53 protein-coding genes and 1 tRNA gene (1 of these 54 running past the window's edge) are annotated in these 57671 nt (G+C 60.5%); 21 read left to right on the plus strand and 33 right to left on the minus strand.

Features of this window, described 5'->3' with window-relative positions:
- Positions 1-90: 90 nt before the first annotated feature.
- The gene (locus AC1DXW_RS19030) at positions 91-312 is read left to right on the plus strand and encodes a DUF2970 domain-containing protein (RefSeq protein ID WP_477755521.1); all 222 of its coding nucleotides are present in this window, start codon (positions 91-93) and stop codon (positions 310-312) included.
- A 6-nt stretch (positions 313-318) separates the two neighbouring features.
- On the opposite strand, the gene AC1DXW_RS19035 is transcribed toward AC1DXW_RS19030, so the two are convergent.
- Positions 319-1404 (minus strand): ABC transporter substrate-binding protein, encoded by a 1086-nt coding sequence (locus AC1DXW_RS19035; RefSeq protein ID WP_477755520.1) that lies wholly within the window; start codon positions 1402-1404, stop codon positions 319-321.
- A 523-nt stretch (positions 1405-1927) separates the two neighbouring features.
- Here AC1DXW_RS19035 and AC1DXW_RS19040 point away from each other — a divergent pair.
- Together AC1DXW_RS19040 and AC1DXW_RS19045 are read left to right on the plus strand one after the other, a co-directional pair.
- Positions 1928-3586, plus strand: coding sequence for a nitrite/sulfite reductase (locus tag AC1DXW_RS19040; protein ID WP_477755519.1), 1659 nt, complete (start codon positions 1928-1930; stop codon positions 3584-3586).
- Positions 3570-4064, plus strand: coding sequence for a DUF934 domain-containing protein (locus AC1DXW_RS19045; RefSeq protein WP_223464402.1), 495 nt, complete (start codon positions 3570-3572; stop codon positions 4062-4064). Before AC1DXW_RS19040 ends, AC1DXW_RS19045 begins: the two co-directional genes overlap by 17 nt.
- 41 nt (positions 4065-4105) lie before the next feature.
- Here AC1DXW_RS19045 and AC1DXW_RS19050 read toward each other — a convergent pair whose 3' ends face one another.
- Together AC1DXW_RS19050 and sohB are read right to left on the minus strand one after the other, a co-directional pair.
- The gene (locus tag AC1DXW_RS19050) at positions 4106-8077 is read right to left on the minus strand and encodes a dermonecrotic toxin domain-containing protein (RefSeq protein WP_477760321.1); all 3972 of its coding nucleotides are present in this window, start codon (positions 8075-8077) and stop codon (positions 4106-4108) included.
- Between the two features lie 190 nt (positions 8078-8267).
- Positions 8268-9290 (minus strand): protease SohB, encoded by a 1023-nt coding sequence (gene sohB, locus AC1DXW_RS19055; RefSeq protein WP_477755525.1) that lies wholly within the window; start codon positions 9288-9290, stop codon positions 8268-8270.
- Positions 9291-9491: 201 nt separating this feature from the next.
- On the opposite strand from sohB, the gene AC1DXW_RS19060 reads away from it, so the two are divergent.
- The 5 genes from AC1DXW_RS19060 (at position 9492) to AC1DXW_RS19080 (ending at position 13913) form a co-directional block, all read left to right on the plus strand.
- Positions 9492-10202, plus strand: a complete 711-nt coding sequence (locus AC1DXW_RS19060; RefSeq protein WP_477755526.1) for a histidine phosphatase family protein — start codon at positions 9492-9494, stop codon at positions 10200-10202.
- A gap of 64 nt (positions 10203-10266) precedes the next feature.
- Positions 10267-10581: an SCP2 sterol-binding domain-containing protein gene (locus tag AC1DXW_RS19065; RefSeq protein WP_477755527.1), complete on the plus strand. Its 315-nt coding sequence runs from the start codon at positions 10267-10269 to the stop codon at positions 10579-10581.
- Between the two features lie 140 nt (positions 10582-10721).
- Positions 10722-11585: a LysR family transcriptional regulator gene (locus tag AC1DXW_RS19070; protein WP_477755528.1), complete on the plus strand. Its 864-nt coding sequence runs from the start codon at positions 10722-10724 to the stop codon at positions 11583-11585.
- Between the two features lie 106 nt (positions 11586-11691).
- Positions 11692-12837: a sterol desaturase/SRPBCC family protein gene (locus tag AC1DXW_RS19075; RefSeq protein ID WP_477755529.1), complete on the plus strand. Its 1146-nt coding sequence runs from the start codon at positions 11692-11694 to the stop codon at positions 12835-12837.
- Positions 12834-13913: an SMP-30/gluconolactonase/LRE family protein gene (locus tag AC1DXW_RS19080; RefSeq protein WP_477755530.1), complete on the plus strand. Its 1080-nt coding sequence runs from the start codon at positions 12834-12836 to the stop codon at positions 13911-13913. The genes AC1DXW_RS19075 and AC1DXW_RS19080 overlap by 4 nt, the downstream gene beginning before the upstream one ends.
- Before the next feature lie 135 nt (positions 13914-14048).
- Here the strand turns inward: AC1DXW_RS19080 and AC1DXW_RS19085 are convergent, their stop codons facing one another.
- From AC1DXW_RS19085 to AC1DXW_RS19100, 4 genes are all read right to left on the minus strand, one after another.
- Entirely contained in the window at positions 14049-14210 is a 162-nt protein-coding gene (locus AC1DXW_RS19085; protein ID WP_477755531.1) for a hypothetical protein, read from the minus strand.
- Positions 14211-14318: 108 nt separating this feature from the next.
- Complete coding sequence (locus AC1DXW_RS19090; RefSeq protein WP_046038510.1) at positions 14319-14552, minus strand: DUF465 domain-containing protein; 234 nt, start codon at positions 14550-14552, stop codon at positions 14319-14321.
- A 173-nt stretch (positions 14553-14725) separates the two neighbouring features.
- A complete protein-coding gene (locus AC1DXW_RS19095; protein WP_477760322.1) occupies positions 14726-16837 on the minus strand; it encodes a hybrid sensor histidine kinase/response regulator in 2112 nt (703 codons plus the stop codon).
- Between the two features lie 242 nt (positions 16838-17079).
- Complete coding sequence (locus tag AC1DXW_RS19100; RefSeq protein WP_007987445.1) at positions 17080-17769, minus strand: GntR family transcriptional regulator; 690 nt, start codon at positions 17767-17769, stop codon at positions 17080-17082.
- Between the two features lie 140 nt (positions 17770-17909).
- Here AC1DXW_RS19100 and AC1DXW_RS19105 point away from each other — a divergent pair, with 140 nt between their 5' ends.
- From AC1DXW_RS19105 to AC1DXW_RS19135, 7 genes are all read left to right on the plus strand, one after another.
- Complete coding sequence (locus tag AC1DXW_RS19105) at positions 17910-18995, plus strand: ABC transporter ATP-binding protein (RefSeq protein ID WP_477755208.1); 1086 nt, start codon at positions 17910-17912, stop codon at positions 18993-18995.
- Position 18996: 1 nt separating this feature from the next.
- A complete protein-coding gene (locus AC1DXW_RS19110; protein ID WP_477755207.1) occupies positions 18997-19914 on the plus strand; it encodes an ABC transporter permease in 918 nt (305 codons plus the stop codon).
- Entirely contained in the window at positions 19911-20699 is a 789-nt protein-coding gene (locus AC1DXW_RS19115; protein WP_007995935.1) for an ABC transporter permease, read from the plus strand. Before AC1DXW_RS19110 ends, AC1DXW_RS19115 begins: the two co-directional genes overlap by 4 nt.
- A 16-nt stretch (positions 20700-20715) precedes the next feature.
- Entirely contained in the window at positions 20716-21768 is a 1053-nt protein-coding gene (locus tag AC1DXW_RS19120; RefSeq protein WP_477755206.1) for an extracellular solute-binding protein, read from the plus strand.
- 156 nt (positions 21769-21924) lie between these two features.
- On the plus strand, positions 21925-23121 hold the full coding sequence (locus AC1DXW_RS19125; protein WP_477755205.1) for an amidohydrolase family protein: 1197 nt from the start codon (positions 21925-21927) through the stop codon (positions 23119-23121).
- Positions 23118-24605, plus strand: a complete 1488-nt coding sequence (locus AC1DXW_RS19130; RefSeq protein WP_477760323.1) for an amidohydrolase family protein — start codon at positions 23118-23120, stop codon at positions 24603-24605. The genes AC1DXW_RS19125 and AC1DXW_RS19130 overlap by 4 nt, the downstream gene beginning before the upstream one ends.
- Before the next feature lie 12 nt (positions 24606-24617).
- Complete coding sequence (locus tag AC1DXW_RS19135) at positions 24618-25280, plus strand: flavin reductase family protein (RefSeq protein ID WP_477755203.1); 663 nt, start codon at positions 24618-24620, stop codon at positions 25278-25280.
- 133 nt (positions 25281-25413) lie between these two features.
- Here AC1DXW_RS19135 and AC1DXW_RS19140 read toward each other — a convergent pair whose 3' ends face one another.
- Genes AC1DXW_RS19140 through lexA form a run of 4 tightly spaced genes read right to left on the minus strand, consistent with a single transcriptional unit; the run spans position 25414 to position 31145 of the window.
- Positions 25414-28512 carry an error-prone DNA polymerase gene (locus tag AC1DXW_RS19140; RefSeq protein WP_477755202.1) on the minus strand — a complete coding sequence of 1033 codons (3099 nt, stop codon included), beginning with the start codon at positions 28510-28512 and terminating at the stop codon, positions 25414-25416.
- A complete protein-coding gene (locus AC1DXW_RS19145; RefSeq protein WP_477760324.1) occupies positions 28488-29903 on the minus strand; it encodes a Y-family DNA polymerase in 1416 nt (471 codons plus the stop codon). The genes AC1DXW_RS19140 and AC1DXW_RS19145 overlap by 25 nt, the downstream gene beginning before the upstream one ends.
- A 7-nt stretch (positions 29904-29910) precedes the next feature.
- Complete coding sequence (gene imuA, locus AC1DXW_RS19150) at positions 29911-30528, minus strand: translesion DNA synthesis-associated protein ImuA (RefSeq protein ID WP_223462842.1); 618 nt, start codon at positions 30526-30528, stop codon at positions 29911-29913.
- The gene (gene lexA, locus AC1DXW_RS19155) at positions 30528-31145 is read right to left on the minus strand and encodes a transcriptional repressor LexA (protein ID WP_347906995.1); all 618 of its coding nucleotides are present in this window, start codon (positions 31143-31145) and stop codon (positions 30528-30530) included. The genes imuA and lexA overlap by 1 nt, the downstream gene beginning before the upstream one ends.
- A gap of 1315 nt (positions 31146-32460) precedes the next feature.
- On the opposite strand from lexA, the gene AC1DXW_RS19160 reads away from it, so the two are divergent.
- The gene (locus AC1DXW_RS19160) at positions 32461-33180 is read left to right on the plus strand and encodes an AAA family ATPase (protein ID WP_477755704.1); all 720 of its coding nucleotides are present in this window, start codon (positions 32461-32463) and stop codon (positions 33178-33180) included.
- Positions 33181-33249: 69 nt separating this feature from the next.
- On the opposite strand, the gene AC1DXW_RS19165 is transcribed toward AC1DXW_RS19160, so the two are convergent.
- The 10 genes from AC1DXW_RS19165 to AC1DXW_RS19210 all read right to left on the minus strand — a co-directional run bounded on the left by AC1DXW_RS19165 (position 33250) and on the right by AC1DXW_RS19210 (position 42660).
- Positions 33250-33528 (minus strand): DUF971 domain-containing protein, encoded by a 279-nt coding sequence (locus AC1DXW_RS19165; protein ID WP_477755703.1) that lies wholly within the window; start codon positions 33526-33528, stop codon positions 33250-33252.
- A complete protein-coding gene (locus AC1DXW_RS19170; RefSeq protein WP_477755702.1) occupies positions 33525-34487 on the minus strand; it encodes a HEAT repeat domain-containing protein in 963 nt (320 codons plus the stop codon). The genes AC1DXW_RS19165 and AC1DXW_RS19170 overlap by 4 nt, the downstream gene beginning before the upstream one ends.
- Entirely contained in the window at positions 34484-35332 is an 849-nt protein-coding gene (locus AC1DXW_RS19175) for an ABC transporter ATP-binding protein (RefSeq protein ID WP_477755701.1), read from the minus strand. Before AC1DXW_RS19175 ends, AC1DXW_RS19170 begins: the two co-directional genes overlap by 4 nt.
- The gene (locus AC1DXW_RS19180; RefSeq protein ID WP_477755700.1) at positions 35332-36114 is read right to left on the minus strand and encodes an ABC transporter permease; all 783 of its coding nucleotides are present in this window, start codon (positions 36112-36114) and stop codon (positions 35332-35334) included. Before AC1DXW_RS19180 ends, AC1DXW_RS19175 begins: the two co-directional genes overlap by 1 nt.
- Positions 36115-36250: 136 nt before the next feature.
- Positions 36251-37657, minus strand: a complete 1407-nt coding sequence (locus AC1DXW_RS19185; RefSeq protein ID WP_477760325.1) for an ABC transporter substrate-binding protein — start codon at positions 37655-37657, stop codon at positions 36251-36253.
- Between the two features lie 164 nt (positions 37658-37821).
- On the minus strand, positions 37822-38067 hold the full coding sequence (locus tag AC1DXW_RS19190; RefSeq protein ID WP_003180418.1) for a 4Fe-4S dicluster domain-containing protein: 246 nt from the start codon (positions 38065-38067) through the stop codon (positions 37822-37824).
- A gap of 26 nt (positions 38068-38093) precedes the next feature.
- The gene (locus AC1DXW_RS19195) at positions 38094-39824 is read right to left on the minus strand and encodes a fumarate reductase/succinate dehydrogenase flavoprotein subunit (RefSeq protein WP_477755584.1); all 1731 of its coding nucleotides are present in this window, start codon (positions 39822-39824) and stop codon (positions 38094-38096) included.
- Entirely contained in the window at positions 39821-40573 is a 753-nt protein-coding gene (locus AC1DXW_RS19200) for a GntR family transcriptional regulator (protein WP_477755583.1), read from the minus strand. The genes AC1DXW_RS19195 and AC1DXW_RS19200 overlap by 4 nt, the downstream gene beginning before the upstream one ends.
- 214 nt (positions 40574-40787) lie before the next feature.
- The gene (locus AC1DXW_RS19205) at positions 40788-41756 is read right to left on the minus strand and encodes a Gfo/Idh/MocA family protein (RefSeq protein ID WP_477755582.1); all 969 of its coding nucleotides are present in this window, start codon (positions 41754-41756) and stop codon (positions 40788-40790) included.
- A gap of 16 nt (positions 41757-41772) precedes the next feature.
- Positions 41773-42660 (minus strand): Dyp-type peroxidase, encoded by an 888-nt coding sequence (locus AC1DXW_RS19210; RefSeq protein WP_477760326.1) that lies wholly within the window; start codon positions 42658-42660, stop codon positions 41773-41775.
- A gap of 448 nt (positions 42661-43108) precedes the next feature.
- Between AC1DXW_RS19210 and AC1DXW_RS19215 the strand changes: the two genes are divergently transcribed.
- Both AC1DXW_RS19215 and AC1DXW_RS19220 read left to right on the plus strand, forming a co-directional pair.
- Complete coding sequence (locus tag AC1DXW_RS19215) at positions 43109-44734, plus strand: NADP-dependent glyceraldehyde-3-phosphate dehydrogenase (RefSeq protein ID WP_477760327.1); 1626 nt, start codon at positions 43109-43111, stop codon at positions 44732-44734.
- Between the two features lie 44 nt (positions 44735-44778).
- Positions 44779-45819: an FUSC family protein gene (locus tag AC1DXW_RS19220; protein WP_477755585.1), complete on the plus strand. Its 1041-nt coding sequence runs from the start codon at positions 44779-44781 to the stop codon at positions 45817-45819.
- A gap of 15 nt (positions 45820-45834) precedes the next feature.
- On the opposite strand, the gene AC1DXW_RS19225 is transcribed toward AC1DXW_RS19220, so the two are convergent.
- A complete protein-coding gene (locus tag AC1DXW_RS19225) occupies positions 45835-46728 on the minus strand; it encodes a DMT family transporter (protein ID WP_477760328.1) in 894 nt (297 codons plus the stop codon).
- 136 nt (positions 46729-46864) lie between these two features.
- Here AC1DXW_RS19225 and AC1DXW_RS19230 point away from each other — a divergent pair, with 136 nt between their 5' ends.
- A complete protein-coding gene (locus AC1DXW_RS19230; protein ID WP_477756987.1) occupies positions 46865-47302 on the plus strand; it encodes an Lrp/AsnC family transcriptional regulator in 438 nt (145 codons plus the stop codon).
- 56 nt (positions 47303-47358) lie between these two features.
- On the plus strand, positions 47359-47688 hold the full coding sequence (locus tag AC1DXW_RS19235; protein ID WP_477756988.1) for a YceK/YidQ family lipoprotein: 330 nt from the start codon (positions 47359-47361) through the stop codon (positions 47686-47688).
- 60 nt (positions 47689-47748) lie between these two features.
- Here the strand turns inward: AC1DXW_RS19235 and AC1DXW_RS19240 are convergent, their stop codons facing one another.
- Entirely contained in the window at positions 47749-48420 is a 672-nt protein-coding gene (locus AC1DXW_RS19240) for a Bax inhibitor-1/YccA family protein (protein ID WP_085717671.1), read from the minus strand.
- A 123-nt stretch (positions 48421-48543) separates the two neighbouring features.
- On the opposite strand from AC1DXW_RS19240, the gene AC1DXW_RS19245 reads away from it, so the two are divergent.
- Positions 48544-48631, plus strand: a tRNA-Ser gene (locus AC1DXW_RS19245).
- A gap of 356 nt (positions 48632-48987) precedes the next feature.
- Here AC1DXW_RS19245 and AC1DXW_RS19250 read toward each other — a convergent pair.
- The 10 genes from AC1DXW_RS19250 to AC1DXW_RS19295 all read right to left on the minus strand — a co-directional run.
- Positions 48988-49419: a hypothetical protein gene (locus AC1DXW_RS19250; RefSeq protein ID WP_477755711.1), complete on the minus strand. Its 432-nt coding sequence runs from the start codon at positions 49417-49419 to the stop codon at positions 48988-48990.
- 83 nt (positions 49420-49502) lie between these two features.
- A complete protein-coding gene (locus AC1DXW_RS19255) occupies positions 49503-51140 on the minus strand; it encodes a phytoene desaturase family protein (protein ID WP_477755712.1) in 1638 nt (545 codons plus the stop codon).
- Positions 51141-51161: 21 nt separating this feature from the next.
- Positions 51162-51533, minus strand: coding sequence for a ferredoxin FdxA (fdxA, locus tag AC1DXW_RS19260; protein ID WP_457266270.1), 372 nt, complete (start codon positions 51531-51533; stop codon positions 51162-51164).
- A 42-nt stretch (positions 51534-51575) separates the two neighbouring features.
- On the minus strand, positions 51576-53081 hold the full coding sequence (locus AC1DXW_RS19265) for a phytoene desaturase family protein (RefSeq protein WP_108217409.1): 1506 nt from the start codon (positions 53079-53081) through the stop codon (positions 51576-51578).
- Positions 53082-53120: 39 nt separating this feature from the next.
- Complete coding sequence (locus AC1DXW_RS19270; RefSeq protein WP_223462825.1) at positions 53121-53876, minus strand: SDR family NAD(P)-dependent oxidoreductase; 756 nt, start codon at positions 53874-53876, stop codon at positions 53121-53123.
- 36 nt (positions 53877-53912) lie between these two features.
- Complete coding sequence (locus AC1DXW_RS19275) at positions 53913-54752, minus strand: alpha/beta hydrolase (protein WP_477755714.1); 840 nt, start codon at positions 54750-54752, stop codon at positions 53913-53915.
- On the minus strand, positions 54749-56272 hold the full coding sequence (locus AC1DXW_RS19280) for a phytoene desaturase family protein (protein WP_223462823.1): 1524 nt from the start codon (positions 56270-56272) through the stop codon (positions 54749-54751). The genes AC1DXW_RS19275 and AC1DXW_RS19280 overlap by 4 nt, the downstream gene beginning before the upstream one ends.
- Positions 56269-57168, minus strand: a complete 900-nt coding sequence (locus tag AC1DXW_RS19285; RefSeq protein ID WP_223462822.1) for a diiron oxygenase — start codon at positions 57166-57168, stop codon at positions 56269-56271. The genes AC1DXW_RS19280 and AC1DXW_RS19285 overlap by 4 nt, the downstream gene beginning before the upstream one ends.
- Positions 57169-57203: 35 nt before the next feature.
- Positions 57204-57470 (minus strand): acyl carrier protein, encoded by a 267-nt coding sequence (locus tag AC1DXW_RS19290; RefSeq protein ID WP_108217404.1) that lies wholly within the window; start codon positions 57468-57470, stop codon positions 57204-57206.
- A protein-coding gene (locus AC1DXW_RS19295; protein WP_477756578.1) for a MaoC/PaaZ C-terminal domain-containing protein crosses the window boundary here: on the minus strand, positions 57467-57671 show its end. It continues 602 nt past the right edge of the window; 205 of the gene's 807 nt are visible here — the last part of the coding sequence; its start codon lies beyond the right edge, outside the window; its stop codon occupies positions 57467-57469. Before AC1DXW_RS19295 ends, AC1DXW_RS19290 begins: the two co-directional genes overlap by 4 nt.

The raw sequence follows: 57671 nt of genomic DNA on the forward strand, positions 1-57671 counted from the left end.
CTGTAGGAGCTGCCGAAGGCTCGGGCCGCGTTCGGACGATCTTTTTTGTATTGTCTATGCTTACCTCTGACACAGGGTGACGAGGAATTTATGGACGATCCAGCCGACAACAACAAACCGCCCACTTTCTGGCAGATGCTGCAGAGCGTCATGGCGGCGGCGTTCGGAGTACAGAGCGGGAAGAACCGGGCGCGCGACTTCACTCACGGCAAGCCGAGTCATTTCGTGATTCTGGGCATTCTGTTCACGGCAGTGTTCGCGTTGACACTGTTTGGCATCGTCAAACTGGTGTTGCACCTGGCGGGTATCTGAACCGACTCAGTGCATCAGGGCTTGCAGGCCGAACGGGTAGCGCCAGGACGTCGGTCGCCCCTTGGCCGAGAGTTTCTGGAAATCCACACCGTAATCCTGAGTTGAGCTCAAAGCCAGCAATCGCTTGGCTTGTGCGTGATCGATCAGCTGCAACAACGGAATCTGCCGGTCGCGCCCACCGTACTGGCTGACATCCACCCCCTGGTCGTAGTCATGCAGTTGCACCAGCGCCCAACCACCCAGAGTGAAGTGGCCGCCCAACAGCACACTCAACCGCCCATCCAACAGCGCCTGTAACGCGGCCGGTGAATTGTTGATGGCGCTGAACAGCACGTCCTTGCCGGGCTGGCCTCCGGTTTCGGCATAAGCCTGCATGGCGCCAAAGGCCATTTCATCGTTGGCCGACCAGACCAGCGACGTTTGCGGATAACGCTTGAACAATAACCTGGCCTGTTCATAGGCGCGCTCGCGGGTCCAGCTGCCATAGACCAACTGGCGCAACCGCACTTCAGGGTGTTCGGCCAATGCCCGCATCATGCCCTTCTCACGCTGTTGCGCGGCTGGCGTGTTCTTCAGGCCGGAAAAGGCCACCAGATCAATGGCCTGACCGGGCGCGACCGGGCGATGCAGGCGAATCAGCTGCTTGAGCATCAAGTAGCCGCCCTCCTCATTGTTGGGCACCAGGCTGCCCAACCAGTCGGAATACTTGTCCGGCTGAGCGCCGAGCAAGCGCACCTGGTCTGCGGTCAGGCCGTTGTTGACCAGAAACAGCTTCACACCGCTGCCTTGAGCCAGACGCAGGATTTCGGGCGCAACGTACAGTTCGTTGACGAACACCAGATAGTCCGGTCGATTCGGCCCTTGCAGGGCTTCGCGGGCCTGTTTGAGTGTGGTTTCAGCGTTTCGCTCGGAATACTGGATGTGCAAATCCATGCCAAGGTCCTTGGCCGCGGCCTGCATGAATTGCGAGTAACTGACCCAGAACGTCTCTTGGGTGGTCCCTGGATTGAGGAACAATACGGACGCCGCCTGGACACACGGTGCCCAGACCGTAGCCAGCGCCAGCACGGCACCACAGAAAAGTTTTAACATCGATCGTCCGAGCCCCCGCAAATTCGCCGCGGATTATATCCAGCGAACCTCCGTAAAACGGCGATTTTTCCGGTTTTTGTCAGACAATCGTCGGAACCGGGCCCGGACGGGGTCGTTTACTGATGGCTGACCCAGAAAACCGCCGTCCCCACGACCAGAATGATCAGGAACAAAATTGCCCAGGCATCAACGGTGCTATCGCTTTTCCGTGCTTTGGTTGGGTTGCTCATTGCATCGCCTCTTGTCGGTTTTATCGGTGATTGCATAAAGACTCGAGCAGAGTAAAGACGACGATTGCCCGCACCACAAACAGGGGCTTTGCAACAAAGATTCTCATTAGGCGATTTGGTTCTTTACATATGCTCAAACATCACTTTTACGCATAACTGCAAACTGGTATCTTGCCCCGGCTCCGTTGGGAGTGCGCGGCCGTGCGCGCAGAATTGCCGAGGTTTCATCGGACGCCAGCAAGCCAAAAAACGCCGCTGTTTCCGACCGGCCCAAGCCTGAGAACAGGACTTATATGTACGTATACGACGAATACGATCAGCGGATCATCGAGGACCGCGTCAAGCAGTTCCGTGATCAGACCCGACGCTATCTGGCAGGCGAGCTGAGCGAAGAAGAATTCCGCCCCCTGCGCCTGCAAAATGGCCTTTATATCCAGCGCTTCGCGCCGATGTTGCGAGTCGCCGTGCCTTACGGCCAACTGACTTCGCGCCAAGTGCGAATGATGGCCAAAATTGCCCGCGACTACGACAAGGGCTATGCCCACATCAGTACCCGGCAGAACGTGCAGTTCAACTGGCCGGCCGTGGAAGACATTCCGGACATCCTGGCTGAACTGGCGACCGTGCAGATGCATGCGATCCAGACCAGTGGCAATTGCCTGCGCAACGTCACCACCGACCAGTTCGCCGGTGTGGCCTTCGATGAGCTGACCGACCCGCGCCCATGGTGCGAGATCGTCCGCCAGTGGACCACGTTCCACCCGGAATTCGCTTATCTACCGCGCAAGTTCAAGATCGCCGTCAACGGTTCTACCTCCGACCGCGCCGCCATCGAAGTCCACGACATTGGCCTTGAACCGGTGCACAACGCCGCCGGCGAACTGGGTTTCCGCGTGCTGGTCGGTGGTGGCCTGGGCCGTACGCCGGTCGTGGGCGCGTTCATCAATGAATTCCTGCCGTGGCAAGACCTGTTGAGCTACCTCGACGCCATCCTGCGGGTCTACAACCGCTATGGCCGTCGCGACAACAAGTACAAGGCGCGGATCAAGATTCTGGTGAAAGCGCTGACGCCTGAAGTCTTCGCGCAAAAAGTCGATGCGGAAATGGAACACCTGCGCGGTGGCCAGACCACATTGACCGAAGCCGAAGTGCAACGCGTCGCCAAACATTTCGTCGACCCGGACTACAAGGCGCTGGACAACCAGACCGCCGCCCTGGCCGAGCTCGACCAGCAGCATCCGGGCTTTGCCCGCTGGCGCGTGCGCAATACCCTGGCCCACAAGAAGCCGGGCTACGTGGCCGTGACCTTGTCCCTCAAGCCTACCGGCGTTGCACCGGGCGACATCACCGACAAACAGCTCGACGCAGTGGCCGACCTGGCCGACCGTTACAGCTTCGGTCAACTGCGCACCTCTCACGAGCAGAACATCATCCTGGCCGACGTCGAGCAGGACAAGCTGTTCACCCTGTGGGGCGAATTGCGCGAGCAAGGTTTCGCCACGCCGAACATCGGTTTGCTGACCGACATCATCTGCTGTCCGGGCGGCGACTTCTGCTCCCTGGCCAACGCCAAGTCAATCCCGATCGCCGAGTCGATCCAGCGCCGCTTCGACGACCTGGATTACCTGTTCGACATCGGCGAGCTGGACCTGAACATCTCCGGTTGCATGAACGCCTGTGGTCACCACCACGTCGGCCACATCGGGATTCTCGGGGTGGACAAGAAAGGCGAGGAGTTCTACCAGGTTTCCCTCGGCGGCAGCGCCAGCCGTGACGCCAGCCTGGGCAAGATCCTCGGCCCGTCCTTTGCCCAGGAAGCCATGCCTGACGTGATCGAAAAGCTGATCGACGTGTACATCGAACAACGTACCGAAGACGAACGCTTCATCGACACCTATCAGCGTATTGGCATCGACCTCTTCAAGGAGCGTGTCTATGCAGCGAATAATTAAGAACAACGAGGTCGTCGACGAGACCTGGCACCTGCTGCCCAAGGATTTCAACATCGACGAGATCAGCAACTGTGACGACCTCATCGTGCCGTTGCAGCTGTGGCGCGAACACAGTCGTATGCTCCTGGCCCGCGACGGCGGCCTGGGCATCTGGCTGGACGCCGATGAAGAAGCCGAGGAAATCGGCGAAGACGTGGCTCAGTTCCAGGTCATTGCCCTGAACTTCCCGGCATTCACCGACGGCCGCAACTACTCCAACGCCCGCCTGCTGCGTGACCGTTACGGTTTCAAGGGCGAATTGCGGGCCATTGGCGACGTGCTGCGTGACCAGTTGTTCTACATGCATCGCTGTGGTTTCGACGCGTTCGCCATTCGCGCCGACAAAGACCCGCACGAAGCCCTTGAAGGCCTCAAGGACTTCTCGGTGACCTACCAGGCCGCTACCGACGAACCGCTGCCGCTGTTCCGTCGTCGTTGATGTCCAGGCCTTGAACCCTTTACGGGGTTCAAGGCCATCCTCTAGGCCTGTTCGGTAATCACCGGAAACGGCCGCCCCATCGTTACCCAATCGCGGTAAAGCCTGGCCCGATCTTCCAGCGAGGTGAAAATTCCCAGCGGATTTTCAGCATCGATCGCTGCGCCTTCGACAAACCGGTTCAGCCAGCCCCACAACTCGTCCGACGCCTGCGCCTCGCTCAACAGTCGCCAGACTCTCGCTTGCAATACCAGATAGTCGACCTGAAAGTCCGCCGTCAGACTGAGCCCGTCGATGACCCTCATGAAATGACCGCCTGACGGTTTGACCGCCAATTGCTGCCATATCGTTCGCCTGGCTTGCCGCAGTGCTTCGTCACCCTCCCGCAACCACGCAACCGGATTGCCATAGTCGGCTCCTGGCGTACTCAACCACAGGTTGATCCCGGTGCGTTGCCGATGATCGACCAAGCGCCGCAACGTGTCCTCGTCCGTCAACGGGTTGCCCCAGAGTTTCACCCGATCCCGGGCGACGGCCTGGCTCAGCACCGCTGGCGGAACCCGGGTGATTCGGTTATCGCTCAGGTCCAGCATCATCAGGTAGGGCTCGTCCCGAATTCCGATCGGGCATCTACTGATCCCTGTACTCCTCAGGTTCACCTGGCGCAGTTCGTTCATCCCTAACAACACAGGCGGAACACCCAAGGGGTTTCCACTTAAATCCAGTGATTGCAAGTTGATCAAGTCACACAATTGCGACGCCGTGTTCTCCCTGAATTGCAGAAACGTGGCTTTCAGATTCAGCGTCGTGAGATGGCGCATTCGCGCAATCGCCGGCGGCAGAACACCACCCTCAAGTTCTCCTATTGCATCAGGCAGCCGCAGATCGACTCTTTCCAGATTCAAGACGCGCAGATTGGGGAAAGAATCAAGGAAGCCGTTCAAGCTCTCACGTTCAATCAAATGGAATCCGCGCATCGACAATTCGATCACCTCGTTGAACCTAATGCTCATGACCGGCAAGCGGTGGTAGTCCTCGAAGTCCAGATCCAGTTTGTATCCCGTTAACGTCTCCCCGGAATAAAGACGATTGGCCTGCGGCGGGCACTTTCGCAAGATTGACACCAACTCGTCAGCCAGTTCCATCCGGGTCGCGCGCTCGTACTCCATCGTGTGCTGCAGCAGCGCGACGTTATGCGCCGCGATTTGCGCATGATTCATGCCCGCGGCGTCCTCGTCGTCAGCGGCCAGAAAGTCGATGTCCATGTCATCGAGATCCTGCAGGGCCTGGTCGATCCACCCCGTCAAATCCGTACTCAATTGCTCAAATTGTTGCTTCAATCCATCGAGTTGCGACTGAACGCTTTCTCCGGCCTGTTGCAGCCATTCATCGGCCTGCGCGTTGCCGAAGTCAGGATAGAGGTCCCTGACTTGCAACCTCAGCATTTCGTGGGTCAACGCTGCGGCCAGCGGGGTGGTTGGGAAGCCGCCGCCCCTCAAGCCTTGCATTTCGAAGGGTAGCCCCCCGTCCATTCTGCCCAGACCCAGGCCGAACTCGGAGCGTGATAGCGCACGGTCACGGAGATTGAGCTTCAGCTCGTTGGCCGGGTTCAGCGACTGCAACTGCAGCGCCGCACGCTCGTCCTCGGACAATGCACCGATGACAGCCCCGTAAAAATCTGTTTGCAAGAGGGTTTGGGTGGGTACGTCGAAGTATTGATAATGGTTGCCGACTTTGATCAAGCGTCGACAATAAGCGGCATTGAGGGAACCGCAACGATCCAGCACCCGGCCTTGCGACGAGCCATCGAGCACCTCGACTCGCAGGTTTTTCGGCCATCCGGGCAGGTTCCTCAGTGAGTGCAAAGCCAGCGTGTCCGAATCGGAATGGGCCACCGACCGCAGATAAAGGCCTTCGTAAGCACGAGTGAGGCGCACATGCCGCTGGTACTGGCGGGCTTTGCTATCCAATTGCCTGAATAGTTCCCTGGCCTGGATCTCATCCGGCGTCGCCGTCAGTTCTACTCCATAGCGATCAAGCATCTGCTCCACCGCATTTTTCGGCAGCCCGGGATATTGCTGTTGAAACAATCGGACCCATTCATGCTTCGAATTCTGAAGTGCCTGATAACGACTGTTGAACAACTCCACTCGCCTGGCCTGCAACGCCTCGTGCAAATCACTGCCTTCGACCGCAGTTGCCGCGTCAGCCTGGGTTTTATCGATGACTTGCGCGACGTCCTGATCGATCCTGAACCGGCTGATGGTGTCGGCCAACACGGGAGCAGGTCGACGACCGGCCTGGATCATCCGCAGCATGTCGTCATCGACGTCGCTGACCTTGCCGATCTGCATCAGGACCTCATCGCTGAAAGCGTCCACCGGGGCGCCTATCCCTCGCAGCAGGCTCAGACGACTCGGTATCCGCGTGATCGGTTCCGAGGCAGCGATAGGAGCGGACGGATCACCAGCCGGTCTGCCGCCGGGTTGCACATCGGGCTCGCCAGTCTCGTGCTCGGTCCTGGTCAGCGCGGCGACCTCGGCGCCGTCGCGTTCTAACGAGGCGACAGCCCCGACCAGCGGCAATGCATTGAGCAAGCCGAACACAGTTCGCGTCACGCCTTCGGAACGCTCACTGGCTGTTTGCCCCTCGACTGCCTCATCCAGACCGTAACCGGCATCAATAAGCCCGGCCAGCACCAACAATCCCTCACCTCCAGGCACAAACAACGCCAGTGGCCCGAACCGGTTGATCCATTGCACAATCGGCTCGACGAAAGCACTCAGATTGTCACGGTTGACCTGAGCATCGTCGCGGATGGTCTTGACGCTATCCTGGGCGACTTGCTTCATGGATTTCACCAACTGCGCAAAAGGGTCGGTTGCGCTGGGTGAGCGATCAAACTCGATGTAGTCGCCCGGATCCCAATGGCCATCATCGTTGAAGAACCCGGCATTCTTCGTCAGCCTGTGCATTTTGGGATAAATCGCCATGCCCTCCAGCGCGGTCAGTACACCCGCATGAAAGGTGCCGTCCTCTCGATCCTCTTCGGTGAAGTGAGCCGCCAATGCATGTTTCGTATCGGCGCCCCTGCCCTGAGCCACGATCCATTGGCGCAACTGTCGACTGTCGGTGAATTCGTGCAATGGCGAAGAATTGCCGGGGATGTACAGCAACACCCTGGAACCTGATCGCTCTTGAAAGCACCAGATATCCGTCGCTGTATAACGGTACAGTTTCAACCGACTCGCCTCGACACCCGGAGGCATTTTTGTCGGCGCTTGCAATTGCTGGATCGTCAGCGCTTCCCAGGTCTGCGTGGCGGGCAACCCGGCGGCTTGCATGGCAAGTTCCAGCCCCTTTCGAGACAGGCACCGTTCTTGATATTGCAGCCGGGCCGCCATGACGAAAGCGACCTTGACCGATGTCCTCAGGGCATAAGGACCGGGAGCAGCGATGACCGCGTCCGACGGCCAGGCCTGATCGAGATAAGCCTGGTATCGATCAGAAAGAAACAACCCCCAGACCCACAGCTTGAAATCGGCAGGCCGTAGATTGATTTGCGTGTGCGGGCCATAGGATTGCGGAACCGTTGCGCGGTAAATGCCTTCATAGGTGTCGTGGTTACCGCTGCCCACATAAGCAAACTCATCGACCTTCTCGACAATGCGCACCGACGGCCCGATGTCGGGCGGTGTGTACAGACCAAACACCGTTTCGCCGAAGCGCCCGTCGCCCACCGTCTGATAATTGCCAAGCAGGGCCTGGATCAGGGTGCGGGAACTCCCCACCTGCCCCTGATGGATACCGTTCTCTGGAGGATGCCCATGGTAGTTATAGTCGAGTGTTACCAGCAGGGCTGCCTGCGGATCAATGTCGGCTCCCCACTTTTCCTTGATCAAGCGCTCGCCAAACTGAGCGGGAGTTTGCGGTAGTGCGGTCTCCACCGCGGCCTTCAGTTCGTTGTGCATCAGGACATTGGGTGTTGGGGCACCGCCATGGGCGTGATTATTCATGTGCATTCCATTGCAAACTATTGGGAATCACCAGAATAACCAGCGGCGACTCAGGCGTAAGTCGGAATGCTCGGCTGATCAGTTAGGACGTTTCGCGGCGGCCACAGGAAAATGACAAACCTGAAATTCCGGGCGAAAAAAACCGCGAAAAATCCGCGGTTTGATCTTGTTGCAGACGCCCGCTAAAGGCTTACCAGAAGCGTTGCTGGGTCAAACGGCTCCACCAGCTCAGCAGCACGCGATCGACCGAGCCGCTGGCGGCCATGCCAATGCGCTCTGGCAGGCTTTTGCGTTCGGTGTAATGCAAGTGATAGAGCTCGGACTTGCTGGCGCGCTCGGCGAGGTATTCATCGCTGGTCTTGAGTTCGTCGACCAGGTGCTTGTCCAGCGCCGCGACGCCGAGCCAGATTTCGCCGGTGGCCACTTCATCGATCGCCAGCTGCGGGCGATAGCGCGACACGAAGTTCTTGAACAGTTGATGGGTAATGTCCAGATCCTGCTGGAACTTCTCCCGCCCCTTCTCGGTGTTTTCGCCAAACACGGTCAGGGTGCGCTTGTATTCACCGGCGGTCAGCACTTCGAAATCGATGTCGTGCTTTTTCAGCAGGCGATTGACGTTGGGCAACTGCGCCACCACGCCAATCGAGCCGAGGATCGCGAAGGGTGCGCTGATGATCTTCTGGCCGATGCACGCCATCATGTAGCCGCCGCTGGCCGCGACCTTGTCGATGCACACGGTCAAGGGCACGCCGGCTTCGCGGATGCGTGCCAGTTGCGAAGAAGCCAGGCCGTAGCTGTGAACCATGCCGCCGCCGCTTTCCAGGCGCAGCACCACTTCGTCCTTCGGTGTGGCGAGGGTCAGCAAGGCCGTGATTTCGTGGCGCAGGCTTTCGGTGGCCGAAGCCTTGATATCGCCGTTGAAATCCAGCACGAACACCCGGGGTTTGGCCTCGGTTTTTTTCTTCTGTTTCTTGTCGGTTTTAGCCTGCGTCTTGCGCAGGGCCTTGAGCTGGTCCTTGTCGAGCAAGGTTTGCTCCAGGCGCTCGCGCAGCCCTTTGTAGAAATCATTGAGCTTGCTGACCTGCAACTGGCCGGACGACTTGCGCCGTCCCTTGCTGCGCAAGGCCGCAAAACTGGCCAGGACCACCAGAATGGCGATCACCAGGGTCACGGTCTTGGCCAGAAAAATGGCGTACTCGGAAAAAAACTCCACGGGGACTCCTCAAACGATGCGCGGCTCGAACGCGCGCGGGATACCTCCAGCATACCCATGCGCCGACCTTGCGACCAGCCGTGAAACCTCTGGCAGCAGGCCTGTAACGGGCATTTCAAACAAGCGTATGTTTTTTAATTGACAGTACACCGCCATCCTCATAACCTCGCCAAACCTTCAACGCACCGGGATGACGCGGACGTGGGCAGCATCTATTTGATTCGACATGGCCAGGCCTCTTTTGGTGCGGACGACTACGACGTCCTGTCGCCGACCGGCATTCGACAGGCTGAAATCCTTGGCCGGCACCTGGCCGAACTCGGCATCAGCTTCGACCGCTGCCTGGCGGGCGACCTGCGCCGCCAGCAACACACGGCCAACAGCGCGCTGGAACAATTCGCCGCGGTGGGCCTGCCGGTGCCGCTCCTGGAAACCGACTGCGCCTTCAACGAGTTCGACGCCGATGCGGTGATCCGCGCGCTGTTGCCGGCCATGCTGCCGGACGAACCCGAAGCCCTGGACATCCTGCGCAATGCCGCGCAAAACCGTGGTGAGTTCCAGCGTATCTTCGCCCTGATCATCGAACGCTGGCTCGCCGGCACCTTTGACACCCCGGGCCTGGAAAGCTGGCTGGGCTTTGTCGAGCGGGTCCAGGCCGGCTTGCACCGCATCCTCGACCAGGCCGACAACACCCAGAAAATCGCCGTGTTCACGTCCGGTGGCACCATTACTGCCCTGCTCCACCTGATTACGCAAATGCCTGCCCGACAGGCCTTTGAATTGAACTGGCAAATCGTCAACACCTCGCTCAACCAGCTTAAGTTTCGTGGTCGCGAGGTGGCCCTGGCTTCCTTCAACATTCATGCGCACCTGCAACTGTTGAAGGCCCCGGAACTCATCACGTTTCGCTGAGTCCGGACTATTGTGACCCTGGCTGTAATCACCCAGCTCTTATTACCCAAGAAAGGATCGAACCATGACCTCCGTAGCAGACGCCGTACAAGCAATGAAAGCCAAGTTCAACCCAGCCGCTGCTGCCGGTCTGGACCTGGTCTTCGGTTTCCGCATCGACGACTCCAAGAACTTCTCGCTGATCGTCAAGGACCAGACCTGCGAACTGCAGGAAGGCGAGAACCCGGACGCCCAGGTGACCCTGGTGATGGACGGCGAAACCCTGGAAGGCATCGTCGACGGTTCGACTGACGGCATGCAAGCGTTCATGGGCGGCAAACTGCGCGCTGAAGGCGACATGATGCTGGCGATGAAACTGTCTGAACTGTTCCCGTCGTAAGCACCTGGCTCCCGAGCTTCGGGAGCGTGCAAGGCCGCAAACGAATCCCGCCCTTAGTGGCGGGATTCGTCGTTTTTGCCCCCTCGCCACAGGTTCGGTGGTGCTCTTACAATGTCGGCAATCTCCACACCGGCCACCCCATGGACATCGACCTCGCCCGCACCTTCCTCGAAATCGTTCGCCACGGCAGCCTGGCCGCGGCTGCCGAGAAGCTCCATGTCACCCAGACCGCGATCACCGCGCGGGTGCAGAAACTCGAAAGCCAACTGGGCAGTACCCTGTTCGTGCGCAACCGCGCCGGAGCCCGCCTGACACCCAATGGCGAAGCGTTCGTGGTGTACGCCAATCAACTGGTGCAAACCTGGGAAGCCGCGCGGCGTGATTTGCCATTGCCCGAGGGCTATCGCGATGTGCTGCACATCGGTGGCGAAGTGAGCCTGTGCAACCCGCTGATGCTCGGTTGGGCCGGCGAAATCCGTAAAAACATCCCCAGCCACGCCTTGCGCATGGAAATCCGTGACGGTGAAAACCTGCTGCGTCAACTGGAGTTGGGCGTTCTGGATGCCGCGCTGGTGTATCAGCCCGAGTATTGGCCGCGTTTGCAGGTTGAGCAGATTCTCGAAGAAAAACTGATTCTCGTGCGCCTGGCCGGCAAGCCAGATCCTTACGTGTACATCGATTGGGGCGCTGACTTCCGACGCCAGCACGACGCCGCCCTGCCGGAAAAAGCCAAGGCGGCGCTGAGCTTCAATCTTGGCCCGCTGGGCCTGCAGTACCTTCTCGAAAACGGCGGCAGCGGCTACTTTCGCACCCGCGTCGTGCAAAGTTATCTGGATAGCGGCGCCCTGGAACGGGTGCCCAAGGCGCCGGAATTCAACTACCCGACCTATCTGGTCTATTCGCGCGATCGTGACTCGCCGACACTGCAACGGGCCTTCGACCTGCTGCGCGAGGTTATCGATTCCGACGAAGACTGGTCGCAACGCTGGGACCCGCTGACTTGAGACCGGTTTGCACCGGATCATGGCCGTTGTGGCCTCAAGGTTCGGCCCGTCAATTCACCGGGATCGGCTAATCTGAAAGAGATAACAAAAACGACAGGTGATTGCAGTGAGGCAGACCACCGAAGGATTCCGCAGCCGTTACCGCGCCGACATTCATCCGCTCTACAACCCTTGGCTGCACGGCGCTTTTGTCCTGTTGTTCGGGGCGCTGGCGATCAGCGCTTTCTGGAGCACCGTACATCAGGTGCGGCCAACAGAATGGCTGGCGGTGCCCGTCACGCTGCTGCTGTTCAACCTCGGCGTGTACAGGGTGCATCGCCACCTGGGTCATCATAGAAAGGGCTTCGCCCGGCTGTTTTATGCCCGCCACGCCGGCGACCACCACAGCTTTTTCACCCCCGGCCACATGACCTACGACAGCGCCCGCGACTGGCGGGTGATACTGTTTCCGGCATGGCTGATCGTGCTGCACACCCTCGCCGTCGCCCTGCCACTCTGGTGGCTGCTCAAGCACATCAATACCAACGTCGCCGGATTGGTCGGCGGCCTTCTTGTCCTCGGTTACCTGACTTACGAAGTGTTTCATGCCTGCGAGCATCTGCCGTCGCACAACCGGATCACACGATTGCCGTGGATCCGCCAGATGCGCCGGTTGCACGAACTGCATCACCGCCGCGAACTGATGCAGGAGCGTAATTTCAACATCGTTTTCCCGCTGATGGACTACCTGTTCGGCACCCTCTACTGGGAACCGGAACCTGTGCCGCTCAACCCGACGAGAACGCCCATGACCCGCATGCAGCATCAGGTTGTCATTGCCGGAAACCCGATCAATGTACTGGCCTACGCCAGCACCGTGACCCTTTGGCCGCAATGGCATCCGTCGTCGCTGCATATCGATGGGCCGAAAGGCCCGTTGCATGCTGGCGCACGTTTCGAAGAGGACATCCGCGCTGGTGGCCGCGACGGGCACTTGCGCTGGGAGGTAGCGGAGTACTTGCCCGGACGGCGCTGGAGCGCCCGGGCCCAGGGTGATCATGGCCTGTCGCTGGTGGTGACCTATGAATGCGATGCCGAGGGCAACGACACGCGTTTCGTCCGGACCCTGGAGTATCAATTCAGCGGTCTGGCGATGCGGATTGCCAACCGGTTGTTGCTCAAGCGGCGCATCGATCGGGAATCGGCGGCGTCGATGCTGGCGTTGCGCGACATGGCGCAGAAGTATCTGGCGGCGACGGGGGTCGGCGCGTGAGCAGAACCTTCAAATGTCTGTTGCTGGCCATCGTCGTCATCGGCGCCTTCCTGCTGCTGATGCCGACCAAAGTGCGACCGGTGGCCTGGACGCCACAACCTGCGCCGTCCCTCACCAGCGGAATCTACGCCGACAATCAGCGGCTCAAGGGGGTGGAACGCGTCGGTGCCGCCGACATCGACGGGCCGGAAGCCTTGTTGCTGGAAAACGACACGCTCATCACCGGCCTGCACGACGGTCGCCTGATCCGCACGAGCCTGGATGGCAAGACCACCAAAGTCCTGACCGATACCGGTGGCCGGCCACTGGGCCTGGCCCGGCATCCCAATGGTCTGCTGGTGATCGCCGATGCCGTCAAAGGTTTGTTGTCCCTCGACGCCCAGGGGCGTCTGGTGGCCTTGACCACAGAGGCCGGCGGCGTTCCCTTCGGTTTTACCGACGATGTGGCCATCGATAAACCCGGTCACTACGCTTATTTCAGCGATGCTTCGAGCCGCTTTGGTTATGGCCACGACGGTGAGGCCGTGCTCGAACACGGCGGCGACGGTCGACTGCTGCGTTACGACTTCCAGACCGGCAAAACGTCGGTTGTGCTGGATAAGCTGGAGTTTGCCAACGGCGTGACCCTGGGGCCGGACGATGCCTATGTACTGGTCAATGAAACCGGGGCCTACCGCATCAGCCGTTATTGGCTCAGCGGTCCGAAGGCCGGCACCCATGACCTGTTCATCGACAACCTGCCGGGGCTGCCGGACAATCTGTCGTTCAATGGTCACGACCGGTTCTGGGTGGCACTGTATGCCCCCCGAAACGCCTTGCTCGATGGCACGGCTGCACATCCGTTCGTGCGCAAGATGATCGTGCGGGCCATGACTGTCTTGCCCAAACCCGTGGAAAGTCGCGGGTTTGCCCTGGGTCTGGACCTTGAGGGCAAAGTGATTGCCAACCTGCAGGACGGCAGCAGCGACAACTACTCACCGATCACCACAGTGCGCGAGTATGGGGATTGGTTGTATTTCGGTTCGCTGAAAGCGCAGAACATGGTGCGTTTGCCGTTGAGCAAGGCATTGCAATGAGCAGTCCCCCCTTCCTGAATTCACCGAAGTCCCCCTGTAGGAGCGAGCCTGCTCGCGATCGCGGACGGGCAGTCACCAGTGGTGTTGACTGTGCTGACGTCTTCGCAAGCAGGCTCGCTCCCACAGGGACAGCGTTCACTCGGTGTCCGAGTCGACACCTTCATCTTCCGGACATTCATCAATGCCCGGCTCTTCCTCGGGATTGACCGTGGTGTGTTCGGGGCTCAGCGGTTCGGGATGAGTGGGTATAGGGTCGTAGGCACCCTGTTGTTCACTGGGATATTCGGGCTGGGTCATGAGGCACCTCGTTGAGAGCCGTAACATTGGTCTCTGAGCATTCGAGGTGCCGGTTCTGGTTGCCGTTCCAACTTTCCGGCCACCGCTCGTCGGTGGCAGCACGCTGGGTCAGGATGTCGAGCCCAGTTGCTTGACGATCTTGTCCTTGACCAGCAGGCGAGCCTCCTTGAGTTTCCTTACGGTGTCATCGTTGGACTTGGCCTCCTCTGCTTTCACCACTTCGGCATCCGCCTGGGAATACTTGTTAAGCAGTGAATCCAGTAACGGATCCTTGGTGCGTTTCTGCTGGACTTCTTCCTTTGAGCGTTTCAGATCCTGATAAAGGTCATGGGGCACCGGCATGGAACACCTCCGTTTGTTGATCGGCAGCGAAACGCGATCAATTGCGTTCACCAACTATCAGAATGGCCTCGGTTAGCCCGTTCTGTCGACCACCTGTCAGACCAGCGGCGTCCGTTCGTCGTCCTGTCGCACAGGCGATAAAACCTTTGCCTGCACCCGCGCCTCCACTGGTTTCAGCCGTTAAGCACCGTGCGCACCATTTGCCTGAGTGCTTCGGGATTGTAGGGTTTGCTCAGCAGGTGGGTGTCGGGGCTGAGCTGGTGATTACGCGAGATGATGTCGCGGGTATGCCCCGAGGTGAACAGCACGGCCACCGGTGGTTCCTGCACTTTCGCCCAGGCCGCCAGGTCCGAACTCTTGATCAGGCCGGGCATGACCACGTCGGTGAATATCAGGTCCACCGCCAGCCCTTCCAGCAACATTTGCATGGCGACGTCACCGTTGGTGGCCGTGAGGACCTGATAACCCTCTTCGCGCAACAACTCCACCGCCGATACCCGCACCGCCTCATTGTCTTCGACCACCAGAATACGCTCGTGGCCACCCCGTTGCGGCACGTCGGGGTTCGGTGTTTCGCTGGGTGCCGAGCGCAAGGTGCGCGGGAAATACAGCTGCACCCGGGTGCCCTGCCCGACGGCGCTGGCAATTTCGATATGACCGCCACTCTGTTTGACGAAACCAAACACCATACTCAAGCCCAATCCGGTGCCCTGACCGTCGGCCTTGGTGGTGAAGAATGGCTCGAACGCCTGGGCCAGCACCTGCGGCGGCATGCCGACGCCGGTGTCCGCCACGGACACCCGTACATAGTCCCCGGCAGCAATGCCCTTGCCGGCGCAAAATTGGCGACCCAGGACGATGTTGTCCGCGCAAAGATCAATGGTCCCCTCACCCTGCATGGCGTCCCGGGCATTGATCGCCAGGTTGAGAATGGCGTTTTCCAGTTGATTGCGATCGACAAACACATTCCAGGAATCCTCAGGCGCTGCCATGTGCACCTGAAGGGTTTCACCCAAGGCACGTTGCAACAGCTCCGCCAGGCCATCGAAAATCTGCCGCAACGTGAAGACCGCAGGCGACAACGGTTGGCGACGGGCGAATGCAAGCAATTGCGAGGACAGCTTGGCACCGCGCTCGACCGCGGCAATCGACGCCGAGACCCGGCGTTGCACATTGGGGTTATTCGGCTCATGGCGTGCCAACAGGTGCAGGTTGCCAGCGATCACTTGCAACAGGTTGTTGAAGTCATGGGCCACACCGCCGGTGAGGCCACCGATGGCTTCGAGTTTCTGTGACTGGCGCAGTTGTTCTTCCGCCGCCAGCCGCGCCTCGACCTCATCGGCCACCCGCTGCTCCAGGTTGCGGGTGAACTTGAGCAGGGATTCTTCGGCGGTCTTGCGTTCGTGAATATCGATCAGCACACCAGGGAAACGAAATGCCTCGCCTTGCTCATCGAATTCACAGCAACCGCTGGCGAGCACCCAGAAGTAACTGCCGTCGGGACGCCGGATCCGGTACTCGACGTTGTAGGGTTCGCCCGTCTCGACCGACAGTGTGACCCGTTCCTGGACCCAGCTGCGGTCGTCCGGATGGATCCGCCCTTCGACGATCTCCTGTGACAGATTGCCCAAGTCTTGCCCGGGTGGATAAGAGAACGTGCGAGCGAATCGCTCATCACCCGACAACACGTTGGTCTTGATGTCCCAGACAAAGGAACCGAGCAAGGCACCGGCGTTCAATGCCAGGCGCACCCGCTCGTTATCCGCACGATAAGCGTCTTCAGCCACTTGTCGCCGGTGCTCGGATATCACCCGCTCCGTGGTTTCCACCACCATGGACATGACCCCGGCCGGACGTCCGTCATCATCAGCCACCGGGCTGTAGTAGAGGTCCATCCAGACATGTTCCGGAACCCCGTCACGCAGCAGCACCAGTTCTTTGTTGCGATAGGACAAGGTGCCGCCCGCCAGGCAGGTGTCGACTACGTGGCGATTGAATTCGGCGACTTCTGGCCAACCCAGCTCCACCGTAGACCCCAGCAGGTACGGATGACGCCCACCGGCAAACTTGGAGTAAGCATCGTTATAGATCATGTACCCGGGCTGCCCCCAGAGCATCACCATCGGCAGCGAGGACGCGAGCATCAACTGCACCGCGCTGCTCAGGCTCCTGGACCATGAATCGAGTGGGCCAAGTTCGGTCAGGCTCCAGTCGAACGCACGAATGCGCCCGGCCATTTCGCCGTTCCACCCGGAACACCCGTGGCTATCCTCGAGAAACTGCATGGTTTGACTCTATCCCGGTAAGTTGCACCCGTTTGTTTCGAGCATCCTGCACACTATTCGTTTCATAGAGGTATAGCTGATTCTCGCGGGCCTTTGCAGAACCCTTGTAGGAGTGAGCCGGCTCCGGGCGGCGTTCCGACGATAGCGGTGCGTCAGACGACATCCATGTCGACTGTACCGTTGTTATCGTCGGAACGCCGCCCGGACCTGGCTCGCTCCTACAGTTTGGTGTTCAGAGGGGTCTACACCTCAATCAGGTGCTTTAGCGGGTTGTAACTGCTTTTCAGGGTTGCCGCGACATCCAGAATGGCCTTCTCGATGCCATTCAAGTGCATGCAGGTCAGCTCGATGGCCGCGCTCTGGTTGCCCGCCTCGATGTACTCGATCAGCCGCAGGTGTTCGTCGTCGCGGCAGGCCTCGTGACTGTCGTCATCCAGTGCGGCGGCATACAGCGACGCCCGGGAAATCAGCTTTTGGAACCAGTCGAGCAACACCGGGTTGTTCAGGCTGCGGGCCAGCTTGATGTGGAACTCGCCGAGCAGGTGAATCAGCCGTTCGTGATCACCGCTCTGATGCGCTTCATCTTCCAGCAGCAAATGATCGCGCAGGTCCTGGGTCACCGCTGTATCACGCCGACGGCACAGTTCGCTGACGATACCGATCTCGATCAAACGCCGGGTTTCGAACAACGAGCGGATCTCTTCGTCACTCGGCAACGACACCGATGCACCTTTATTGGGCTCGGTGGTGACCAGTCCATCGGCCTCCAATTGCTTGAGCGCGGCCCGAACGGACGTGCGGCTGACATTGAAAAGCTCGGCCAGTGAGGCTTCGCCGAGTTTCATGCCCGGACGCAACGAGCGTTTGCTGATCGCCTCGTAAACCCCTTGGTAGACGCGGTCGACCGTGGTTTCCAGTTTCTTTTCCGTCATTCATCAACTCCTCGCGCCCTGTGCAACCAACCCTGGCGAGTGAACAGCCTTTGAAAAAGGGGCTTGCACGGGCAGATTAATCCGGGTATTTCTAAATTGCATCCAGATTTTGCATACAATAATTAGAGGAATGCACCATAATGGGTCATCCAACAGCAATCGAAGTGCGAAACGTCTCAAAGCGATATTCCGACGATCCGGGGCTGGCACCCGCCCTCGATAACGTCTCGGTCGACATTGCCGACAACGAATTCTTCACCCTGCTCGGCCCCTCCGGCTGCGGCAAAACCACCTTGCTGCGCACCATTGCCGGCTTCGAGCACGTCAGCGACGGTGTGATTCGCCTCGCGGGCGAGCCGGTCAACGATTTGCCGCCGTTCAAGCGTCGGGTCAACACGGTGTTCCAGAGTTACGCGCTGTTTCCGCACATGAGTGTTGCGCAGAATATCGCCTTCGGCCTCGAGATGCAGGGCCTTGATCGCAAGCTGATTGCGCAGCGTGTCGAGGAAATGCTCGCGCTGGTGCAAATGCAGCACCTGGCCAGGCGCAAACCGGCCGAACTGTCCGGCGGGCAACAGCAACGGGTGGCTCTGGCCCGGGCCCTGGCACCGAAACCCAAAGTGCTGTTGCTGGATGAACCGCTGTCGGCCCTGGACCTCAAGCTGCGCAAGGAAATGCAGGTCGAACTCAAGCGTGTGCAGAAAGAAGCCGGGATCACCTTTATTTTCGTCACCCACGATCAGGAAGAGGCGCTGACCCTGTCCGATCGCATTGCCGTGATGTCCGCCGGCAAGATCCTGCAAATCGGCACGCCCAACGAGATCTACGAACGGCCGCAACACCAGTTCGTCGCGCAATTCATCGGCGACATCAACTTCCTCCCCGGCCACATCAAGCGCGGCCAGCAGAACGAAAAGCTCTTCGTGCCCAACGGCATGCCCGTGGAAATCCCCTGCCTGGCCCAGGGCTTTGACGGCAGCAAGGTGCAACTGGCGTTCCGCCCCGAGCGTTCGCAACTGGTCGAGCCGACGCAGCCCCATCACCTGCGCGGCGTGATCGAAGCCGTGCTGTATGTCGGCACGGCCACGCTCTACCAATGCCGCCTGAACAACGACATCAAGGTCATGCTGCGCGAGAACAACGAAGGCCTGAACCACGGCCGGGTGGTGGGTGATCGCGTCGCGGTCAACCTGCCGCCACACGCCTGCCTGTTGATGGAGGCCTGAGATGAGCGTCAGCAGCACTTCTCCAGCCCTCAACCGTGCGCTGCTGCTCAGCCCGGTGCTCCTGACCCTGCTGGCCCTGATCGCCATTCCGCTGGGCATCATGGGCTACATCAGCCTGTTGCCACGCAACGTCTATGGTGGCGTCGACTGGCAGGCCAACTGGCAATTGCAAAGTTACGTTCAGCTGTTTTTCCAGGAAGGTTTCGACGGTGAACTGGAACTGAACTGGGTCTACGCCCAGGCACTGATCCGCTCGGTGTTTCAGGCCGGTGGCACCACGGTCCTGTGTTTCCTGTTCGGCTTCCCGGTGGCGCTGTGGATGTCGAGCCTGACGCCCCGCCGACGCAACCTGATGGTGTTGCTGATCACCATCCCGTTCTGGACCAACCTGCTGATCCGCAACTATGCGTGGCTGATCATCCTGCGCGAACACGGCTGGATTGCCCAGAGCCTCAACGCGCTGTTGCCGCAAGCCGGGGGCATCACCCTGCTCTACAACGACTTCGCGGTCAGCGTCGGCCTGGTCTACAGCTTCCTGCCGTTCATGATCCTGCCGATCTACTCGACCCTGGAAAAACTCGACTGGCGCCTGGTGGAAGCCGCCTACGACCTGGGTGCCAACCGCTGGCACGCGTTGCGCCGGATCATCCTGCCGCTGTCGATGCCGGGCGTGATCGCAGGTGCCTTGCTGGTGTTCGTACCGAGCCTGGGTGCCTTCATTACCCCGGCGATCCTCGGCGGCGGCAAGACGCTGATGATCGGCAACCTGATCCAGCAGCAATTCGGCACCGCGCGCAACTGGCCGCTGGGCAGTTCGCTGTCGTTCCTGTTGCTGGGGATCATGTTGCTGTCCCTGGTGCTCTACGCCCTCTATAGCCGCAATACCGCCAAGACCCAACGCCCAGGAGCCCAAGCATGATCGCCCTGCACCTGAAGAAACTGCCCCTGACCCGTGAAGTCAGCCTGCTGATGCTGGCCTATCTGTACCTGCCGATTTTCGTGCTGATCGCCTACAGCTTCAACGCCAACCGCTCGGCGACGGTGTGGACCGAGTTCTCGTTCGCCTGGTACGGACGCATCCTGGCCAACCCATCGATCCAGACCGCGGCGCTGAACTCGATCATCGTCGCCAGCATCGCCACGGTCTGTGCCACAGCCATTGCATTGCTCGCGGCATTGGCGACTTATCGGCCGTTCTACGGGCAGAAAATGGTCGAGGGCGGAATCAACCTGCCGCTGATCCTGCCGGAGATCGTCACCGCCGTCGCCACCCTGCTGCTGTTCATGGCGCTGGGGATCAAGCTCGGTTTGCTGACGGTCATCGTCGCCCACATCGGCTTCTGCATTCCCTTCGCTTACCTGCCAATCCGTGCGCGGCTCAACGACCTGGACAAGAGCCTGCTGGAAGCGGCGAACGACCTGTATGCCAACCCCTGGCAGGTGTTTCGCCGGGTGACCCTGCCGCTGCTGTGGCCGGCGGTGCTGTCCGGTTCGGTGTTGGCGTTCGTGGTCAGTCTCGACGATTTCATCATGACCTTCTTCGTCGCAGGTCCCGGTTCGACCACCTTGCCGGTGTACATCTTCTCGGCCATCAAGGCCGGCGTGACGCCGGAGATCAACGCGATCTCGACCCTGATGCTGGTGATTTCCATCGTGCTGGTGGTGCTGGCCTTCTGGCTGGGACAGCGCGGCAAACAACAATGAGCCTGGAGCGTTAACAATGATCCTGAAAAGCATGCGTTACGGCGTCGCCGGTCTGGCCCTCAGTTGCTTCACCGTTTTCACCGCCCAGGCCGCCGAGCCCAAGGAACTGTTCTTCTACAACTGGACCGACTACTACCCGGTCGACCTGCTGGCCAAGTTCGAAAAGGAGACCGGGATCAAGGTCACCATGGACGGCTACGACAGCAACGAAACCCTGCTGGCCAAGTTACAGGCCGGTGGTGCGGCGTACGACGTGATCGTGCCATCGCAATCGATCATGCGCACCCTGATCAATCAAGACCTGCTGCTGGAAATCGACGCCTCGGCCCTGCCCAACTTCCAGTACGTCAAACCGGCGTTCCGCGACCCGAGCTTCGACCCCGGTCGCAAGTTCTCGGCGCCGTACCTGTGGGGCACCACCGGGTTCTCCTATGACAGCGCCCGGGTGCCCGGCGGCAAGCTCGACGACTCGTGGAAAGAGTTCTTCGAGCCGCGCAAGGAACTGCAAGGCCAGCTCGCCGCCCTCGACACCTCCAGCAGTGTGATCAACGCCGCCAGCCACTACCTGAATGTCGACGAATGCAGCGAAAACCCGCAGGACGCCAAGCGCATCCTCGAACTGCTGCAAAAACAGAAACCCTTCCTGAAGATGTACAGCTCGGACAACACCGTCGACCGCATGGCCTCCGGTGAAGTGATCATGATGCAGAACTGGAACGGTTCTACAGCGCGGGCCACCTTGCAGAAGAGCACCATCAAGTACGTGTATCCGAAGGAAGGCCTGGCGATGTTCCAGGACAACTTCGCCGTACCGAAAAGCGCACCACACCCCGGCAACGCGAAGATCTTCATCGACTGGATGATGAAACCGGAAAACGCCGCCGCCGTGTCCAACGCCATCGCCTACGCCAACGGCATCCAGAGCGACAAGCTGATCGACGCCAAGTGGCGAGTGATGGACGCCATCAACATGCCCGACGAGTTCGCCTCGCGCCTGCGCCCGGAAAAGGAATGCAGCAACAAGGCGCGGGAACTGCAGGACCGGATCTGGGCCAAGCTCAAGGGCTGATTGCCTGACTTGAAACCGAGTCGTGGCCTTCGCAGGCAAGCCAGCTCCCACAGTGATTTGTGCTGATCACACATTTTGTGAACACCCCCAAACCCTGTGGGAGCGAGCTTGCTCGCGATGGGGCCCGCCAAGACACCACTGAATTTGAGGTTTGCAATGAGTCAACCCCGCTGGCTGCGCAACGTGCGCCCCTACGGCTCAACCGCCGAAGACCTGCTGATCGAAAACGGCTGCTTCAGCCAACGCCGCCCGGCCTCGACCACCGAGCTGCTCGCCACCGACATCGACGGCCAGAACCAGTTGCTCACCCCCGCCCTGGTGGAAAGCCACGTGCACCTGGACAAAACCCTCTGGGGTCAACCCTGGTGCCCCAACAGCGCCGGCCCGACCCTCAAGGACTACATTGCCAACGAACGGCGCATCCTGCGCGAAGTCACCACACCGATTGCGCAACGGGCCGGTACCCTGCTGGAAAACTGCATTGCCCGTGGCTCGCTGACCATGCGTTGCCACGTCGACATCGATCCGGAGTTCGGCCTGCATCATGTCGAGGCCATGCAGCAACTGCGCGAAAAATACCGCGACCTGATCGACCTGCAACTGGTGGTGTTCCCGCAGACCGGCCTGATCAGTCGCCCCGGCACCGCCGAACTGATGCGCGAAGCCATGGCCCTGGGTGTGGAAAACGTCGGTGGACTGGACCCGTGCGGCATCGACAACGACCCCATCGCACAACTGGATTTCGTCTTCAAACTGGCCAGCGAGTTCGACCGGGGCGTCGACATTCACCTGCATGACAAGGGTGAGCTGGGCCTGTGGCAGATCGCGCTGATCGCCGACTACACCAAGCGCTACGGCCGCCAGGGCCGGGTGATGATCAGCCACGCGTATTGCCTGGGGATGTTGCCGTGGAGCCAGGTCAAACCGGTGGCCGAGCGCCTGGCGGCGCTGGGTATTTCGCTGATGAGCTCGGCCCCGGCCGATTGCGCGGTGCCGCCATTCATGGCCTTGCGCGAAACCGGCGTGAATGTGTGCCTGGGCTCGGACGGCATTCGTGATGCCTGGTCGCCCATGGGCAACGGCGACATGCTGGAACGGGCGATGTTGCTGGCGTTCCGTTTCGATTTGAACAAGGACGAAGAACTGGCGGCGGCGTTCGAAGCGGCGACCGTCAACGGCGCCCAGGCGCTGGGTTGCGAAGCCAATCGCCTGGAGATCGGCCAGCCGGCGGACTTCCTGCTGATGCCGGTGCAAACGCTGGGCGAAGCCGTGGTTTCGCGACCGCTGCGTCAGGTCTATCGCGCAGGTCGGTTAATTGCTACGGGTGGCCGTTTGCTGGAAAGCCGTCTGTGAAGCGCATCGGCTTGCGGGCCAGTTGCGTAGTCGGCTTCGACGGCACGCAGCATGTGCTGTGGCGCGACGGCGAAGTGGTGTTCACAGGCTCGCGCATCGAGTTTGTCGGGCGCGGTTATCCGGGGCCGGTGGATCGGTGGATCGATTACGGCAACGCGTTGATCGGCCCCGGCTTCATCGATCTGGATGCCTTGGGCGATCTCGATTCCACGGTGCTGACCCTGGATAACGGCGACGAGCGCGCCATGGGCCGAATGTGGTCGGCGCAGTATCTGGCGCGTGGATCGCGGGAAAGCTACAGCCCCGAAGAGGAAGTCTTCAAATACCGCTACGCCTTCACCCAGCTGATCCGCAACGGCATAACCACCGCCATGCCGATCACCTCGATGTACTACCGCGAATGGGCCGAGACCTATGACGAATTTGCAGCGGTAGCCGGTGTGGTGGCCGAGTTGGGGCTACGCACTTACCTCGGCCCTTGCTACATGAGCGGCATGAGTTACTGGCGCACCGATGGAACCCTTGCGCACCACTGGGACGAAGCCCGGGGCATGGCCGGCCTCGATGCCGCCGAACGGTTTTTCCGGGATTTCGACGGTGCGAACAGCGGTCTGATTCGCGGCGCGCTGCTGCCCGATCGCATCCAGACCTGTACCCCGGCGCTGCTGCAACGCACCGCCGCGCTGAGTCGGGAACTGAACGCACCGATGCGCTTGCACTGCTGCCAGGGCCTCGGCGAGGTGACGATGGTCGAGCAACTGCGCGGCACCTCGTCATTGGGCTGGTTGCAGCAGCTTGGGCTTTTGACCCCGCGCAGCCTGCTGCCCCACGGCATCTACACCCGAGGCGATGACGACCTGCAACGGCTGGTGGATGGCGGTGCGAGCCTGGTGCATTGCCCCGTGGTGTTCGCCCGGGACGGCGAGGCGCTGAATTCGTTTGGCCGCTATCGGGCCAAGGGCATCAACTTCGCCCTGGGCACCGACACCTGGCCGGCGGACTTGCTGGACAACATGCGCCAGGGATTGAACATCGCTCGCCTGATGGAGGGTGGCAACGAGCTGACCAGCACGCTGGACCTATACAACGCCGCGACCCTCGGCGGTGCCAAGGCACTGGGCCGCAACGATCTCGGCCGCCTGGCACCGGGCTGCAAGGCCGACATCACCGTGTTCAATCTGCGCGGGATGCACCTGGGACCTCTCTTCGATCCGTTGAAAAATCTGGTGCTGGCCGGGCGCGGTGATGACTGCATCGCCAGCTACATCGACGGCCGTTGCGTGATGCAGGACGGCCAGGTCGAGGGCGTCGACTACCCCGCCCTGCAACGCCAGGCCCAACGCCAATTCGAAAAACTGATGCGCAGCCACAGTGACCGGGCCTTTGGCCAACCGGACTGGAAGAGCCTGTTTCAGCCCGCCATCCCGTTCGCCGACGACTACAGCGCACATTCGCCACTGAGCGCGATTGATCCACCTCTCTAGAGATTTCTGCCCATGCAAAGCTTCGACTTCAGCGCATTGAGCCCACGGGACAAGTACAAGATCCTGATCGGCAGCGTCGTGCCACGGCCGATCGCCCTGGTCACCACCGTCGACGGCGAAGGCCGGGTCAACGCGGCGCCGTTCAGCTTCTTCAATGCGCTGTCGGCCGATCCACCCATCCTCGCCCTGGGCGTGGAAAACTACGGCGACCAAAGCCCCAAGGACACCACCCGCAACATTCAGCTCAACCAGGAATTCACCGTGAACATCGTCAGCGATGCCCTGGTGGAAGCCATGAACGTCTGCGCCGTGCCCTTCGCCCCCGGCTTCGATGAACTGACCGCCGCCGGCCTCACCGCCATCCCCGGCACCACGGTCAAATGCCCGCGCATCGGCGAAGCCCCGGTGGCGCTGGAGTGCCGGCGGATGATGGCCCTGTCCATCGGCCAATCCCGGGAGATCATCTTCGGTGAAGTGCTGATGGCCCATGTGCGGGACGAACTGATCGACCCGAAAACCCTGTACATCGATCAACTGGGGCTCGACGCCATCGGACGCATGGGTGGGCATGGCTATGCGCGCACGCGGGATTACTTCGATCTGCCGACACGGTCGTTACAGGCGTGGACGGATGCACCGGGCGGTGGGGAGCGGTTTTGGCCGCTGACCAAGTAGCACGCAATGACACAACCCTGTAGGAGCGAGCCTGCTCGCGATGGTGGATAACGATAACGCGGGCTTTCTGAATGATCGCGGCGCTCTCAAGTCCATCGCGAGCAAGCTCGCTCCTACAGGGGGAGTGCATGTGTCAGTGGAAATCCCGACTGCGCACAGTAATGCCATCCAACAACGCACTCAGATCACTCAACCGCCCGGCAATCAGATGCCGCACCTCGCCCTCCTTCTCCCAGCGGCCATCGACCTTGAGCAACTGCGAGCCGACCAACACCTGGCGCTGCCGCTCGGCCAGGTCGCGCCACACCACCACGTTGACGTTGCCGAACTCGTCCTCAAGGGTGACGAAGGTCACGCCGCTGGCGGTGGCTGGGCGTTGTCGGCCGGTGACCAGCCCGGCGATGCTGACCGGCCGACCGTGCTCGACGTCCAGTAATTCCTTCGAACTGCGGCAGCGTCGCGCCTTCAACTCACCGCGTAACAGGGCCAACGGATGCGGCCCGAGGGTGGTGCCGACACTGGCGTAATCGGCTTGCAGGTCCTCACCCACGGTGGGCTTGGGCAACGCCACCGCGTCCTCCTCCTGGCTCGGCAGGCCGGCAAACAAACCCAGCTGCTTTTGTACCCCGGCCACTTCCCAGCGCGCCCGATGGCGATCACCGGCCAGGCCACGCAACGCGCCGGCATCGGCCAGTTGCTCCTGGGCGCGGGCATCGAGTCGTGCCCGTTCGCCGAGGTCGACGAGGTCGGCAAACGCGCCTTTGGAGCGTGCCGCCACGATGCGTCGGGCATCGTCCTCGCGAAACCCCTTGATCATACGCAGGCCCAGGCGAATCGCCGGTTGCGCACCGGCGATCGGCTCCAGGCTGCAATCCCAGTCACTGGCGCGCACGTCCACCGGGCGAACCTGCAAATGATGACGCCGGACGTCCTGCAGAATCTGGTCCGGGCTGTAGAACCCCATGGGCCAGCTGTTGATCAGCGCACAGGCGAAGGCCGCCGGCTCGTGGCATTTCAACCAGCAACTGGCGTACGTCAGCAAGGCAAAACTGGCCGCGTGGGACTCGGGAAAGCCGTAGCTGCCAAACCCCTTGATCTGCTCGAAGATCTGCGCGGCAAACTCGGCGGTGTAGCCGTTTTTCTTCATCCCGGCGGCCAGCCGTTCCTTGTGCGGTTCGAGCCCGCCGTGGCGTTTCCACGCGGCCATGGAGCGGCGTAGCTGGTCGGCCTCGCCGGGGCTGTAGTCGGCGGCGACGATGGCGATCTGCATGACCTGTTCCTGAAACAGCGGCACACCAAGGGTGCGCTTGAGCACCACTTCCAGTTCCGGCGACGGATAGGCCTCCGGTTCTTCCTTGTTCCGTCGCCGCAGGTACGGGTGCACCATGCCGCCCTGGATCGGCCCCGGCCGAACGATGGCGACCTCGATCACCAGATCGTAAAACGTCTTCGGCCTGAGCCTGGGCAGCATCGACATCTGCGCCCGGGACTCGATCTGGAACACGCCGATGGTGTCGGCCCGACCGATCATTTCGTAGGTGGCCGCATCTTCGGACGGGATGCTCGCCAGGCTCAGGTCCAGACCCCGGTGCCGGCGCAGCAGATCGAAACATCGGCGAATCGCACTGAGCATGCCCAGCGCCAGGATATCGACCTTGAGCAAACCGACCGCATCGAGATCATCCTTGTCCCATTGGATGATGGTGCGTTCGGCCATGGCGGCATTTTCCACCGGTACCAGACTGTCCAGCGGCTGCTCGGAAATCACGAAACCGCCGGGGTGCTGGGACAAATGCCGGGGGAAGCCGATCAGTTGCCCTGTCAGGCGGAGCACCCGGTGCAGCATCGGGCTCTCGGGGTCGAACCCGCCCTCGCGCAGACGCTCCACGGGCGGTGTCTCATCGCTCCAGTGACCGCAGCAATCGGCCAGGGCGTTGATCTGGTCCGGCGGCAAGCCCAATGCCTTGGCCACATCCCGTACCGCACCGGCGGCGTGGTAAGTGCTGACCACTGCCGTCAACGCGGCCCGGGCCCGGCCATAACGCTGGAACACGTACTGCAAGACTTCCTCGCGGCGTTCATGCTCGAAATCGACGTCGATGTCCGGCGGTTCGTTACGCTCTTTGGAGAGAAAACGCTCGAACAACAGCGTGGTGCGATCCGGATCAATTTCAGTGATGCCCAGGGCAAAACACACCGCCGAGTTGGCGGCCGAGCCGCGCCCCTGACAAAGAATGTGCTGGGTGCGGGCGAAGCGGACGATGTCGTGGACCGTCAGGAAATAGCTTTCATAGCCCAGCTCCGCGATCAGTTGCAGCTCCTTGTCGATCTGCACCAGCACTTCGCTTTTCGGCCCTTTTGGCCAACGCCACTCGATGCCTTCCGCGGTCAAATGACGCAGCCACGAGGTGGCCGAGTGCCCTTGCGGCACCAGTTCGCGGGGGTACTGGTAACGCAACTGGCCAAGTTCAAAGGTGCAGCGCCGGGCGATGTTCAGCGTTTCCGCGAGCAAGTCTGGCGGATAAAGCGCCTGCAACACATCGAGACCGCGCAGATGGCGTTCGCCGTTGGGATGCAGGCGCAACCCGGCATCGGCCACCGGCAGGTGATGACGGATCGCGGTCATGGTGTCCTGCAAGGCGCGCCGGCCGCGCGCGTGCATGTGCACATCGCCGCAAGCGACCGCAGGAATACGCAACTCCCTGGCCAGGGTCAGCAGATCGTCCAGGCGCCGGGCATCATCCTGACCGCAATGCAACTGCACAGCCAGCCACAGTCGCTCGGCGAAGACCTGCTTGAGCCAGCGGCCCTGTTCAAAGGCATCGACAGCGTCCGGCACCCACAACGCCAGCAATCCCGGCAAGGGTTCACTGAAGTCTTCGCGCAGCACCTGATACTGGCCTTTCTGCGTGCGGCGCCGGGCGCGGGTGATCAATCGGCACAGCGCCTGATAGCCCTCGAGGCTCTCCACCAGCAGCACCAGCTTCGGACCGTTCTCGATGCGTATTTCACTGCCGATGATCAGCGGCAACTCCACGGACTTCGCCGCCTGCCAGGCGCGAACGATGCCCGCCAGGGTGCATTCGTCGGTGATCGCCAGGGCTTGATAACCCTGCTTTTTCGCGCGCTGGAACAGCTCGAGGGCACTGGAGGCACCGCGCTGGAAGCTGAAGTTCGACAGGCAGTGCAGTTCGGCATAGTCGATGCTCATGCGAACCACCCCTGCAACCACAACGGGCCGTCCTCACCGACCGCCCGGTAGGCCCAGCCCTGTTGGCCGGCACGGGTTTCGATCAGGTAATAGTCACGGCGTACGTCGTCGCCGTCCCACCAGCCGGACTCGATACGCTCCGGCCCCATGAGGATGCGCGCCGAGCCCTGATGCACGGCCAACGGTTCAGTCAGCAACCAGCCCGGCCGTTTCACTGCCGCCGGCACCGCGCAGGGCTGGCTGTCGGCACTGGCCTGCCACGCACACTCGGGGCGGTGATCGGCCTGGAAGCGCAAGCCGTGCACCGCGTCATCTCCCAGCCGTGCACGCAGGCGTTCGCGCAGTTGCTCCCAGGGCAAGGACTGCTGCGGGCGATCGTCGAACAGTTCCTGATGCTGGGGCACAAAGGTCGGCAGGTCTTCGGCACGCAGGCGAAAACCGCGTACCGGTGCCTCGACCTGGACCTGCTCCAGCCGCCCCCGGGCCAGTTCGAAGAGCATCGCCGGATCGCGCTCGGCGCTGAGCAGGCCGACCTTGATGAGCGTATCCGGCAACCCGGCGTGCTCCAGGTGCAGGTCGAAACGCTGTACGCCGCTGTCACGACCGCAGAGGAACGCCGACAAGTCGCCGGTCAATCGGCGCAACGGAAACAGCAAGGCTTGATGGGACTGCACATCGAAATTGAGTTCGATACGCACATCGAAGCGGTCCGGCGGCAGGTAAAACGTCAACGCCAGCCGCCGCAACCCCAACAGGGCATCCAGATGCTTGAGCACCTGGGCCTCGAAACGCCGGGCCAGGCTATGCCTGGGCAGCGCCTGCACCTGGCTCAAGATGCGCAAGCCCATGCGCGACAAGGCCGTGGCGACCGAGGCTTCGAGGCCGATCCGGTCGACGGGCATTTGCCCCAGGTGATGCTGCAAGGCTTGATCGTCCGGAACCACCAGACCGTCATAGGCATTGGCCAGCACCCGCGCCGCCACCGGGTTGGGCGCGGCCACGATGCGGTGCCGAAACCCCAGCTCGTCGAGCTCACGGCGCAAAAGCGCTTCGAATTGCGGCCAGGCACCGAACAAGCCGAGGCTGGATTCGATCTCGAACACCAGGGCCCGGGGGTAATGCACGCTGACCTGGGAACTGAAGCGATAGGCCCAGGCGGCGAGGAACTGCTGCCAGTGTTCGATTTCAGAGGCGTCGTATTCGGCCGTGACAAAGCCTTTGCTCAAGGCCTGTGCCGCGCTCATGGACTGGCCGGGACGCAAACCCAGCGCCCGCGCCGCACTGTTGACGGCCTGCAGCACCCGGCGCTGGGCCGGGCCGGTCAGCAACGCCAGGGGTTCATCGGGATCGGCGCGCTGACGCAGTACCGCGTCCAGCGCCAATTGCGGGAAAACAATGCAGACCCAGCGCATGGCAACCTCAATGCCCCACGGCGAAGGCAATCGGCGCCGAACGGGCCAGGCCGCCGCGGCACTTGAGCACGCGCAGTTGTGCCGGTCGGGCATCGATGGCAATGCGCAGGGCCGCCGGCGAAGGGTTGATCGCTTCACCGAGGGGACGATAGGCGAAGGCCAGGGTCTGGCCGGTTTCCGCCGCCACCTGCAAGCGGCGCAAGGCGCGGTCATCGGCCTTGTGCGGCCAGCACAGCACCGCGCCGCAACTGCCCGAGCGCAGGCATTGTTCCGCGGCCCACAGCGCATCGCGCTCGCTGGCCTGGATGATCGACAACTGACGCAGATCCACTCCGGCGCCCTGCCACGCCTGGGGGTACGGCACACAAGGCGGCGCCACCAGCACGATGCGCTCGCCCGCCGCCGACAGCCGTGCCAGTGTCGGCCACACCAGTTGCAACTCGCCCACGCCCTGCCCGGCCAACAGGATTTCCGTCAGTGCCGCCTCCGGCCAGCCACCGCTGGGCAACGCGGCGTCCAGCGCAGCATGCCCGGTGGGTTGCGGGCTGGCAGCCGGTGGCGCAGGCCGGCCCTTCCAGACCTGGCCGCCATTGAACAGCGTATCCAGCGCAACGACGGCACCCATCAGCCTTGCCTCACCAGGCCACAGAACACGCCTTCGATGGCCAGGTCCCGGTCGGCTTCGACAATGATCGGCTGGTAGGCCGGGTTGCGCGGCAGCAGGCGAACCACATCGCCGACCCGCTCGAAGCGCTTGATGGTGACTTCGCCGTCGAGCCGCGCCACGACGATCTGGCCATTAACGGCCTCGGGGCTGCGGTGCACGCCCACCAGATCGCCGTCGAGGATGCCGTCCTCGATCATCGAGTCACCCCGCACCCGCAACATGTAGTCCGGCACCCGCGAGAAGATCGACGGATCGAGCAGCAAGCGGCTATGGACTTCCGCATCGGCCCCAATCGGCGCACCGGCCGCCACTCGGCCAAGCACCGGGATGTCCAGCAATTCGGGACGCGGCGGCTGCCCGAGCAGGCGAATGCCCCGGGCCTGATGCGGGTTGACCTCGATAAACCCGGCTTCGGTCAGCGCCAGCACATGCTTGCGCGCGACGCTGCGGGAGGCGAAACCGAACGCCTCGCTGATTTCAGCGAGGCTCGGAGGCTGACCGTGCTCGGCGATGCGATCGCGGATAAAGGTCAGGATGGCGGTACGGCGGGGAGTCAGAGTCGTCATGGAGTACATTTGTACTCTTTCGGCTTTTTCCTGGCAAGGACTTGTAGGAGCTGTCGAGTGAAACGAGGCTGCGATCTCTTGAGACCAGAGCAAAAAGATCGCAGCCTGCGGCAGCTCCTACAGGAAGCCGGTTCAAACGTAACGTCCAGCGCTCCGTACTCGAACAAAACGGACGATCAAAAAATAAGGCCTACCGTTCGTCGCCTTTCTAAAAAATTAGCCTCTCAAGAAAATAAAAATCCATAAAAAAAGTACAAACCGCACATTTATTCTTACAGAAATATTCTACTCAACATAGCAAGATCATTTCTGCTTGCCGAAAACTAAAATACAGATTCAAAAAGGAATTCCACAGTTCCACGCTAAAAACTATCCACACCAAAACAAAACCAAGCCACTAAGATTCCTAACATCATGCAGGACGCATCTTAAAAACATGCAGGAATCCCCCTACAACACAAAGTTCTCTCGCTTGCATCCAACAGCAAAATCAACTAATCCTTGCAACACCACTTAACACCAAGTGGCGCCCCAAAACAAAAGCAAAATGAAAAACAATAAACATGGAGAATCGCCACCCAATGACCAAAAATATTATACCCAGAGTTTCTTCCCTGGCATCCATATTCATAAAAGAACAACTAAAAGAACCCATTGCCTTTTTCTGGATCTTGATATCACCTTGTGCGATGTTCTATTTTTTTGCAACAACCAGGCAAGACCCCAACTATTTCTCGAGCAATTACATTACGATTTCAGCATGGTTTTATGCTTATATCTCTTCTAGTGTCGCATTATTTGGATTCGCCTTTTACATAATCGGAAGAAGGGAAAGCGGGTTCACCCGATCATTTATTTACTCCAGGGAATCAAAACTGATTTTTCTCTTATCGCACTTCACTGCCTACTCGCTAATATCAATATCTTACTGCACAGCCTTTTACTTAACGACCAAATTCCCATTTGAAAACTACAACCTCCATGAACTACTGAATATCGCACTACGCTTTTACATCTGCTTTATCATGTTTTGCACTTTCGGGGCTGCATTTTCATTGTTACCGATCAACTTTCAGAACTCGAACACTTTGCTTTCCATTTTTTCGTTCTGCATGCTGATTCTCGGCGTAATGAGTGCCAGCAGATCAAACCCCATCACCGACACTTTGAACCTCGCAAACCCACTGACACTTGCAAGCCAGATAATGGAACAAGGTCTTGAATCCAACAAACTCATCACGACAGCAATAATTCTTTTATTTATTTCAGTACTGCACAGAACGTTCAAGCACCTGAGAATCAATCCCGTATGGAGCCGATACTGATGAAAAAATTCACGGCGCAGAGCATCGATTTCTCCTATACAGACAACCCCCTCTTGACCCAGGCATCTCTTGAGGTTGCTCAAGGTAACATTGTCGGCATTCTGGGGCCCAACGGATCTGGAAAAACAACTTTTTTCGATATCGTCTGCGACCTTAAAAAAGCAAAGTCCGGCTTCATAAAAAACGACTTCAGTCACTTTTTATACCTTTCTCAAATCATCTCCACCCCCCCACCATTGCGCATGCGTGACATTTTTAAAATGGTGACTGCACTGTCATCAAGCGAGCCCATGACACAAGAAACAACCTTAGAAAAACTAAGTGCGTGGAGCCCTGCGATAGTTAACCGATACCAAGACATATGGAACAAAAAATCATCGCTGTGCAGCTACGGAGAGACACGCTGGTTCTTTACGCTCTCTCTTCTTTCAATGTCTGCAGATTTCGTGATTCTCGACGAACCTACTGCCGGTGTAGATCCAGAGTTTCGCCGCTATATTTGGCAATGCCTTCACGGCGCCGCCAGGGAGGGCACCGCCATTCTGGTTTCCTCGCATAATGTTGATGAAGTAATTAACCACTGTGATTATTTTTACATGATTAGCCAGCAACGCTTCAATCGCTTTGCCAATGGTAGTGAGTTCATGCATCGGTATGGCGTAAAGACTGTGGACGATGCGTTTATCCGAGCCGTTACTGAACCTGTATTCGCAACATAAGCAACTGGAAGCGCACACGGGGGAGCTGCCGCAGACCGCGACAGCTCCCGATGAGGAATGGAAATCGATTCAGTCGGTAAGCCCGGCAAGATAAGCCCACGGATAAATCCCCCGCTCATGCCCGTCGCTGAACACCAGTTGCAGGCCATAACCCTGGGAGTGCAACTCGATCACCTGAACCCGCGCATCCACCAACGGCGCCATCCCCCGCAACCGAAACGCCCGGCACTGCGAGCACGGGCACTGGCGACGCAATTCGGCGTGTTCGAACACCTGTTCACGACCATCCGGCCAGTTCAGTCGCAACTGCTGTTTGCTGCGGGAGTTGCCAATCGCCAGCGGGTTCATTGCAGTTGACTCAAGGCGATGCGCACGGCCTTGCGCACTTCAGGGTCGCCGTCGTCTTGTGCGCCCTGCAATGCCGCAATGGCCCGTGGGTCGTTCAATTCGCCGAGGGCCAACGCGGCTTCCTTGCGCAGGTTGCTGATGCGGTGGCCGAGGGTGTCGATCAGCGCTTCGAATGCAGGTACAAAACGCAAGCGACCGAGGCTGCGGGTGGCGCGCAGACGCACTTGCCAGTAATCGTCGCCCAGGGCGTCGATCAGGGCCGGGCCGGCGTCGAGGTGGCCRACCTTGCCCAGGGTGGTGGCGGCTTCTTCGCGGACTTGCCAGGCAGCGTCCCGCAAGGCCTGGCGCAGGGCCGGCAGCACCTGTGCGTCAGACGCCAGGCCCAGCGCCCCGGTGGCGGCACGCCGCACCTCGGTGTCCGGGTCATCGCTGGCCAGCCGCGCCAGTGCCGGCAAGGCATCGAGTTGCTTGAGCCAGCCGAGTACGCCCACCGCCTCGCGGCGCACGCTGGCGCTTGCATCGTCCAGTGCCCGGGCAGCCGCATCGGCGGCTTCGGGGCAACGCAACTCGCGCAACGCCCGGAACGCGGCAATGCGTACGCCGCTGTCGGCGTGCCCGGTCCACGGCAGAATGACCCGGCCCGCCGCTTCACTCTTGAGCAGGCTGAGGCTTTGCGCAGCGGCCACCTGCACTACCGGGGATGGATCCGTCAGCGCCTGGCACAACGCCTCGACCACCGGCGCGTCCTCCCAGGCTTCCAGCAACCGCGCGGCTTCGGCGCGAACGTCTGCAATCGGGTCTTCGGCCAGTCGATTGATCAACCACAGCAGGCCGTCCGGCTCCTCGAGATCGGCCAGTTCGATCAGTGCGATCCGGCGTACACCGGCATCCTCGTCGGTCAGGCGCGGTTGCAGGGCAAGAATGTCGTCGTTATCGGTTACATCGAATAGTGAGGTCATAGGGCAAATCGCGGCAGTTTGTTTTCAGGGGGAAGTCCGAGCGGGTTCAGGCGCGGCAGTTGCCGACCGTCTTCGTGTCGCAGGAGTTCGAGGCAATGGCGCTTGAGATGCGAGAATTCAGGGCGGGTCATCAGCTCCGTGCTGCGCGGCCGGGGGAATTCCAGGCGCAGGTCTTCGATGATCCGCCCGGGGCGCGAGCTCATGACCAGCAAGCGATCGGCGAGGAACAGCGCTTCGTCGATGTCATGGGTGACAAAGACCACGGTGGTGCGGATGCGCGTCCAGATGTCCAGCAGCAGTTCCTGCATGTTCAATCGGGTCAGGGCATCGAGGGCACCGAAGGGCTCGTCCATCAGCAACAGGCGCGGACGGTTGACCAGCACCCGGGCAATTTCCACCCGTTGCTGCATGCCCCCGGAGAGCTGGTCGGGCCAACACCCGGCAAAACCTTCGAGGCCCACCAGTGCGAGGATTTCATCCGCCGCCTTGTGCCGTTCGACCTTGCCGACGCCTCGCATTTTCAAGCCGAACGCCACGTTGTCGCGCACAGTGCGCCACGGAAACAGGGTGTGCTGCTGGAACACCATGCCGCGCTGGGGCGATGGACCGGAGACTGCTGCGCCATCGACGTTGAGCGTGCCGGTGCGCGGTTGCAGGTGACCGGCCAGCGCGCCGAGCAAGGTGGACTTGCCGCAACCGGACGGCCCGAGAATGCACACGAACTGCCCCGGCTCGATCTGGCAATCGAGGCCTTGCACTGCTTCGAAGGCAGTGTCGCCCTCGCCCAGGTTGATCGACAGCCCACGAATATCGATACGCCCTTCCAGATGTTGAAAAACGCTCATCAGGCTTTTCCTCGTGGTCGATGCCAGGGCGTGAACAACCCGCCCAGACGTTTGATCAACAGGCTRCTGCCCATCCCGAGCACGCCGATCAGCAACATGCCGACCACGATGTCGGCGTAGTTCTGGATGGTGTAAGACTCCCAGGTGTAATAGCCGATGCCGAATTGGCCGGAGATCATTTCCGCCGTCACCAGGCAGAACCACGAGGTGCCCATGCCGATGGCCAGGCCGGTGATGATGCTGGGCGCAGCCCCCGGAAGAACGACCTCCAGCAGGATTGCCCGGCGCCCTGCCCCGAGGCTTTTTGCCGAGGCGATCAGCCGTGGGTCGACGCCTTCGACGCCGTGCACGGTGTTGAGCAGGATCGGGAACAGTGCGCCGGTGAAAGTGATGAACACCATCGACAGTTCCGAGGAGGGAAACATCAGGATTGCCAGGGGAATCCACGCCACGGCCGGGATCGGGCGCAGTACTTCCAGGGGTGGCAGCAACAGATCTTCGGCCCATTTCGAGCGGCCGATGGCCAGGCCCAGGGCCACGCCGATGATCAGCGCCGCGAAGTAACCGGCGAACACCCGGCCGAGGCTGCTGCCCAGGTGCTGCGCGAGCTTGCCCGAGTCGCCTAGGCCGAGGGCGGCTTCAATGACCGCCACGGGTGTCGGGACATTGGCGAAGGTCACCAGGCCGAGGTTCCAGTGGTGGCTGGCGGCGAGTTGCCAGAATACGAGGCAGAGCAGCAAGGATGCGGCTCTGGGAATCCAGCGTGAATATGATCGGTACACAAATCCTCCTCTCGACCCAAACCTTGTAGGAGTGAGCCTGCTCGCGATAGCGGTTTCACGTTCAACATTGATGTCGACTGACCCACCGCCTTCGCGAGCAAGCTCGCTCCTACAGGGGGCTGTGGTGTTTCGGCTGTTAGCGAACGGCCACGGCCTGCGCAGTGGCATCAGTGAAGTCAAAGACCTTGCCGCCCTGGGCCGTGGCGAACTGTTGGGCCTGGCCTTTGAGCAGGAACGCACTCAGCTGCCCTTTCCCATCGGTGGCAAACCACGCCTGATCCGCCAGCAGCTTGATCCCGCTGTCGCTGGCCTGGGCGTACACCGCGCGGATGCTCTTGCCTTCCTGCTTGAGCCCGGCCAGCGCGGTAAACGCCGCTTGCGCCGAGGCGTACTGGCGGACTTTCGGCTCACCGCGCACCCAGATTTCCGCCACGTGGCTGAAGTCGGTGATGGCTTTGCCGCTGGAGGCATCGACGGCTTTGAGCGGTGTCTGGTCGTAATTGGCCAGTTGCGCGCTGTAGTCCAGGTTCGAGGCCTTGAAGGCGGCGCGGATGTATTGGTCGTCGATGAAGGTGTTGAGATCGAGACCGCGATCGGCCTTCTTCAACAACTTGAGGGTATCAATGGCGGTGCCGACGGCCTGGCGATATTCCGGCTTCCAGCTCAGGTCGCGGGTCTGCACACCGAGAGGGCCATGGAACAGGTAATTGACCTCGGCATCGACCCCGGTGACCTTGGCGATCAACTCGCTGTATTTCTCCGGTTCAGCCGTCAGCAACTGGTTGGCTTCGATACTCGCCCGCAGGTAAGCGACGACGATTTCCGGGTACTTCTTCGCATAGGCCTGATCGACCAGCGCACCGTGGAAGGTCGGCGCGTTGGCCTGGGCGCCGTCATAAATCTTGCGCGCGAAACCGCGGCTGGGGAACAGTTCGGCGAAGGGCACGAAGTCAGCGTGAGCATCGATCTTGCCGGCCTGCAACGCGGAGCCGGCGACTTCCGGCGGCTGGGCGATGATGTTCACGTCCTTGAGCGGGTCCCAGCCCTGGGCCGCGACGGCGCGCAGCAGCATGCCGTGGGCGGTGGAAGCGAACGGCACGGAAATGGTCTTGCCCTTGAGCTCTGCCAGCGACTGCACGCCCGATGCGCTTGGCACCACGATGCCGTTGCCGCTGCCCTTGATACTGCCCGACAGCACGCTGATGAACAGGCTGTGCTTGCCCGCCGTTTCGAACGCCACGCCGTTGAACGCGCCGGGGAAGTCGGCCATGGCGCCGAAGTCGAGTTTGCCGGCCACCATCTCGTTGGTCAGGGGGGCGCCGCTGGTGAAGTTTTTCCACTGCACCTCGTATTGGGCGTCTTTGTAGGGACCATCGTGGGGCAGGTATTTGTCCAGCAGCCCGAGTTCGCGAATCAACAATCCGCCGGCGGCGCAGTTGATGGTGGTGTCCTGGGTGCCGATGGCAATGCGGATGGTTTCGGCCGAGGCCGACAGGGTGAATGAAGCCAGTACCAGACCGGCCAACGCTGCACGCAACATCATGAGTGTTTCCCCTCGAATCATTTATTGGATGTTCGTCTCCGCCACGATCAGGGCGCGGTGGGAAACGAGGGGTGTTTTTAATCAGGCGTCCGGTGGTTGCCGGATGGCGTTTTGGGTTGTCTGTTCTGGCGTCTTCGCTGGCAAGCCAGCTCCTACAAAAGCGGTTACCGCAATAGATAGGGGATCTCGACTTTCACGGCCCCGGTCGGGCAGTCCTTTTCACAGGGCATGCAGTACCAGCATTCATCGAAGGCCATGTAGGCCTTTTGCGTGGCCGGGTTGATCGCCAGCAGGTCCATCGGGCAAACGTCGACGCACACGGTGCAGCCTTTGTGGGCGATGCATTTGTCCTCATCGACCGTGACCGGTGCGTTGGAGCGAAAGAAGATTTCCTGGGGTTGGTAAGCCATGTTCGATCTCTCTTTTGTTGTCGGCATCAAGCCGCATCGGCACCGACCCGCAACCGGTCGTAGGCCTGCATCTCGTCGGCATCCAGCGCGATGATGTAAGGCTCGACGGCTTTCTTGAAACTGCTCATCAAACCGTTTTGGTCTTTCTTCAGGTGGCAATGGCAGAACCAGTCGCGGTCGTTGCGTTGTGGGTGATCGACGCGATGGTGGTAAAGCCCCCAGCGGCTTTCGGCGCGGAACAATGAAGCGCGGGCGGCCATTTCGGCGCAGTCGCGGATCATGCTGACTTCCATGGCGCGCATCAGTTCGTGGGCGTTGTGGGCCTTGATCTGGTCGAGATCGCGCTGGATGTCGCTGAAGCGTTGCAGGCCGATCTGCATCTTCTTGGTCACTTTCGGCGGTTGCAGGTAGTCGTTGACGAAGCGCCGCAGCTTGTATTCGACCTGCGCTGGCGGCAGGCCGTGTAAACGGTCCAGCGGCGCGTAAACCCGTTGTTTTTCGGTTTCGATCTGCGCGGCATCCAGCGCTGAAAACTCACGCCCGGCGACAAAATCCGCTGCGTTGTGGCCGGCGAACCAGCCGTAGGTGAACGCGCCGAGCATGTAGTTGTGCGGCACGGCGGCCATGTCACCGGCCGAGTACAAGCCCTTGACCGAGGTCTCGGCCTTCTCGTTGACCCACACCCCCGACGCCGAATGCCCGCTGCAAAAGCCGATTTCCGAGATGTGCATCTCGACCATCTGCGTGCGGTAGTCGGTACCGCGATTGGCGTGGAACTGGCCGCGACTCGGACGCTCGTTACTGTGCAGGATCTCTTCGATGTTCTGGATGGTTTCCTCGGCCAGGTGATCGAGCTTGAGGAACACCGGGCCATTGCCGCTTTCCAGTTCCTGATGGAACTCCCACATCATCTGCCCGCTCCAGTAGTCGCACTCGATGAAGCGTTCACCCTTGTTGTTGGCGGTGTAGCCGCCCAAGGGGCCGGTGACGTAGGCGCAGGCCGGGCCGTTGTAATCCTTGATCAGCGGGTTGATCTGGAAGCACTCCAGGTTCGCCAGTTCGGCCCCGGCGTGGTAGGCCATCGAGTAGCCGTCGCCGGCATTGGTCGGGTTTTCGTAGGTGCCCATCAGGTAGCCCGAAGACGGCAACCCCAGGCGTCCGGCGGCACCGCAGGCGAGGATCACCGCCTTGGCCTTGATCACATGGAAGTCCGCGGTGCGGCAGTCGAAACCCATCACGCCGTTGACCGCGCCCTCCTCGTCCGTCAGCAATCGGGTGCAGACCAGGCGATTGGTGATACTCACCCGCGCGCGCTTCAACTGCCGATAGAGGACTTTCTTGATGTCGTGCCCTTCCGGCATCGGCAACACGTAGGCGCCCATGTGGTGGACCTTCTTCACCGCGTAGTCGCCGGTTTCGTCCTTCTCGAATTTCACGCCCCAGCGGTCCAGTTGCTCGATGGTTTCGAAGCTGTGGGTGGCATAGGCGTACACCGCGGCCTGATTGACGATGCCGTCGTTGGCGATGGTGATTTCCTTGGTGTACTGCTCCGGCGTCGAGTGGCCGGGAATGATCGCGTTGTTCAGGCCGTCCATGCCCATGCTGATCGCGCCGCTGCGCTTGACGTTGGCCTTGTCGATCAACAACACCCGCAGGTCGCGGTTGCGTTCCTTGGCCTTGATCGCCGCCATGGGGCCGGCGGTGCCGCCGCCAATGACAACGATGTCGTATTCCTGCTCCAGCGTGCTGCGCGTCATGCCTGCTCCCCTTTTTGCCGGTCGATCCGCAGGCGGTACTGGAAGGCATCGCCACGGTAGTAAAGGTGTTCGAAGTCCAGCGGCCAACCGTCGACATCGTGGGTCAGGCGCTCAATGCGCATGATTGCTGAACCAGGTTCGACGTTCAGCGCCCGGCTCAGGTCGCTGTCGGCCAGTACCGCATCGATGGCCAGGTCGGCGTGCCCCAGGGCCAGGCCGCAGTCGTTTTCCAGGATCTGGAAAATGTCGCGGGTGACCAGGTCGGCTTTTTCCAGGCGCTCACCAATGGCCTTGGGCAGGTAAGTGATTTCCAGGGAAATCGGCTCGCGATTGATCAGGCGCACCCGTTTGACCTGCGTCACAACCTCGCCTTCGACGACCTGTAAACGCTCGGCGACGAGCTTGCTGGCGGCAATGAATTTGAAGCTGCGCAGGCGGTTGATCACCTCGTAGCCGCGACCGGTCATGGACTCGGCCAGGCCTTGCAGGGTGCTGACGTTCTGGAAGGTTTTTGGTTTGGCGACGAAGGTGCCTTTGCCGTGGATCTTGAAGATCAACCCTTCCTTTTGCAGGTCACCCAAGGCCTGGCGCACGGTGATGCGGCTGACCTTGAACAACGTGCCAAGCTCGCTTTCGGAAGGCATCTGGCTGTCTTGCGGGTATTTGCCGTCGAGGATGCGGGTACGCAGCACGTCTCGCAGTTGGGTGTGCAACGGGACGCTGCTCAGGGATAGAACGTTATCGGTCATGGCGGATCACTTGTTATAACGAGTTATGACGTGATCTTAAAGAGCCGTGATGTCGATTGAGAAATACCGAATGCGCATAAGGTTAGACTCACCACCGTCCCCTGTGGGAGCGAGCTTGCTCGCGATAGCGTCGGCACATCCAGCATTGATACTGACTGACACAACGTCATCGCGAGCAAGCTCGCTCCCACAGGACCGCGTTAAATCTGAAGGTTCAGTGCCGCTTGAGGATCTGGTCCATCACCCAATCGGTCTTCAACGCCTGTTCGGCCACGGCCGGGTGCTGCGCCTCACCACGAATATGCGCATTCATGCCCAATACGTGGTGCCACTGAATGTGTGCGTGATGCTCGATGTTCAGGCTGAGGTGTTCATCGGCGTGTAGCTCGACCGGGTGTTCATCGAATACCGAAAAGGTGATCCGGCCTTTACTGCCAATCACTTCGACCCGGTCTTCGCGCCGGTCTGCAACGAAGTTCCAGCAGCCCATCCCCAGTGCCCCGCTGGCAAACCGCCAAGTGGCGCTGACGGCATCTTCGGCCGCGTACAAACCGGCCTGCCGCGCGGTGAACCCGGCGACTTCGACGATATCGCCGAACAGGTACTGAAACAGGTCCAGGCCATGGCTGGCCAGATCGGCGAAGTAGCCACCACCGGCAATCGCCGGATCGGTGCGCCAGTTTTCACTGCCGTTGCGGTCCGCTGCCGACGGGGCTTTGGTGAGGGTCCAGGTCAAGTGCCGGACCTCACCGATCCGCCCCTCTTGCAGCCACTGCCACACTTGCCGGAAGCGTGGCAGCGAACGCCGGTAATAGGACACGAACAGGTGCAACCCGGCATCGGCAAACACCTGCTTCATCTCGCGGCTTTGCCCGGCATTCAGCGCCATCGGTTTTTCGACGCAGCAATGCTTGCCGGCGGCGGCCACCTGCAAGGCGTAAGCGTAATGGCTGTCGGGCGGCGTGGCGATGTACACCGCGTCGACCTCGGGATCGTTGATCAGCGCCTGCGCATCGGTGTAGACCCGCGCGATGCCGTGGCGCGCGGCGTAGTCGGTGACGGCTTCCAGGCGCCGGCCCATCACCGCCACCAACGCCGATCCGGGCGCCTTGTAGAAGGCCGGCCCGCTTTTGCGTTCCGCGACACTGCCACAACCGATCATGCCCCAGCGCACCAGGTTCACAGGCTCTCCTTGGTGCTCAGCCAATGCGCAATACGCGCAGGTCCAGTCGACCGTCCTTGAGCGGCGGGCACCAGTAGTAGCCACCGGTGATCGGACGGCTGATGCGGTACAAACCGTCGGTGACGCCGTCTTCCAGGCCACTCATGCGGCGCAGTTGGGCTTCGAAGGCGTCGAGGGAAAAACCGAAGGCCAGGAACATCAGGCCGGCGCGGTCGCCTTCGATCCACGGCATCGAACGGCGCACCACGAAGGCTTCAGGCGCAAAGCTTTCCTGGGCGGTGCGTTTGACGTGGGCGGAAACCGGCGCGTCGTCGATCTCTTCGTTATCGCTCAAGCGGCGGCCCATGATGTTGTCTTTTTCGTCCGCCGACAGCCTATGAAAACCTTTCAAGTCATGCTGCCACTGCTGGATCGCGGCGAAGCTGCCACCGACCAGGCCCTCAGCGCCTTCGCTCAACAGCGCGGCGGCGACAGCGGCTTCGTCGTGGGGGTTCTCGGTGCCATCTTCGTAGCCGGTCAGGTCATGGCCGGTCATGTGGCGGAAGGTTTCGTTCATCTGCACCAGGCGCAATGCCGGGGCCAACGCGGCGGCGATGACGTTGCTGCGGTTGAGCAACTCACCACGGTCTTCACCGTGCAGCCAGCACCAGAGCGCGTGCTGGGTCGACGGATTTTCGACGCCCACACCGGTCAACGCCGGAAAGGTTCGCAGGCCATCGATCTGAACGTGCAGCGCATTGACCAGCGATTCACCGAAGCCAACGACAGCCGATTTCCCGTCCACCAGTTGCATCAAGTTGTCGAGCGCAACCGGCAATGCCTCGACGGATTCGAGGGCGAAGAACATATGGCGGGCTTGAGGCGGAACGGGGGTGGAGAGAATACCCGGCTGGTAATAGCTCATATGAACTCCTTGAAAAAGAGCACGGAGTTTAACCGGAGTACGAAGGTTTGTGTGCCGTCAGAGGCCAGGAACCTGTGGCAAAGGGGCTTCTGTGGCGAGGGGGCAAGCCCCCTCGCCACAGAAGCCCCCCCACCAAGGCCAAACAAAGGCTAGGCTTTTCAGTTAATCGGCTTGCCCGCATGGCTGTCCTTTCATTGGCTGCCCGGCCAGCCGGGTGCACCTTTTTTGTTGTGATCAAGGCGAGGTCAACACTAAGGCACCCGGCGTGGGCGGGTTGAGGGCATTGGGGGCCAACAAGGGGCGCTTCTGAGCGCCATGACTGTAGGGCTCGATGAATCCGCGATCCTTCACGCTGTGCGGCAAAACGCTGAAATGAGTCATGACAAGGGTTGCTGAGGTCTGCTAAAACGATTCATCAGTGCATCACCCAATCCAGAGGGGTAGCGACATGACCACAGCCAATATTCTCCAGAACCTGTTCCCAAGCCCCGCCGACATCCCGGACAAGTACCGCCTTGATGGCCAGACCGAGCAGCGTGAGTACCTGGTCGATGGCGTACTGAGAACCTGGAACGGGCCACTGGCCCAGGTCCGTAGCCCGGTTTACCTGACCGGCGCCAATGGCGACGAGCAAGTGATCCTCGGCAGCACGCCGCTGCTGGATGCCGAGACCGCATTGACCGCCCTTGACGCCGCCGTACGCGCCTACGACCGCGGTCAGGGACTGTGGCCGACCATGCGCGTGGCCGAGCGCATCCAGCACGTCGAAACCTTCCTCGGGCGCATGCGCGAGCAGCGCGACGCCGTGGTCAAGTTGCTGATGTGGGAAATCGGCAAGAACCTCAAGGATTCGGAAAAGGAGTTCGACCGCACCTGCGACTACATCGTCGACACCATCAACGCGCTCAAAGAACTCGATCGCCGCTCCAGTCGTTTCGAACTGGAACAGGACACCCTCGGCCAGATCCGTCGCGTGCCGATGGGCGTGGCCCTGTGCATGGGGCCTTACAACTATCCGTTGAACGAAACCTTCACTACGCTGATTCCGGCGCTGATCATGGGCAACACCGTGGTGTTCAAACCCGCCAAACTGGGCGTGCTGCTGATTCGCCCGCTGCTGGAAGCCTTCCGCGACAGCTTCCCGGCCGGGGTGATCAACGTCATCTACGGCAGTGGCCGCGAGACGGTCAGTGCGCTGATGGCCAGCGGCAAGATCGACATCTTTGCGTTCATTGGCACCAACAAGGCCGCCAGTGACCTGAAAAAACTCCATCCGAGACCCCACCGCTTGCGCGCGGCGCTGGGCCTGGATGCGAAAAACCCAGGGATAGTCCTGCCGGAAGTGGATCTGGACAACGCGGTCAGTGAGGCGGTGACCGGCTCGCTGTCATTCAATGGCCAGCGCTGCACGGCCCTGAAGATCCTGTTTGTTCACGAAGACGTGGTCGAGTCCTTCATCGACAAATTCAATGCCCGGCTTGCCAACCTCAAACCCGGCATGCCCTGGGAAAGTGGCGTATCCCTGACGCCCCTGCCGGAATCGGGCAAGGTCGACTATCTGCATTCTCTGGTAGCGGATGCCGAGAGCAAGGGCGCCAAAGTGGTCAACCCCAACGGTGGCGAGGCTCGTGCATCGTTCTTCTACCCGGCGGTGCTGTACCCGGTCACGCCGCAGATGCGGGTCTATCAGGAAGAACAGTTCGGCCCCGTCATCCCCATCGTGCCGTACCGCCATCTGGATACCGTGATCGACTACGTGTTGGAGTCGGACTTCGGCCAACAGTTGAGCATCTTCGGCACCAACCCGGTGGCGGTCGGCCGGCTGGTGGACACCTTCGCCAACCAGGTCGGGCGCATCAACCTCAATGCCCAGTGCCAGCGCGGCCCGGACACCTACCCCTTCAATGGTCGCAAGAACTCCGCCGAAGGCACCTTGTCGGTCCATGACGCATTGCGGGTGTTTTCGATCCGTACCCTGGTGGCCACCAAATTCCAGGAGACCAACAAGGACCTGATCAGCGAGATCATCAGCGGCCGCAGTTCGAGCTTCCTGACCACCGACTACATCTTCTGAGGAGAGCCAGCCTGAGTACATCCAGAGCCCAACGACTGCCACCGCTGTTGCGCCGATTGCTGCGTCCGCTGCTGGACCCGTATCGGCGCTATCGCCATGCCCGGGTAATCCATGCGGTGCGGGTGTCGCTCGGATTGCTGGCGACCATCCTGCTGACCACCGGCATCCATCTGCCCCACGGTGAGTGGGCGTCGGTGACGATGCTGGTGGTGATCGGCGGCTTGCAGCATCACGGCAACATCGGCAAAAAAGCCGCCGAGCGTGCCATTGGCACCTTGATCGGCGCCGGTGTCGGCCTGGCGTTGGTGGCACAACAGGCCTGGCTCGGGATGCCCTGGCTGACCTATTTCGCGATGTCGGTGGTCTGCGGTTTTTTCTCGTATCACGCCATCGGCAAGGGTGGTTACACGGCGCTGCTGTCGGCGATTACCGTGTTCATCGTCGCGGGGCACGGCGACAACCCGGTCACCGATGGCTTGTGGCGCGGGGTGGATATCCTGATCGGCATTGCCCTGGCTTTGGCGTTTTCCTTCGCCCTGCCGCTGTACGCGGTTTATTCCTGGCGCTACAACCTGGCCGATGCGCTGCGTGATTGCGCGAAAATCTACGGGCGCATCATTGACGGCCAGGCTATCACTGCCGACGAACACCTCAAGCTCATGACCCGCCTGAACGCGGTGATGGTGCAACTTCGCTCACTGATGCCGTCGGTGTCCAAGGAAGTGAAGATTTCCATGACCGAACTGGATGCTATCCAGCGCAACCTGCGCATGTGCGTCAGTACCCTGGAAATCCTCGGCAATACCCGACCGGATGCCAATGACCCCGAGGCGATGAGGCTCCTGCAAACGGCATTGAAAGCCGAGCATCGACAGATTCGCGTGCAATTGATCGGTATGGCCAGGGCGTTGAAATCAGGCGCCGCCCAACGGCTCAATCGCCCTATGGATTTGCCGCTGGTCAGCCTCGATGCGCCGGTCTACAACACGCTGGACGGCTATCGTTTGTTGACTCAACAACTGGCTGCCAACGTCGGCGAGATGCGCCAGCGACTGGCCAGCAATGCGCCGCGCTGGAACATCTGACACCTGGATCGCGGGTTACGGCGTCACCGTGCGCCGAAACTTCAGCGACCAGCCTTGTTGCATGCCGGCAGCGGCCAGCAGAATTGCCGCGACACCGATCCATTGCAGCGGCTCCAGACGATGGCCGAAAGCAAACCAGTCGACGAAAATCGCCGCAATCGGGTAGATGAAGGACAGCGCCCCCGTCAGCGCAGTCGGCAGTTTTTGAATCGCGCCGTACAGCAACACGTACATCACACCGGTGTGCACCATGCCCAACGTCACCAGGCTGGCCCACGCACTCGGTGCCTGGGGCAATACCGAAAGATTCGCGAATGGCGCGAGCAACAACACACCCGTGCTGACCTGGATCAGCGCGATCAAATGCGGCGGAGTTCCCGTCAAACGCTTGATGATCAACGCGGCAATCGCGTAGAGAAACGCCGCACCCAACGCCAAGGCAATGCCCGTCAGGTAATCGCTGCCACTCTCGCCCTGGCTGCCATGGGCACTGACAATTGCCAGCATGCCGAGAAACGAAACGCCCAGCCAGGTCAGTTTCTGCGCGGTGATCTTTTCATTGAGGAACAAAGCCGCCAGCCCGACCAGCATGAACGGCTGGACGTTATAGACGGCGGTGCCGATGGCAATCGACGCCCGGGAATAGGACGCGAATAACAGCACCCAGTTGCCGACAATCGCCACACCGCTGAGCACCGCCAGCAGGAACGTGGTGCGGGTCAGAATGCCAGGGCGCAGAAAGCCGAAAGCCGCGCAAATGAGCAGCAAGGTGCCGGCACCGAACAGGCAGCGCCAGAACACCACGTCCAGCACCGGTTGCCCGGACACCAGCACGAACCAGCCGATGGTGCCGGAGATCAGCATGGCGGCCGTCATTTCGAACGAACCGCGGCGTAGGGATTTGTCCATCATCAGACTCCTGTGTTTGTGACCAAAGTATGCCAATGCACCCAGGCGCTACTCCAGAGCAAAAAGCAGGCTAAACTCGAGATCTGCCTTTTTTATCAAGGCCGTTTTGAAAAAATGCCTAACAGAGGGTTTCGCCATGACCGATGATATCGACCAGGTGCTGATCACGGCCCTGATGGAAGACTCGCGACGCTCGCTCAAGGCCCTGGCGCAAATCAGTGGCCTGTCCTCCCCCAGTGTTGCCGAGCGTCTGCGCCGTCTGGAAGAACGCGGCGTGCTCAAGGGCTACACCGTTGAAATCGACCCGAGATGCTTTGGCTATCAACTCCAGGCCATCGTGCGTATTCGCCCGTTGCCGGGGCAATTGCAGGAAGTGGAACGGCAAATCATGGCCATTCCCGAATTCACCGAGTGCGACAAGGTCACCGGCGACGACTGTTTCATTGCGCGCCTGCATGTGCGCTCGATGGAACAACTGGACACCCTGCTCGACCGCCTCAACACCCATGCTGAAACCAATACGGCGATCGTCAAGAAAACTCCGGTCAAGCGCCGGTTACCGCCGATGGCGTGAGTGATATTTATTTCAGCCTGAAGTAGATTGACGGTTTCCGGCGAAGGATTGACGGTATGAAAATTCAGGCGATGCTACTCGTGGCGATGCTGCTGGCGGGTTGCGGCACGATTCAAACGGTTGTGCGCGGTGACGAAGTGGCTGCAAAAAGCCTCAAGGACCACAAGAGTTATTGCGGCGCGGTACCACGAATCTACAGCGGTGTGACCTACGATTTCTGCTACCTGAACGCGCCCCTGGAAGACGGTCGGGATGCGCAGGTACATGGTCCCGCCCCCGCTATCGTGCTGCTCGACGTGGTCGTGTCCGGGGCGATGGATACCTTGCTGCTGCCCTACACCATCTACCGCCAGCAAGCCGACGGCAGCATCGTCATTGTGGAGTGACCCTGAATTTCAGGTGATAAAAAACCCGCCAGAGCGGGTTTTTTACTTCAAGGTCGACGATYAGTCGTCGCGCCCCATGATGCCGAACAGCTGCAACAGGCTGATGAACAGGTTGTAGATCGATACATACAGGCTGATGGTGGCCATGATGTAGTTACGCTCGCCGCCATGGATGATGGCGCTGGTCTGGAACAGAATGCAGACCGAGGAAAACAGCACGAAACCTGCGCTGATCGCCAGTTGCAGGCCGCTGATCTGGAAGAACATGCCCGCCAGTGTCGCACCCAGCAGCACGAAGAAGCCTGCCGTGATGAAGCCGCCGAGGAAGCTCATGTCCTTGCGGGTAATCAGCACATACGCCGACAGACCGCCGAACACCAGCGCCGTCATCGCGAAAGCCGAGCTGACCACTTCAGCGCCGCCCTGCATACCCAGGTAACGGTTGAGGATCGGGCCCAGCAGGAAACCCATGAAACCGGTCAAGGCAAATGCCGATACCAGGCCCCAGGCCGAATCACGGAGTTTGTTGGTGAGGAAGAAAAGACCGTAGAAGCCGATCAGCACCACGAAAATGTTCGGGTAGCCAACACGCATCTGCTGGGCAACGTAGGCCGTCACACCGCTGAATGCCAGGGTCAGGGCGAGCAAGCCGTATGTGTTGCGCAGGACGCGGCTAACCTCTAGCTGCTCAGCCTGCACGCTGTTATTAACTGCGTAATCCTGTTCGCGCATGGCGACACTCCTGTTGGTTTGAAACGTTCAGTCGCAAAGATCATAACAGACGCTCTGTAACAAGCTACGCAGAGAGTTTGACAGTGTGTTTCATTCAGGTATTATGGCGCCCGCAACGCAAACGGAGGTGTGGCCGAGTGGTTTAAGGCAACGGTCTTGAAAACCGTCGACTGTAACAGGTCCATGAGTTCGAATCCCATCGCCTCCGCCATCTTTATACGACAAAGCCCTGATTTTTCAGGGCTTTGTCGTTTCTGGCTTTTGGAAAAACCTGCCAGCCCACACTTCAGCCCACACCCTGGGTGGAGTCTTGCTTTTCGACCAGCGGCTAGTTTTTCGAATGGTCTCTTGTCCCTGTAATTCTGAAGCACCGAATAAGGAACTGATGCTCTCGGAAAAATTCCCGAAAGCGAAGAGGACTGATCGTGGCCAACCTTATGCATCGACTCAGTTCAATTTGTTCGTCTTCACTGAGCACGATGTCCTGAGAGTTCATGTGATCACTCCAGGCACTGACTGACCACAGAAGCATGGCTCAGGCTAGAAATTTATTTCTGAGACAGGACACTAGGCAAGGGAATCCCACACTTGCACCAGGCCGAGCAGATGCACCAGCCCATAGACCAGGCAGACCGCCGAGCTGATCACGATGAAGCGAATACTACGCCCAGTGCCTGCCAGCGCGAACGGTCCCAACAGGCCGCGCAGCAGGTAGACCAGGGTGATCGCGCACAATGCCGGGCGCAGCAGGGGCAAGGGATCGATCACCCCGGCACCGGACAGTGCATACGCCGCCCATGCGGCGAGCACCAGGGCAATCCCCGTCGTGACCACCGCGGGAAACCAGCGACCGGCCTGGGCCGCACGCACAAAGCGGTCGCCAGCGCCAAACAAGCGATACCAGGAAGGCCCTCCCATGATCACCCCGACATGCATCAGGGCCGCCAGCAGGCTGAGCCCGGCGCCGATCACCAGCGCCATGTTGTATTCGTTTGCCATTCCATCGCTCCTTGATGCAAATGCGCCACGGTGAGCCCCATAGACGTCGTGGCGCGTCGGCAGGGCCCGCCTTGACCACGTACTCAGCTGGTTGCCGCTTCGGCGCGGGTGCCGACGTCCATCACCTGGTAGCGCACGTGACGACCGCAGACCGCAGCGGCCGCTTCCACCCCGCCAGTCATGGCGCCAAAAATACCATGCCCGGTACGGGTCGATGCGCCGCACAGGTACAGGTTGCGGATTTCAGTCTTGGCCCCTGGCCTGTTGTGCAGGAAGTACTCCGGGGTAAAGGCCAGACCGTAGGACGTGCCCCCTTCGGAGCCGATAAAGCGCGTCACTGAAAAAGGGGTCGAGACTTCCTGATACACGATGTGGCCCGACATTCCCGGAATCACCCGTTCAGCCAGGGCAATCAGCTGGCGGGCGTACCACTCTTTCTTCTCCAGGTACACAGGGTTGGTCCGGTAGCGACCATCCGTCAGTTCGGCCTGGGTCACGCCCCAGCTTTGCGGGGTGGAAGGCACCGCCGACATAAGCTGCAGGTTATAGATGCCTGGCGGGGCGATGGCCGGGTTATCCGGGTCTTTCATCGTTGCGTTACCGATGAACAGATGGGGCTCCTCGGGAAACTCTCCGGCGAACACCTCGCGGTAGGCCTTCTCATAATCGCAGCCAGGGTAGATGCGGTAGTTGGTGTTCTTCAGGCCCATGGCCTTGAGGTCCATGTCGATGCCGAGATAGACCACGCCCATGGCCGGTGACATCTCGAACTGTTCGGCACGACGCACGGTCTGTGGCTTGAGGTGTTCACGGCCAATCAGGCCAAGCAGGGCCTGCTTGATATCGGCGTTGCAGATCACCGCGTCCGCCTTGACCACCCGCTTGCCCAAGTGCTTGTTGCTGAACTCGACGCCCACGGCACGACCGTTCTCGATCAGGATACGTTCGACCTTGGATCGCAGGAGGATCTTGCCGCCCTTGCGCTCGACCACCTCGCCCAACTTGTCGGAGAACATCTGGCCGCCACCCGAGGGGTAATAGGAACCCTGCAGGAAGTGGTTGACCACCGCGGCATGGCCAGCCATGGTCGCGCGGCTCGGCGGCTGGTGATAGACCCCCAGCTGCCCGGTCAGGATGGCCCGAAGGCGTTGATTCTGCGTACAGGTGTCGAGGAACTGCGCCACCGTCGATTTGGCATGCCGCATCAGCATCCAAGAGCGTGGCAGCACCCACAGCGCGGTCAGCGGCCGCGAGTGGATGCCCATGAAATCCCAGACCTGCTGCAGCATCTTGAAGTAGCGGTTGATTCCCGCTCGCTCCTTGGGAAATGCCTCCAGCAGCTTCTCGCGAAAGCGTTCATAGCCACGGGGAACCGCGAACTGGAAGTCGGGAAAACACAGGGTTTCGAACCCCTCCGGGTCCTGCTCGATAAATTTGATTTCACCATCATTGATACCTGCACCCCGCAAAATCCGCGGAATCAGACCGTGCTTGCCACAGTCACCGATGTAGTGCAGGCCGACGTCGAACTCATAGTCCTTGCCCTTGCGGTGGAACACCGTGGCACAGCCGCCCATTTCATAGTGCATGTCGAGCACCAGTACCTGCTTGCCGCGATTGGCCAGGGTCGCGGCAGCCGTCAGGCCACCGATGCCGGCGCCAACCACGATCACGTCAAAGGTGTCGCTTTCGAGGGTCTTGAATCGATCAAAACTTTGCATGGATAAGGTTCCAGTCGCGCATCAGGCATGGGCCAGGTGGTGGTCGCGGGTCGGATCGACCGCCTCGGCCTCACGTATCAGGTGGGGCAGCTTGTTCGGCTTGCGGCTCCAGTGTTCATGGTTCGCCAATGGCGGAATCCGCTGCAGGATCACCGGCCAGTGCTTGACCAGCTCGGCGTTGAGTTCGATGAAATGCCGGTTGCTGTCATCGAGCTGGTTCTCCGGCTGAATCGCTTCCTCCGGACACTCGGGCAGACACAGGCCACAGTCGACGCACTCCTGAGGGTTGATGGCGATAAAGTTGGGCCCTAGGTGGAAAGCATCCGCGGGGCAGATATCGACGCAGCTGGTGTGGCGGCATTGAATGCAGTTGTCAGTCACTACGTAGGTCATGGTGCGTCTCGTAAAAATCTGGTTTGACGGGGAAGTCGCCACTCAGAAGTAGCGGTCGACCAACAAACGCGCCGACAACATCGTCCCGATGAAACCTGCGCCCGGGAATGTCCAGGCCCCGACCTGGTACAGCCCCTTGACCGGGTATTTCTGCGGGAAACGGTTGAACAGGCCGGATTGTCGGGTGTTCTGCTCGAAGCCGTAGATCGCGCCCTCCGGGTTATGGGTGAACTTGGTCATGGTGCGTGGCGAGCCGCTCTCGCAGACCTCTATGTGCCGACTCAGGCCTGGAATGACTCGTTCGGCGTTGGCGATCAGCAGCTCGGTGAGTTCAAGCTTCTTGCGCCTGTAGTCGAGCTTGCCCAGCGAGTGCCACTCGCTGGCGCCCGTCAGCGTGAACAGGCCCAGGCTGGACTTTCCGGCCGGTACCATCGAAGCATCGACGTTGGAGAAGTAGTTGATCGACCAACTGGTGTTGTCGCCATGCAGCTCCCCGGCCTGGATATGCTCGAACTGTTCGCGCTGGGTTTTCTGCGGGGCGAAGAAGTGGATGTACTCCTCGGGGCCCACTCCCAACTCGCTCAGCGGGCAATCGAGCCCCAGGTAGACTTGAAACCCGGACACCGACAACTTGAGCCGGCGCAGTCGCGAGCGGTACCTGGCGTCGAAGTGCTGCTCGCCAGCCAGTGCCACGACCGCATGGGGCGAAATATTGGCCACAACATTGCGCGCCTTTACCCTGCCCGACTTGCGCGTTACCACGCCGCCGATTCGCCCGCGTTCAATCACGATCTGGTTGACCGCTGACTCCAGCTCGACCCGGCCGCCATGTTGCTCGATCACTTCGACCAGGGCATTGGACAATGCCTGGGAGCCGCCCTTGATCGAATAGCCGCCGTTCTCCAGATAGTCGATAAAGGGATAGGAAAAGTACCCGAACGCCAGGTCCTTGGCCGGTAGACCGTAGTAGCTCCATTGCGCCGACAGCACTTCCTTCAAGCGTTCGTTGGAGGTGAAACGCGAGAAGTAGTGATCCACCGTTTCATGGCCATACTTGAGCACCCGCGGATAGATCATGGGCGTGGCCACCAACCTCATCCAGAAAGGTTTGCGCGAATACAGAAAGCCGCACAGGTCCTTGTAGTTGCGCTGAGACTCGGCAAACAGGCGATTGATGTTGTCGACTTCCTCGGGAAAGAAACGGAACAACTCGCGTTTGTAACCTTCCAGGTCTCGGTGTCCAACCGTTATGTCGATGTCCTGAGAGCGATAGCGATACAGGGTCGGGTGATGAAGAAACTCGACTTTGTCCGCCACGCCACAGGCCTCGATGACATTGAACGACTCGGCGCCACGTACCACGCCGTCGAACGAATGCAGTGAAACATCGAAGTTGAAATCCTTGCGCCGAAAATTGCTGGCATAACCGCCGGGTACATTGTGCTTTTCCACCACCAGTACCTTCTGGCCTCGCTGCGCCATAAGGCTGGCACTCGCCAGCGCGCCAAGGCCCGCGCCGACGAAAACGGTATCGTATTCTTGACTCATTACATCTCCAGGCTCTGCGGCCAGATCCGGACAGCTAAATCAGACCGTCAGGCCGCCGTCGATTACGAATGTCTGACCGGTGATGTAGTCGGCCTGGGTCGACAGCAGAAAGCTGGCCAAGGCCGCCACTTCACGCACTTCACCGAAGCGCCTGAGGGGGATGGTGTCGGTGATCGACTTGCGCACCGGGTCGGCGATCTGCTCGACCATCTCCGTGGCAATGAAACCTGGGGCGATGGCGTTGACGTTGATCTTGAACCGCGCCAATTCCAGGGCCATGGTCTTGGTAATGCCGATCATCGCCGCCTTGGTCGCTGAATAACTCAACTGTCCCTTGTTGCCCTTGAACCCACTGACGGAGGACATGTGCAAGATCTTGCCGCGACGCTCGGCGGCCATCGCCGGCGCCAGGCATTTACTGAAATACACCGCCGAATCGAGGTTGGTCGCGACCACATCGCGGTAACGCTCGATATCGAACTTCAGCAACAGCTGATCGCCGGTCACCCCCATGTTGTTGATCAAGCCGTAGGGCTCGCCGAGGGTCTCCACCAACTGTGCACACACCGCCTCGACCGAACCGTGGTCCCGCCCGTCACAGGCATGCCCAAGGGCCCAGCCACCGCTGGCCGCCACTTCCCGCTCCAGTTGCAAAGCCGCGTCGGCCGAGGACTGGTAGGTGAAAGCGACCTGATACCCTTCCCGTGCCAGGGCCGAGACCAGTGCGCGTCCAATGCCACGACTGCCGCCACTGACCAGCACCCATTTGCCGTTTGAAGACTGCTGAACATCCATGATCTACATCCTTTAGCCTGATGGTCCTTGCCGTTGTTACGCGGGCACGACGGGTGTTTGAGCTTCTGCACGATTGAAGAAATCGAAGATTTCCTCGAAGTAGCGGTCCCGATGCTTCTTGTGGTTTTCCAAGTGACGACAGCCCTCGAAACCGACCATATGTAGCGCCTCGCAATCCAGGCTGAGCCCCGCCACGCTGGCAGCCGGGATAAAGCGGTCGTTGAGCCCGTAGAAATAGGCGATCGGTAGATCGCGCACGCCCTGCAACGAGTGATCAATGGCACAGGTCCCCGTGGGGACCGCCAGACGGCTGCCGCTGATCCAGCGCATAGCGAGTCGCAGCGGTCCGCGGGTGAAGTAGCTGCGCACCGAAACCGGCACACTGTCCAGCACCGCCGAGGTAAAGGGCGTGGTATCGCGCGCCAGGGCATGGGACAGGTGATAGCCGCCAAACGAACAGCCCACCAGGTGGATGGGCAGGCCGGGGTTGTCCCGGGTCACTCGCCGGGCAATCGCCAGCACATCGTCGGCAAACGCGTGGCCGCCGATGGTGCTGCGGCCGAAGCCTTTGAAGTTGAAGGCGACCACGTGATAACCCTGGTCGAGAAACGCCTGATCCAGTTTGTTCTCGAAAAAGTAATGCATGCCGTACTTGAGGAACGGATGGCACAAGAGCACCACGCCCCGAGGGTGCATGGCGGTGGTGCGCAGGGACGCCCCCTCGAGCCGGCTGCCGTCGCGTGCGACTTCGACAAAGCCTGCCGCACGACTTGGCACGTCGCGCTTCCAGCCTTGTACCTGGCGGAACATTGTCCGGATGAACAGCTTGGAAATGGCGACACCCAGCCAACCGGTCGATTGCTCGTTTTTGCTCATGCTCGCTTCCATTGTCTAGCCTTCATCTCGGCATAACCGAATGCCGCTTCGTAACTGGGACCCGCCACCCAGGCGCTGAGGAACTGCACGCCCTGCACCGGGAAGCCGTGATGGAATACATGGCCGCTGAGATCGGTACCCACCATCGCCCCATAACCCGAACCGTCGGTGTTGTTGGTGAAGCGCACATAGGTGTGGGGCGTGGCAACCTCGGTATGCAGCACATGTCCGCGCAGCCCCGGCACCTGGCTCAACAGACGCTCCACCAGGGTGTCGCTGGCCCGTTGTTTCTTGGCGCGGTATTGCGCTGTGCGGCGCTGCGGCCAATGGGCGATCGAGTCGAGCACGTTGATACACACCACCAGGCCCGCAGCCGGGTCCAGGGCGTGATAGTTGGTGACCTCGATCGGCGACATCTCCCAGAATGCCCGCTCACTGAGCGCCGCCTCATAACCGCTGCGTTCGGCGGCCATGCGCAGCTCGGCGCCTGCCGCCGGATCACCGGCGAACAGCATCGATTCGCTATGCAGCAGGCCAAGTTGCGCCGGTGGCAGGTCGGTCACCAGGTACACCGTGGTGGTCGAGCGTGCCGGTTTCAGCGCGGTGAGTTTCTCCCGAGTGGCCGCCAGCTCCACATCCGCCGCGAACAGCGACTGCACCGCGTAGTGCGGTGAAGCGTTGATGTACACCCGCGAAGAATGGAATACGCCACGATTGGTGCTGACGCCCGTGGCATTGCCTTGCCCATCGGTGAGCACCCCATCGACACCTGTGCTGAGCAGGATCTGCCCGCCGGCCTGTTCAATCCGCTGCGCCAGCAGATTGGACAGGTGCTGGGAGGAGCCCTTGACATAGGCGTTGCCACGGTTGAGCGTGGCGTACACCACATGCAGGTAGTACAGGTAGCCCAGGTCTTCCGAGTAGCCACCGACGTAGATTCCCGGTGCCGCCAGGATCTCGATCAGGTACGGATCGTCGAACAGCTCGTGCAGCGCCTGACGCACGGTCTTGTGCTTCAGGTTGCGATGCGCGAAACGCAACTGGGCCATGTCCGGCTCAAAGGTGCCGTCCAGCATCTGGAACTGGTAGTAGCCGTTGCGCCCGTAAGTTCGAACGTGCTCGAAGAAGGTCGCGATGGCCTCGGCCTGATGGGGAAAGCGCTCGACCAACAGCTGTTGCACACCGTCCGCGTCATTGGCCAGCGGCAGCGCCATGCCGTCCTGGTAGGCGCAGAAGTAGTCCTGGGGATAGACCAGGTCCAGTGTCTCTTCCAGCTCCAGATTACGCAGGATACGGATCAGGTTGCCGCCCTCGGCCATGCCACTGAGCTTATGCAGACTGCAGTCGAACACCGCGTCCTGTTTCGGCCGACTGAACGTGGAGGCATACCCGCCGACAACAATATGCTTGTCGACTACCAGCAAGCGCACCCCGGGGTCACGTTTGACCAGCATGGCCGCACAGGCCAGGCTGGTGATCCCGGCACCGACGAAGATCGCGTCCCAGGACGGCTGGCTCATTGGCGCAGCCCCAACTTGTCGACCCAGGCGTAGATCTCGGCAAAGCGCATGGCATTGAGCCGGGCGTTGTGGGCCGAGCGCCAGACCTCCTCGATCTTCGCCTTGTCATCCACCGCGATCGGAAACTCAAACGAGGTGTGCCGGGCGATTTCCGGGTTATAGGTGAACATGTCGATCAACGCCGGAATGATTCTGCGACTCATGGCCTTCACCTGGGCGATGGACTCCGGGCTGGCCGTTTCAAAGAACGACTCGCTGATCCAGCGACCGAAGGCGATGTGCCGGGCCTCGTCATGATGATGCTCACGGAACATGGTACGGGTCATAGGTTCGATGCCTGGGCCCTGGGACGTGTGCATCGCACCCATTTCCGCGACCCACTCGATCAGCAGAGTGAACAGCACGCCCACCGCGGGCTCCATTTTCGGCAGTGTCTCGGTCAGCAATTCGTAGAGACCCACCGGCGGGTTCCACAATTGCAGGCCGGCCTTGCCCATGAAGCGCTTGAAGGTCAGGGTGTGAACGATCTCCTCCTTGGAGAAGATCATCAGGTACTCCTGCAGGTCCTGGGAGATGCGATCGTGGAATTGGGTGACATAACCCATGTACAGCGGCGGAATAGTCTGCTCCAGCCAGATGAACATGGAGATGTCACGGCCGGTTTCCAGCCAGGCCAGTTCCAGCTTCTGTGCCTCGCTCAGGCCTTCACAGAAACGAGTGCCGTTGATCCACAGATGATCGGGGTCCTTCGGGTACAGGCTGCGATCGACCTCCTGGTCCCAGGGCAATACGGTCGCGTGGTCCATGGTCTTGTGGTGCGAGACCTCGCTCAGCTTGCGGACCTTCGATTCCCTTGCTTCTGAAATGGTGAATACACTATTGGTCTGCGTGGGCATTCCCTTGCTCCTATCCGTAACGGTAGACCTGCCAGTCAGGCAGGGACGGCGGCCGATTCCTTGAACTCGACCACGAACTCGCACAGCTGGCGCAGCGTGGAAATCTTGCGGCTGGCGAACGAATCGGGATCCAGCGCCACGCCGATCTTCTTCTGCACCACTAGCTGCATCTCGACGAAGTCCAGGCTATCGAACGCCATCGATTCGATGTTGGTATCGAGGGTCACATCGTTTTCGTCGACATCCTTGAGTTCCAGAATGAGGTCGCGAACAACAGCAAATACTTTCTCTACAGTGGTCATTGCACAGCTCCTTGGTGGGTTGAAAGTGTCTTTGCCATCAGCCCGAGAGTGATGGTCATCACGTGGCGATCGCTGACATGCACCCCAAGATCGAGGGTGCCCACGGCCTTGCCAGGGCTTTCAATCAGGTGGATGTTGTCGATCTCACAGCGAATATCGGTCTGCAACTTGCCCAGCGAGCGCAGCGACGTGCAGAAGGTG

This window comes from Pseudomonas sp. P4_C4 (assembly GCF_056402055.1).

What these genes read in the sequence shown, in the direction of transcription:
- AC1DXW_RS19030 (WP_477755521.1), top strand. Translation starts at nt 91, where the DNA reads ATGGACGATCCAGCCGACAACAACAAACCGCCCACTTTCTGGCAGATG.
- AC1DXW_RS19035 (WP_477755520.1), bottom strand. Translation starts at nt 1,404, where the DNA reads ATGTTAAAACTTTTCTGTGGTGCCGTGCTGGCGCTGGCTACGGTCTGG.
- AC1DXW_RS19040 (WP_477755519.1), top strand. Translation starts at nt 1,928, where the DNA reads ATGTACGTATACGACGAATACGATCAGCGGATCATCGAGGACCGCGTC.
- AC1DXW_RS19045 (WP_223464402.1), top strand. Translation starts at nt 3,570, where the DNA reads ATGCAGCGAATAATTAAGAACAACGAGGTCGTCGACGAGACCTGGCAC.
- AC1DXW_RS19050 (WP_477760321.1), bottom strand. Translation starts at nt 8,077, where the DNA reads ATGAATAATCACGCCCATGGCGGTGCCCCAACACCCAATGTCCTGATG.
- AC1DXW_RS19065 (WP_477755527.1), top strand. Translation starts at nt 10,267, where the DNA reads ATGACCTCCGTAGCAGACGCCGTACAAGCAATGAAAGCCAAGTTCAAC.
- AC1DXW_RS19070 (WP_477755528.1), top strand. Translation starts at nt 10,722, where the DNA reads ATGGACATCGACCTCGCCCGCACCTTCCTCGAAATCGTTCGCCACGGC.
- AC1DXW_RS19085 (WP_477755531.1), bottom strand. Translation starts at nt 14,210, where the DNA reads ATGACCCAGCCCGAATATCCCAGTGAACAACAGGGTGCCTACGACCCT.
- AC1DXW_RS19090 (WP_046038510.1), bottom strand. Translation starts at nt 14,552, where the DNA reads ATGCCGGTGCCCCATGACCTTTATCAGGATCTGAAACGCTCAAAGGAA.
- AC1DXW_RS19095 (WP_477760322.1), bottom strand. Translation starts at nt 16,837, where the DNA reads ATGCAGTTTCTCGAGGATAGCCACGGGTGTTCCGGGTGGAACGGCGAA.
- AC1DXW_RS19100 (WP_007987445.1), bottom strand. Translation starts at nt 17,769, where the DNA reads ATGACGGAAAAGAAACTGGAAACCACGGTCGACCGCGTCTACCAAGGG.
- AC1DXW_RS19105 (WP_477755208.1), top strand. Translation starts at nt 17,910, where the DNA reads ATGGGTCATCCAACAGCAATCGAAGTGCGAAACGTCTCAAAGCGATAT.
- AC1DXW_RS19110 (WP_477755207.1), top strand. Translation starts at nt 18,997, where the DNA reads ATGAGCGTCAGCAGCACTTCTCCAGCCCTCAACCGTGCGCTGCTGCTC.
- AC1DXW_RS19115 (WP_007995935.1), top strand. Translation starts at nt 19,911, where the DNA reads ATGATCGCCCTGCACCTGAAGAAACTGCCCCTGACCCGTGAAGTCAGC.
- AC1DXW_RS19120 (WP_477755206.1), top strand. Translation starts at nt 20,716, where the DNA reads ATGATCCTGAAAAGCATGCGTTACGGCGTCGCCGGTCTGGCCCTCAGT.
- AC1DXW_RS19125 (WP_477755205.1), top strand. Translation starts at nt 21,925, where the DNA reads ATGAGTCAACCCCGCTGGCTGCGCAACGTGCGCCCCTACGGCTCAACC.
- AC1DXW_RS19135 (WP_477755203.1), top strand. Translation starts at nt 24,618, where the DNA reads ATGCAAAGCTTCGACTTCAGCGCATTGAGCCCACGGGACAAGTACAAG.
- AC1DXW_RS19145 (WP_477760324.1), bottom strand. Translation starts at nt 29,903, where the DNA reads ATGCGCTGGGTCTGCATTGTTTTCCCGCAATTGGCGCTGGACGCGGTA.
- imuA (WP_223462842.1), bottom strand. Translation starts at nt 30,528, where the DNA reads ATGGGTGCCGTCGTTGCGCTGGATACGCTGTTCAATGGCGGCCAGGTC.
- lexA (WP_347906995.1), bottom strand. Translation starts at nt 31,145, where the DNA reads ATGTACTCCATGACGACTCTGACTCCCCGCCGTACCGCCATCCTGACC.
- AC1DXW_RS19160 (WP_477755704.1), top strand. Translation starts at nt 32,461, where the DNA reads ATGAAAAAATTCACGGCGCAGAGCATCGATTTCTCCTATACAGACAAC.
- AC1DXW_RS19165 (WP_477755703.1), bottom strand. Translation starts at nt 33,528, where the DNA reads ATGAACCCGCTGGCGATTGGCAACTCCCGCAGCAAACAGCAGTTGCGA.
- AC1DXW_RS19175 (WP_477755701.1), bottom strand. Translation starts at nt 35,332, where the DNA reads ATGAGCGTTTTTCAACATCTGGAAGGGCGTATCGATATTCGTGGGCTG.
- AC1DXW_RS19185 (WP_477760325.1), bottom strand. Translation starts at nt 37,657, where the DNA reads ATGATGTTGCGTGCAGCGTTGGCCGGTCTGGTACTGGCTTCATTCACC.
- AC1DXW_RS19190 (WP_003180418.1), bottom strand. Translation starts at nt 38,067, where the DNA reads ATGGCTTACCAACCCCAGGAAATCTTCTTTCGCTCCAACGCACCGGTC.
- AC1DXW_RS19195 (WP_477755584.1), bottom strand. Translation starts at nt 39,824, where the DNA reads ATGACGCGCAGCACGCTGGAGCAGGAATACGACATCGTTGTCATTGGC.
- AC1DXW_RS19200 (WP_477755583.1), bottom strand. Translation starts at nt 40,573, where the DNA reads ATGACCGATAACGTTCTATCCCTGAGCAGCGTCCCGTTGCACACCCAA.
- AC1DXW_RS19210 (WP_477760326.1), bottom strand. Translation starts at nt 42,660, where the DNA reads ATGAGCTATTACCAGCCGGGTATTCTCTCCACCCCCGTTCCGCCTCAA.
- AC1DXW_RS19215 (WP_477760327.1), top strand. Translation starts at nt 43,109, where the DNA reads ATGACCACAGCCAATATTCTCCAGAACCTGTTCCCAAGCCCCGCCGAC.
- AC1DXW_RS19225 (WP_477760328.1), bottom strand. Translation starts at nt 46,728, where the DNA reads ATGGACAAATCCCTACGCCGCGGTTCGTTCGAAATGACGGCCGCCATG.
- AC1DXW_RS19230 (WP_477756987.1), top strand. Translation starts at nt 46,865, where the DNA reads ATGACCGATGATATCGACCAGGTGCTGATCACGGCCCTGATGGAAGAC.
- AC1DXW_RS19235 (WP_477756988.1), top strand. Translation starts at nt 47,359, where the DNA reads ATGAAAATTCAGGCGATGCTACTCGTGGCGATGCTGCTGGCGGGTTGC.
- AC1DXW_RS19250 (WP_477755711.1), bottom strand. Translation starts at nt 49,419, where the DNA reads ATGGCAAACGAATACAACATGGCGCTGGTGATCGGCGCCGGGCTCAGC.
- AC1DXW_RS19255 (WP_477755712.1), bottom strand. Translation starts at nt 51,140, where the DNA reads ATGCAAAGTTTTGATCGATTCAAGACCCTCGAAAGCGACACCTTTGAC.
- fdxA (WP_457266270.1), bottom strand. Translation starts at nt 51,533, where the DNA reads ATGACCTACGTAGTGACTGACAACTGCATTCAATGCCGCCACACCAGC.
- AC1DXW_RS19265 (WP_108217409.1), bottom strand. Translation starts at nt 53,081, where the DNA reads ATGAGTCAAGAATACGATACCGTTTTCGTCGGCGCGGGCCTTGGCGCG.
- AC1DXW_RS19270 (WP_223462825.1), bottom strand. Translation starts at nt 53,876, where the DNA reads ATGGATGTTCAGCAGTCTTCAAACGGCAAATGGGTGCTGGTCAGTGGC.
- AC1DXW_RS19275 (WP_477755714.1), bottom strand. Translation starts at nt 54,752, where the DNA reads ATGAGCAAAAACGAGCAATCGACCGGTTGGCTGGGTGTCGCCATTTCC.
- AC1DXW_RS19280 (WP_223462823.1), bottom strand. Translation starts at nt 56,272, where the DNA reads ATGAGCCAGCCGTCCTGGGACGCGATCTTCGTCGGTGCCGGGATCACC.
- AC1DXW_RS19285 (WP_223462822.1), bottom strand. Translation starts at nt 57,168, where the DNA reads ATGCCCACGCAGACCAATAGTGTATTCACCATTTCAGAAGCAAGGGAA.
- AC1DXW_RS19290 (WP_108217404.1), bottom strand. Translation starts at nt 57,470, where the DNA reads ATGACCACTGTAGAGAAAGTATTTGCTGTTGTTCGCGACCTCATTCTG.